The sequence below is a fragment of the Streptomyces sp. NRRL F-5122 genome (assembly GCF_001507435.1).
Taxonomy (GTDB): domain Bacteria; phylum Actinomycetota; class Actinomycetes; order Streptomycetales; family Streptomycetaceae; genus Streptomyces; species Streptomyces lannensis.
Genome location: NZ_LMWH01000228.1, coordinates 170953 through 227496, shown reverse-complemented (window position 1 = coordinate 227496; position 56544 = coordinate 170953). Strand labels below are relative to the sequence as shown.

Sequence of the window (56544 nt, the reverse complement as noted above, 5' to 3'; positions counted from 1 at the left end):
GTGGCCTGCTCGTACTGCTCGTCGGCCACCGCCTGGTTCTTGTCCCGGGTCAGCTGCTCGACCTCGCGCTCCATGGTCCGTACGTCGGTGCCCTTCGTACGGGCGCGCAGCCGCACCCGGGCGCCGGCTTGGTCGATCAGGTCGATCGCCTTGTCCGGCAGATGGCGGTCGGTGAGATATCGGTCGGACAGCTCCACGGCCGCCACCAGCGCCTCGTCGGTGTAGCGGACCTGGTGATGGGCCTCGTAGCGGTCGCGCAGTCCACGCAGGATCTCGATGGCGTCGGTGACGGACGGCTCGGGCACCAGGATCGGCTGGAAGCGGCGGGCCAGCGCCGCGTCCTTCTCGATACGGCGGTACTCCTCCAGCGTGGTGGCGCCCACGACGTGCAGCTCACCGCGGGCCAGGGCGGGCTTGAGGATGTTGCCCGCGTCCATGGACGCGCCTTCCGTGCCGCCGCCACCGGCGCCGACGACGGTGTGCAACTCGTCGATGAAGACGATCAGTTCGTCGGAGTGCGACCGGATCTCGCCGACGATGTTGTTCAGCCGCTCCTCGAAGTCACCGCGGTAGCGGGTGCCGGCGACGACGCCGGTCAGGTCCAGGGCGACGACCCGGCGGCCGCACAGGATGTCGGGCACGTCGCCGTCGGCGATGTGCTGGGCGAGTCCCTCGACGATCGCGGTCTTGCCCACCCCCGCGTCACCGATGAGGACGGGGTTGTTCTTGCCGCGCCGGGACAGCACCTCGATGGTCTGCTCGATCTCGTCGTCCCGTCCGATCACCGGGTCGATACGCCCCTGATGGGCGAGGCCGGTGAGGTCGCGGCTGTACTTGTCCAGGGTCGGCGTGGGGCTGGGGCGCGGCCGCTCCGGGCGCGCCTGCGCGGTTTCCCCCGTTTCGGGGGCCGGTCCGGGCGGAGCGAAGTGCGCGGAGTGCAGGATGTGCCCGGCGGCCGAGTCCGGGTTCGCCGCAAGGGCGCTGAGCACGTGCTCGGGGCCGATGTAGCCGGTGCCGCTCGCCCGGGCCAGCTCGTGGGCGTCCAGCAGGGCGCGCTTGACGGCGGGCGTCAGTGACAGAGAGGTGGGCGGAGGCACGTCGCCCGGGCCCTGGGCCGGACCTGAGCGCTGGTCGATCTCCGTCGCCAGCGAGTCGGGATCCGCTCCGGCGCGGGTGAGCAGACTCCTGGTCGGTTCGGCGGAGAGCGCGGCGCGCAACAGATGCTGGGTGTCCAGGTCGCGGCTGCCGTGCTGGGCGGCGTACTGCGCCGCTCCCACCACGAGCTGCCGGGCCGGCTCGCTCAGCAGCCGGCCGAGGTCGATCTGCCGGGGACCGGGACGCTGTCCGCCGAAGATTCGTGAGAAGAACTCTGCGAAGGGGTCCGAGCCGTAGCCCTGCGGACCGTTGAACCCGCTGGTCATGGCCATCCGTTCCGGCGTCCCGGCGGGGGCCCGGGACACGCTCGTTGATCGACGTGCCGGTGCCGGGTGCCCGGGCGGGGCCCGGTTACACCTGTGGGCGCGCCCGGCGCACGTACCACGATTACACGAACGCACTCGGGCGGCATGTCCAGCAGGACGCGCGCGGTCCGGGTACCGGCCGCGGGGCGGGGCCGTCGGCCGTCGGGGCCGGTCGCGTCACGCGGCGGGAAGGCACGGCCCGCGGCCGGTACCCGGCCCCCGGGCGTCTCACCCGGCCGGGGCCCGCACCTCGCGGGCCGTCAGGATGCGCGGCCCCGCGTCCGTGATCGCCACCGTGTGTTCGGTGTGGGCCGCGCGGGAGCCGTCGTCCGTGCGGAGGGTCCAGCCGTCGGGGGCCGCGTGGTAGGTGTCCGTGCCGCCGCCGATGAGCATGGGCTCGATGGCCAGGACCATGCCGTGGCGCAGCCGGAGCCCGCGGCCCGGGCGGCCCTCGTTCGGGACCGGGGGATCCTCGTGCATCCTGCGGCCCACGCCGTGCCCGCCGAAGTCGTCCATGATGCCGTACCCTGCCGCCCGGCACACCGAGCCGATCGCGTGCGCGATGTCCCCGATGCGGTTGCCGACGACGGCCGCCTCGATGCCGGCCGCGAGTGCCCGCTCCGCGGTTTCGACCAGCCGCAGGTCCTCCGGCCGGGGCCTGCCCACGACAAAGCTGATCGCCGAGTCGCCCACCCAGCCGTCCAGTTCGGCACCGCAGTCGACGGAGACCAGGTCGCCGTCGCGCAGCCGGTAGCCGTCCGGGATCCCGTGCACGATCGCGTCGTTGACGGACGCGCAGATGACCGCAGGGAAGGGGGTCGGCGCGAAGGAGGGGCGGTAGCCGAGGAACGGCGAGCTCGCACCCGCGTCGCGCAGCACCCCGTGGGCCACCTCGTCCAGTTCCAGCAGGGAGACGCCCACGCCGGCGGCGTTCCGCACCGCCGTGAGGGCCCGGCCGACGACCTGCCCGGCCGCGTGCATGGCATCGATCGACGGGTCTGTCTTGAGTTCCACCATGCCAATTACTATACCGCAGAATCCCAATTACTATACCGGTCGCACCATGGGGGACCGGTATTAGAATGGGCGCATGGTTCGCAATCCGTTGACCCCCGAAGAGCACGAACGCGGCGAGCGTCTCGGGCTGTTGCTGCGCGAGGCCCGCGGGTCCCGCAGCATGGCGGAGGTGGCCGCGGGTGCCGGGATCTCCGCCGAGACGCTCCGCAAGATCGAGACGGGACGTGCGCCGACCCCGGCGTTCTTCACCGTCGCCGCTCTCGCCCGCGTACTCGGGCTGTCCCTGGACGACATCGTCGGGCAGTGCGCGCTGATCGTGGCGGCCTGAGCCGGAAAGGCGTCCTCGGGCGCGCGATCGACGCCGGGGAGGGGCGGGGAGGCGGGGAGCCGGTCGGCGCGGGTGTGCACGGCCGGGGAACGCGCTCCCGGAGGGCTCTGCCCCGGTCCGGAAAACTCTCTGTAGCGCCGTCGTAACACGGCTGGTGTTCCCTACCGCATCGGGGTACTCCACTCGGGCGGGAGCTGGACGATGGCGGTGGATCAACTCCCTGTTCGAGTTCGGGAGTTCGCGGGCTACCTGCAGGAGCTCGTGTCCAGGCTCGACCAGGGTGGCGGCTGGTGCGGGGTGTTCTGGCGGCGTGATCCCGAGGGGATGCGGTCCTGTCTCGAGGGCCGGGAGGTGCCGCCGTGGGACGTCGTGGAGTCGCTCCTGCACGACCTCGCCGGGGTCTGGGGAACCCAGGCCGCCGCGCTGGAGGCGAAGCGGGCGCAGGCGCTGCACGGCGCTTCGCTCGCCGCGCACGACGCCCGGCCCGGCGGCCGGGAGGAACTCACCGGCCGACTCGACGGGCGGCTGCGCGAACAGCGTTACGCGGCCGGGCGCCAGGCGGAGCTGCGACGCCTGCTGGAGTCGGCCGGCACCCGCGAGGAGGCCGAGTCGCTCCGCCTCGATCTCGCCTGGGCCGAGGACGACCACGAACGTGCCACGGCCCGGTGCGCGGAGCTCCGCCGGCGGATGGAAGCCCTCGAGGCACGCGTCCCGGGCCCCCGGGAGCGGGGCGAACCGGATGTCCGCCCGGACCCCGAGCGGGACGGCCTGGGAGCGCCGCGGGCCCGGGAAGCGGCCGCTCACCGGGACGAAGGGCCCGGCCACGGTTTCGGCGGACCGGCCGGCGCGAGCGCACCGGGGCCGACGGGCGGCGACCGTGAGCGGAGGGAGGGCGGCGGTCCGGCCGGGCCGGACAGCGGTGGTGACGGCGGCCCGAGCGCTCCGCACGGCATCCTTCGGCCGTCGGTGGAGCGCGACGCGGAACACACCCGTGAACCCGAGGAGCCCGCTCGGGCCCCCGAACCCGGCGGCGGGCGGTGGGCCGGGCGCCGCCCGCGTGGCAGCGCCCGTTTCGCCGGGGTGCTCGGTGTCCAGGAGGCTTCCGGGGACGCCGTGCCCGCCCCGCAAGCGCCCGCCACGAGCCGCCGCGGCCCCCGTGGCGCCCGTTTCGCCGGGGCCGCAGACGTCGAGAGCGCGGAGGTGACCGAGCCGCCCCGGCAGCCCGCCGACGAGTCCGAGCGGCGGATCATCGCGGAGGCCGTCGCGACGCTCACCCGGTTGCGTGCCGAGGGCCGCAGCGGTGAGGCGCACGCCCTGCTCGTCGAGGCCGCCCACTGGCCCGTCGGCCGCTACCCGGCACTCGCCGCCGCGCTGCACCGCGCGGGCCTCGGCGCCGACTGGACCACCCTGCTGTGGGAGGCCGCCTCCCTGCCGGCCGCCGACCTGGTCTCCGTGGCCGACACCCTCACCGTCGCGGGCCGCACCGCGGACGCCGAACAGGTGCTGCGCCAAGGGGTCGTACGCCCCCCGGCCGAGATCGGCGAAGCCGTCCTCGCACTGAGCACCGAGGGCCGGCACCGCGAGGTCCGCGCTCTTCTGGATACATACGTGCGTATCCGTGTTCCGGAGGAGGCGGTCCGCTGCGCGTCGGCCGACCCGCAGCGGCTCGTGCCGCTGCTCCTCGACGCGGCCCGGGGCGTCTCCGACGCCCGGCACCGCGATCTCGTGCACGCCCTCAGGGTCGCCGGATTCAGCGGCTGAGCGGCCCGCCGACAATCCGACCACTCACCCGCAAGGAGTGCGAAACGTGATCGACTCAGCGGGTTGGCGACGATGGTCTTGGCAAGGCCGTCGCAGGGGCTTACGTTCGACCCTCTACCACCTGTGTCTACGGGCGTAGAGGCTCTGACGTCCCCGCGAGGACAACAGGCAAAGGAGCGGCATCATGGCCCACGTCGTACGCGCCGCACTGGTCCAGGCGACCTGGACCGGTGACACCGAATCCATGATCGCCAAACATGTGGAGCACGCCCGCGAGGCGGCCCGCACGGGTGCGGAGATCATCGGCTTCCAGGAAGTCTTCAACGCCCCCTACTTCTGCCAGGTCCAGGAACCCGAGCACTACCGCTGGGCCGAGCCCGTGCCCGACGGCCCCACGGTCACCCGTATGCGGGAGCTGGCGCGGGAGACCGGCATGGTGATCGTGGTCCCCGTCTTCGAGGTCGAGCAGTCCGGCTTCTACTACAACGCCGCCGCCGTGATCGACGCGGACGGCACCTACCTCGGCAAGTACCGCAAGCACCACATCCCCCAGGTCAAGGGCTTCTGGGAGAAGTACTACTTCAAGCCGGGCAACCTCGGCTGGCCCGTCTTCGACACCAAGGTCGGCAAGGTCGGCGTGTACATCTGCTACGACCGCCACTTCCCGGAGGGCTGGCGGCAACTCGGTCTGAACGGCGCCCAGTTGGTCTACAACCCCTCCGCCACCTCCCGCGGTCTGTCCGCCTACCTCTGGCAGCTGGAGCAGCCCGCGGCAGCCGTCGCCAACGAGTACTTCGTCGCCGCCATCAACCGCGTGGGCCGGGAGGAGTACGGCGACAACGACTTCTACGGCACGAGCTACTTCGTCGATCCCCGTGGGCAGTTCGTGGGGGAGGTCGCCGACGACAAGGAGGAGGAACTCGTCGTGAGAGATCTCGACTTCGACCTTATCGAAGAGGTGCGGCAGCAGTGGGCGTTCTACCGCGACCGCCGCCCCGACGCGTACGAAGGACTGGTGAAGCCGTGAGTGACCTGTACGCCCGCCACAAGGCCGTCCTGCCCGACTGGCTCGCCCTCTACTACAAGGACCCGCTGGAGATCACCCACGGCGAGGGCCGCCATGTCTGGGGCGACGACGGGAGGAAGTACCTCGACTTCTTCGGCGGCATCCTCACCACGATGACCGCGCACGCCCTGCCCGAGGTCACCAAGGCGGTGACCGAGCAGGCCGGGCGGATCCTGCACTCCTCGACCCTCTACCTCAACCGGCCGATGGTCGAACTCGCCGAGCGCATCGCCCAGTTGTCGGGCATCCCGGACGCCCGAGTGTTCTTCACCACGTCCGGCACCGAGGCCAACGACACCGCGCTGCTGCTGGCGACCACCTACCGGCGCAGCAACCAGATCCTGGCGATGCGCAACAGCTACCACGGCCGCTCCTTCAGCGCGGTCGGCATCACCGGCAACCGCGGCTGGTCGCCCACCTCGCTGTCACCGCTGCAGACCCTGTACGTCCACGGAGGCGTCCGCACCCGCGGTCCGTTCGCCCGACTGAGCGACGCCGACTTCATCGCGGCCTGTGTCGCGGACCTGAAGGACCTGCTCGGGCACACGCGGTCGCCCGCGGCGCTGATCGCCGAGCCGATCCAGGGTGTCGGCGGCTTCACCTCGCCGCCCGACGGGCTCTACGCGGCCTTCCGCGAGGTCCTCGACGAGCACGGCATCCTGTGGATCGCGGACGAGGTGCAGACCGGCTGGGGCCGCACCGGCGACAACTTCTGGGGCTGGCAGGCACATGGCCACAGCGGGCCGCCGGACATCCTCACCTTCGCCAAGGGCATCGGCAACGGCATGTCCATCGGCGGTGTCGTGGCCCGCGCCGACATCATGAACTGCCTTGACGCCAACTCCATCTCGACGTTCGGCGGCACCCAGATCACCATGGCGGCGGGGCTCGCCAATCTCTCGTACCTGCTCGAGCACGACCTCCAGGGCAATGCCCGGCGTGTCGGCGGACTGCTCATCGAGCGGCTGCGGGCCGTCGCCGCACAACTGCCCGTCGTACGGGAGGTGCGCGGCCGCGGCCTGATGATCGGCATCGAACTGGTGCGCCCCGGCACCGACGAGGCCCACCCGGACGCGGCGGCGGCCGTGCTCGAGGCGGCCCGCGCGGAGGGCCTGCTGATCGGCAAGGGCGGTGGGCACAACACCAGTGTGCTGCGCATCGCCCCGCCGCTCACGCTCACCGTCTCGGAGGCCGAGGAGGGCGCCGCGATCCTCGAACGCGCCCTCGGGAGCGTCCACTGACGACCCGTCTCCTCGACAGCGCCGTCGCGAGGTGTCTTCGGTAGATCCAGAGCAAGGGAAGACAGCCATGGCCACCGCCCTGGAACCCGCCCTGTCGGTACGCCAGGTCCTCACGCTGGACCGGGTGCTCGCCGGAGAGCCCGAGGTGGTGGCCGGCGCCGGACACCTCGACCGGCCGGTGCGCTGGGTGCACGTCGCGGAGGCACCCGATGTCGGGGTGATGCTCAGTGGCGGGGAGATGGTCCTCACCACCGGGGTGCTGCTCGCCGGTGACGAGCACAAGCAGACCGAGTACATCCGGTCCCTGCACCGCGCGGAGGCCGCGGCCGTGGTCCTCGGGCTCGGCCGCGCCTTCCCCGTCCCCCCGGACGTGATGCGCCGGGCCGCCGAGCGCTGCGGGCTGCCCATGGTGGTCCTGCACCGCCCCTTCCCCTTCGCCGAACTGACCGAGGAGGTCCAGTCCCGGCTGGTGCGGCGGAAGTTCGCTGCGGTGAGCCTGTCGGAGTCCGTACGCACGGCGCTGACCGGCCTGATCACCGCGTGTGCCCCGCTCCAGGGGCTGCTCGACGAGATCGCGGTGCATGCCGGCTGCCCCGTGATCCTCACCAATCTCGCCCACCGGGTGCTCGCCACGGCGGGGGAGCGGTCCGCCGTCGACGACGTGCTGCGCGACTGGGAGCGCATCGCACGGCAGGCCGGCGGCAGCGAGGGCGACGGCTGGGTCCGCGCCGAGCTGAGCGGCGGCGGCGAGCGCTGGGGCCGCATCGTGCTGTGCGGCTACCGCGGTGACCACCCCATCGGACGCCTCCTCGCCGAGCGCGGGGCCGAGGCCCTGGTCCTGCACCGGATGCTCCACGGCTCCGCGCACTCCTGGGAGGAGCAGTCCGCACGGGGTCTGCTGACAGACCTCGTCTCCGGGGCCGTACCGGCCCGCCAGCTTCTGCCGCGCGCCCGCGCGGCCGGACTGCCGGTCAACCGCCGCACCTTCGTCCCCCTCGTCGTCCGCGACGGCGACCCGGTCCACCTCGACCGCGTCCTGCGGCTGCTGGGCCTGTCCGGACTCGTCGCGGAACTGGCCGACGGAGCCGCCGCCGTGCTGCTGAGTCTCGCCCGCGACCAGGACGCCGAGTCGCTGACCGCGCACTTCGCCGCCCGGCTGCGGACGGAGCACCAGGCGGGCGGTACGGTCGTCGCCGCGGCCGACGCACGAGCCGCCTGGGAGGAGGTGCCCGAAGGGCTGCGCGAGGCCCGGCACGTCGCCGACGCGGTCGCCGACCACTCCGCCGCACTCGACCTGCCACCCGTGGTGCGACTCAGGGACGTCCATCTGCGCGGTCTGGTCCGGCTGCTGCGCGACGACCCCCACGTCCAGTCCTTCGCCGAGCGGGAACTGGACGGGCTGCTGCGCGGACGCGAAACCGAACAGGAGCTGCTGCCCGTGCTGCGGACGTATCTCGCCACCGGCCGCAACAAGTCCCGTACCGCCCAGCTCCACCACGTCAGCCGACCTGCCCTCTACCGCAGGCTGGAGGCCATCCAGGCGTGCCTCGGAGTCGACCTGGACGACTTCGAGCAGGCGGCGTCCGTGCACATCGCACTGCTCGCGCACGACGCCCAGCAGAGGTGAAACGCCGTGGAAAAGTGGGGGAAACCAGTGCGCACGCGCCGGGGTGACACGGTGGAACGCCCGACGTCCGCAGACGTGACACGGTGCAACTCAAACCGGCTTCCCGGACTTCCTAGGCTCACCGCACACCGAGCGACCGGAGGTCCCGATGAGCAGAGTGATCCGTGCCGCCCTCTTCCAGACCGCCTGGACGGGCGACAAGGAATCGATGATCCAGGTCCACGAGCAGGCGGCGCGCGACGCGGCGGCGCAGGGTGCTCAGGTGCTGTGTTTCCAGGAGCTGTTCTACGGGCCGTACTTCTGCCAGGTCCAGGACCCGGCGTTCTACGCCTACGCCGAGCGGATTCCGGACGGCCCGATCGTCAGGCGCTTCCAGGCGCTGGCGAAGGAACTGGGCATCGTGCTGGTCCTGCCCATGTACGAGGAGGAGCAGCCCGGGGTCCTCTACAACACCGCCGCGGTGATCGACGCCGACGGCTCGTACCTCGGCAAGTACCGCAAGACCCACATCCCGCAGGTGAAGGGCTTCTGGGAGAAGTTCTACTTCCGGCCCGGCAACTCGGGCTGGCCGATCTTCGACACCAAGGTCGGCAAGGTCGGCGTGTACATCTGCTACGACCGCCACTTCCCGGAGGGCTGGCGGGCGCTGGGGCTCGCGGGCGCCGAGGTCGTGTTCAATCCGTCGGCGACCTCGCGCGGCCTGTCCGGCTATCTGTGGCAGCTGGAGCAGCCGGCGGCGGCCGTGGCCAACGAGTACTTCGTGGGCGCGATCAACCGGGTGGGCGTCGAGGAGCTCGGCGACAACGACTTCTACGGGACCTCGTACTTCGTGGACCCCGAGGCGCAGTTCGTCGGCGAGGTGGCGAGCGACAAGGAGAGCGAACTCGTCGTCCGCGACCTCGATCTGGCGAAGCTGCGGGAGGTACGCGACCGCTGGCAGTTCTACCGGGACCGGGCGCCGGGGGCGTACGGGCCGCTGATCGCTCCGTGACGGAGGGGACTCCCGCGCCCCTGCCGGGGGCGCGGGGCCGCACCACCATGCGGCTCCGCCGCGTGCGCGCGACCAGCCACAGACAACCCGCAGAAACCGACCGCATCCCAGCGGAGCGTCCACGCAGGTAAGGGAGCACAGGGAGCATGAGCAGCCGTACCGTCATCCGCGGTGGCCTCGTCATCACCGCGTCCGACGAGATGCACGCCGACGTCCTGATCGAGGAGGGCCGCATCGCCGCCCTCGCCGCGACCGGCACCCCGGCCGCCGAGGCATTCACGGCCGAGCGGACCATCGACGCCACCGGCAAGTACGTGATCCCGGGCGGCGTCGACGCCCACACCCACATGGAGCTGCCGTTCGGCGGCACCTTCGCCTCCGACACCTTCGAGACCGGCACCCGGGCGGCCGCCTGGGGCGGGACGACCACGATCATCGACTTCGCCGTGCAGAGCGTGGGCCACTCGCTGCGCGAGGGCCTGGACGCCTGGCACGCCAAGGCGGAGGGCAACTGCGCCGTCGACTACGGGTTCCACATGATCGTCTCCGATGTGAACCAGGAGACGCTCAAGGAGATGGACCTGCTGGTCGAGGAGGGTGTCACCTCCTTCAAGCAGTTCATGGCCTACCCGGGCGTCTTCTACAGCGACGACGGCCAGATCCTGCGTGCCATGCAGCGCTCCGCCGAGAACGGCGGCCTGATCATGATGCACGCCGAGAACGGCATCGCGATCGACGTGCTGGTCGAGCAGGCGCTCGCCCGCGGCGAGACCGACCCCCGCTACCACGGCGAGGTCCGCAAGGCCCTCCTGGAGGCCGAGGCGACCCACCGCGCCATCAGGCTCGCCCAAGTCGCGGGCGCGCCGCTGTACATCGTGCACGTATCGGCGCAGGAGGCCGTCGCCGAGCTGATCCGGGCACGCGACGAAGGGCTCGACGTCTTCGGCGAGACCTGCCCCCAGTACCTCTTCCTGTCCACGGACAACCTGGCCGAGCCGGACTTCGAGGGCGCGAAGTACGTGTGCTCGACCCCGCTGCGGCCCAAGGAGCACCAGGCGGCCCTGTGGAAGGGGCTGCGCACCAACGACCTCCAGGTGGTCTCCACCGATCACTGCCCCTTCTGCTTCGTGGGCCAGAAGGAGCTGGGCCGGGGCGACTTCTCCAAGATCCCCAACGGAATGCCGGGCGTCGAGAACCGCATGGACCTGCTCCACCAGGCCGTCGTCGACGGGCACATCTCCCGCCGCCGCTGGATCGAGATCGCCTGTGCCACCCCGGCGCGGATGTTCGGCCTGTACCCGAAGAAGGGCACCCTCGCCCCGGGCGCGGATGCGGACGTCGTCATCTACGACCCGCACGCCGAACAGATCATGTCCGCCGAGACGCACCACATGAACGTCGACTACTCGGCGTACGAGGGCAGGCGCACGACCGGCCGGGTCGAGACCGTCCTCTCGCGTGGCGAACCCGTCATCACCGAGCGGGAGTTCACCGGGCGTGCCGGACACGGCGTCTACACCCCCCGCTCCACCTGTCAGTACCTCAACTAGGAGTGGCGCACATGGACTTCGGACTCGTCCTGCAGACCGATCCGCCGGCCTCGAGAGTCGTCAGCCTCATGAAGCGCGCCGAGCGCAACGGGTTCCGCCACGGCTGGACCTTCGACTCGGCCGTGCTGTGGCAGGAACCGTTCGTCATCTACAGCCAGATCCTGGCGAACACCCGGAAGCTGACGGTCGGGCCGATGGTGACGAACCCCGGCACGCGTACCTGGGAGGTCACCGCCTCCACGTTCGCCACGCTCAACGACATGTTCGGCAACCGCACGATCTGCGGCATCGGACGCGGCGACTCGGCGATGCGCGTCGCGGGCCGAAAGCCGAACACGCTGGCCCGTATCAGCGAGGCCATGAAGGTGATCCGGGCGCTGGGCCGTGGCGAGGAGGCCGATCTCGGCGGCACGGTGATCAGGTTCCCCTGGATCAAGCCGGGCGCCGAACTCCCGGTCTGGATGGCCGCGTACGGTCCCAAGGCCCTGAAGATGGCCGGCGAGGAGGCGGACGGTTTCATCCTCCAGCTCGCGGACCTGTATCTGACCGAGTACATGGTCAAGACGGTGAAGGACGCGGCCTCGGCCGCCGGGCGCGACCCGTCCGAGGTCAAGATCTGCGTCGCCGCCCCGGCATACGTCACCGAGGACGACTCGCCGAAGGCGCTCGCCCACGCCCGTGAGCAGTGCCGCTGGTTCGGCGGCATGGTCGGCAACCACGTCGCCGATCTCGTCGCCAAGTACGGCGAGCACTCGGGTGCCGTACCCGATGAACTCACCGCGTACATCAAGGCCCGTGAGGGCTACGACTACGCCCACCACGGGCGCAGCGGCAATCCCGACACCCAGTTCGTGCCCGACGAGATCGTCGACCGGTTCTGTGTCATCGGCCCCGCCGAGCGTCACGTCGAGAAGCTGACGGCACTGCGAGAGCTGGGCGTCGACCAGTTCGCCCTGTACGACATGCACGACGCCCAGGAAGCCGTCATCGACGCCTACGGCAGCCGGGTCATCCCGGCCGTCAACGCTTGAGGGAGCAGGCTCCCCTCCGTTCGTTCCTCTCCGCTCGCCCCCTTCCCGCTCCCCGGGAAGGGGGCCCAGGGCGCTCCGTTCCCCGTGGTTCCGGGGCGCACCCCCCATCGGCGCCGCCGCCCGCACGGCCTTTCCCGTCCCGACTCACGATTGGCCTGCCCATGACCGACACCGTTCCTCCGGCCCCACCGATGTCCGATCAAGTCACCCTCGCCGACGGGCGTGTGGAGTTCGCTCCGGGCTCCCCGCCGCCGAGCGGTCCGTACGCCAACGAGGACCTGCTGCCGGTCCCCGTCGGCAGACGGACGTGGAACACGTACAACTTCTCCGCGCTGTGGGTCGGCATGGCCCACAACACGGCCTCCTGGACCCTGGCTTCCGGTCTGATGGCCGTCGGCATGGACTGGAAACAGGCGGTGTTCACCATCGCCCTGGCCAATGTGATCGTGCTGATCCCCATGCTGCTCACCGGCCATGCGGGACCCAAGTACGGCATCCCCTTCCCGGTCTTCGCCCGCTCCTCCTTCGGGGTGCGCGGCGCCAACCTGCCGGCCGTGGTACGGGCGTTGGTCGCCTGCGGCTGGTTCGGCATCCAGACCTGGATCGGCGGCGAGGCGATCTACTTCCTCGCCGGGAAGCTCATCGGCGACAGCTGGGCCAACGCCTCGAAGGTCGGCGGCTACGCCTGGACCATGTGGCTGTCGTTCGCGATCTTCTGGGTGATCCAGGTCGCCATCATCTACCGGGGCATGGAGACCATCCGCCGCTTCGAGAACTGGGCGGCGCCCTTCGTGCTCGTCGGCGCCCTCGTGATGCTGGTGTGGATGAGCAACAAGGCGGGCGGCCTCGGCCCGCTCTTCGACCAGCCCTCCAAGCTCGGCTGGGGCGGCGACTTCTGGAAACTGTTCTGGCCCTCGCTCATGGGCATGATCGGCTTCTGGTCCACACTGTCGCTGAACATCCCGGACTTCACGCGCTACGGCAAGAGCCAGAAGGCCCAGACGTGGGGCCAGGCGCTCGGCCTGCCGACCACGATGACGCTGTTCGCGTTCCTGTCGGTGCTGGTCACCTCGGGTTCGCAGGCGGTGTACGGCCAGCCGGTCTGGGACCCGGTGCAACTGGCCGCCAAGACGGACAACGTGGTCGGTCTGCTCTACGCGCTGGTGACCGTGCTGGTGGCGACCCTTTCGGTGAACATCGCGGCGAACCTCGTCTCGCCCGCGTTCGACTTCTCCAACGTCGCCCCCCGGAAGATCAGTTTCCGCACCGGTGCCCTCGTCACCTCCGTGCTCGCCGTGCTGATCTTCCCCTGGAAGCTGTACTCCGATCCGCAGGGCTACATCTTCACCTGGCTCGGTCTCGTCGGGGGCCTGCTCGGCACGGTGGCGGGCATTCTCATCGCCGACTACTGGATCCTGCGCCGCGGCTCCCTCGACCTCGCCGATCTCTACCGACGGGGTGGCCGGTACTGGTACAGCGGCGGCTGGAACTGGCGGGCCGTCGTCGCCTTCGTGGTCGGCGGCGTGCTGGCCATCGGCGGCGCGGACTTCCATCCGCTGGTCGACGGCCGTCCGATCCCGGCCCTGTCGCCCCTCGCCGACTACGGCTGGGCGGTGGGCCTTGGCACCTCGATGACGCTGTACCTGCTGCTGATGCTGCTGCGTGGCCGGGAGCGGGCCGAGGCCTGACACGCAGGGCCGACGCGCGGAGGGCGGTCAGCCCTGCTTCTGACCGCCCTGCAGCGCGGCCACCGCGTCCTTCGCGGCCTTGATGGCGCCCTTGTTGATCTCGTCCGTGCTGGGCGCCTTCTTCGACTCGAAGTCGCTGCCGTTGTACGTGATGGACACCAGCGCGTTGGCCATACGGACCAGCACCACACCCTCGCGGGTCTGCTGCTTGTCCTCGGTGGTGAGGTTGACCACCGAGTAGGCGGCGTCCCCGAGACCGGGGACCGCCCCGCCACCGCTCTTCTCGGTGGTGCGCTGGGTGTAGGACTTCTTCGCCTGCTCCTGCGAGTCCGTGATCTCGAAGGACACATCGAGCCAGCGGTAGTCGTAGCCCTTGAGCGCGTTCCAGGAGCAGGTGCGTCTGATGGACTTGTCCGTCGAAGGGATCTCCTTCCCGGCCGTCTTGGCGCCCGGGACCAGCGACTGGATCGTCTTGACGGACACACCGCCGCACGGCGTGGGCGCAGACGTGTACGTCTTGGCGGCGGCCTCCGTCGCGGGCGCGGAGGCGTCGCCGCTCCCGCTGCTCTGGGTGTCGTGCGTGCTCTGACCCCCCTGCGCGGACTTCTGGTCGGTGGCCGGGGCGGCCGCCAGGGGCCCGGACGACAGGGCCCAGCCCGCCGAGGCGAGCACGGCGACCGGCAGCAGGCGCGCGGTCAGGGCGAGCGGCAGAGGAAGAGACTGCACGGGCGCTCTCGTGGGGACGGTGCGGAGTGGGGTCCACACTGCGGACGGGACGCCAGTGTCACATGACTGACTGTGGTGCGGAAGGGCGAACTCGCTCCGTGCTCGTGCGGTGACAGCGTTGGCTGTTGACGGGCTGTGAGTTCCTGGGGCCCCTTGCCACGGTGTGCCCTTTATGCGTGCGCCGCTTCCCCCGTCGCCGGCAGGGGCAGTGCGCTCTCGATCCGGTCGACGGCGGCGAAGGCCCCGTAGGCGACGACGTGGACAAGACAGCGGTCGGTGTGCTCCGGCCGCCGCCAGGCGGCGACGTCCTCGTCCGTGATGCGGTACGGCGCGAGGGCCGCCAGGATCGCGAGGCGCGCCGCGGGCCGCTCCCGGCGGTCCGGCACCCCGTCCAGGGCGAGCGGCGGGTGCGATCCGTCCCAGGTCCGCAGGGCCTCCCGCACGAGGTCCCGGTCCTCGGCGTCGAGGAGGTCGGCGTCCCCGCCCTGCGCCCGGTGCGACCCCCCGGCGGCCGAGCGCAGTGCCGCGTAGGCGGGGCCGACACAGGCACCGGCCGTCCAGGCCGGAGCCGGCCCGGGATCGTCCAGCAGGGACAACGCCGCGCCGGGCACGGCCCGCCTGCGCACGGTCCTGCCGACCGCGCGCCCGGCGACGCTCCGCACCGCCCGCAGCCGCTGGGCGTTCCACGGCAGAAGCTGTTCGGTCAGCAGCGCGGAGACGATCCGGTTGATGAAGTGGAAGGCGAGCGCGGTGCCCAGGTAGGCGGGGGCGTGCTCCCGGGGGAACGGGTACGGCATCGGATCGGTGCCCGGGACGCGGGTCGCCCGCCCCCAGTCGAGCACACGCGCGTGCTCCTCGTGCTTCGGCCGCTCCCCGCGCGCCAGTCGCTCGGCGAGCGCGTGGTCGCCCGTGGCGTGCAGCAGCATGGTGTGCGCGTCCACGCAGAACGGGCACTTGTTGGCGAGCGAGACTCCGAGAGCGGCCAGTTCCTTGCCGGTGCGGCTGCCGGCGCCCGCGATCAGCGACTCGCGCAGCAGCGCCCAGGCCGGGACGAGGATCTCGGGCGCGGAGGAGAGGACCACGAAGGTGGGTGGGCGTTCGATGCCGAAGTCCCGGGAGATCTGCTCGTAGACCTCGGCGACGCGTCCGGTGGCCGACCTGGGCGGCGTGGGTTCGGTGTAGCGGAAGGGTGTGGACATGGGCAGCAGCCTGCGCCCCCGAGGTGCCCGCGGTCGTCGTACGGTCGAAGGCAACCGTGGGTGGGACGCCCGGCCCGGTCGTCCGGGGCACTACTGCACCGGGAGTAGCGGCGGAGCCGTCCGCAGGGCGGACGCCCGGGCCGTCGGCGCGGTCTACTGTGCGGGCATGGGCGGGCACCCGGTGACACGCAGGCGCCTCGCCGACGCGGCCCTGGCGGTCGTGGTCGGCGCTCTCGTCGTGACCGCGGCCGCCTTCCGCGCGGACACCACGGCCGCCGACTACGCACTGATCGCGCTGGGCTCGGCCGCCCTGGCGTGCTACCGCGAGGCGCCGCTCGCGGTGCTGGCCGTGGCGACGTCGACCGGGTCGGCCTATGTGCTGCACGCCCACCCGGGGCCGCTCGCCGCCCTTCCGGTCCTGGGCGCCGTGCACACCGCGGCCCGTGCGGGTCACCGCGGCCTCGCGGCGGTGGCGAGCGGTGTGTTCCTCGCCGCGTACGTGGCGACGGGGCCCGCCACCCAGGACGTGGTGGAGCGGACCGCGCTGCTCGCGGGCTGGTTCCTCTGCGCGGTCGTCACGGGTCTGGCCGACCGCAACTGGCAGGCCTATCTGCGGCAGACCGAACAGCGCGCACTGGAGGCCGAGCGCACCCGGGAGGAGGCCGCGCGGCGCCGTGCCGGTGAGGAACGCCTGCGGATCGCCCGGGAGTTGCACGACTCCCTCACCCACAGCATCTCGATCGTCAAGCTCCAGGCGGGAGTCGCGGCCCATCTCGCCCGCAAACGGGGCGAGGAGGTGCCGCCCGCTCTGCTGGCCATCCAGGAGGCGAGCGGCGAGGCGATGCGTGAACTGCGCTCCACCCTCGAGGTGTTGCGTTCCGACGAACGGGCCGGCTCGCCCGCCCTGCTCGTGGAGCGGGCGTGTGCGGCGGGCCTGGCCGCCGAGCTCACGGTGACCGGAGAGGCGCGGCCCCTGAGCGTGGCGGTGGACCGCGCCGTGTACCGCATCGTCCAGGAGGCACTCACCAACGCCGTGCGGCACGCGGGAGCCGCGCGGGTGAGCGTGGGACTCGACTACGGCGAGCGGGAGTTGACGGTACGGGTGGACGACGACGGCACCGCCGACCCGGCCCGTCCGCCGGTGCCCGGAACCGGCCTCACCGGTATGCGGGAGCGCGTCACGGCACTCGGCGGCACCCTGCACGCCGCGCCGCGCGCGCAGGGCGGCTTCTCGGTGCTGGCGCGGCTGCCGAGCGGAGGACCGGGATGATCACCGTGGCGCTCGTCGACGACCAGGCGCTGATGCGGGCCGGCTTCCGGGCGCTGCTGGACGCCGAGGAGGGGATCGAGGTGGTCGGCGAGGCGGCCGACGGTGAGCAGGGCCTCGCGCTGGTGCGTGCCGCGGTACCCGACATCGCACTGATCGACGTGCAGATGCCGGTGATGACGGGCATCGAGGCGACCCGCCTGATCGCGGCGGATCCCGTGCTCGCCTCCGTCCGCGTGGTCATCCTGACCAACTACGGCCTGGACGAATACGTCTTCGAGGCGCTGCGGGCCGGTGCGAGCGGCTTCCTGCTGAAGGACACCGAACCGGAGGACCTGCTCCAGGGCCTTGAGGTGGTGGCACGCGGTGACGCCCTGCTGTCGCCGTCGGTCACGCGCACCCTCATCGGCGAGTTCGTCTCGCGGCCGCCGGACCGCTCCACCGCCCCGGGCCTGGAGTGTCTGACCCGCCGCGAACGCGAGGTGACGGCGCTGGCGGCCCGCGGCCTGACCAACGAGGAGATCGCCGCCCACATGGTCATCAGCCCGTTCACGGCCAAGACGCACATCAGCCGGGCGATGACCAAACTGGGCGCAAGGGACCGCGCCCAGCTCGTCGTCTTCGCCTATGAGTCGGGTCTGGTCAGGGCGCGCGAGACGTGAGGCCCGCGCGCGGAGCCGCCGGTCGCGGCGACACCGGCGCTCACACCATCAGCGCGATCGCGTAGGCCAGGAAGAACCCGGCCACCAGGACCACGAGGATCATGATCACGGTCAGCGGCGCCGCGGCCCAGCCCCGGCTCCTCATGTACTCCTGCTGCGGAACGGCCTCCTCTACGCTGCTCTCGCCCGGCGGCGTCTCGCCCGGCGGAACGCCGCCCGGCTCGACCCTGGGCCTCCATGACGGCGCGGCGCCGGGTGCCCCGTAGCGGTGGTCCCAAGTGCCGCCCGCCCCGCTCCTCCCGTGCATCTGGTTCATGTTGTCCGAATACCCGCACCATCGACGGCCAAGCGGACATAGCGCTATAAAATGGACAGCTTCATGATGCGGTGGCACGGGTTCCGGGCCGACGGCGGGGCAGACGGAGCGTGGCGCGGTCGATAGCCTGCTCGGTGATCAAGCGAACGCATGTCCCTGCCGCGGCCTCCCGACCGATCGCCAGGACGGTTCCCGTGCACTCAGCGAGGTGAGAGATGCAGTTCACCACCCGGCCCACGCTTCAAGGCACCTTCGGCATGGTGTCCTCCACCCACTGGCTGGCCTCGCAGTCGGCGATGGCCGTGCTGGAGGACGGCGGCAACGCCTTCGACGCGGCCGTCGCCGGGGCGTTCGTCCTGCACGTGGTGGAGCCGCACCTGAACGGACCCGCAGGTGAGGTGCCGATCCTCCTCGCCCCGGCCGGCGGCGAGGTCCGGGTCCTGTGCGGGCAGGGCGTCGCCCCCGCGGGAGCCACCATCGCCCACTACCAGGGACTCGGTCTGGAACTCGTGCCCGGCACGGGACCTCTCGCGGCGGCCGTTCCGGGCGCCTTCGACGCATGGATGCTGCTGCTGCGCGATCACGGGACGAAGAGCCTCGCGGACATCCTGAAGTACGCCATCGGGTACGCCGAGCACGGGCACGCGCCCGTGAACCGGGTCGGCGAGACCGTCGAGAGCGTGCGCCGGCTGTTCGAGACGGAGTGGACCTCGTCGGCCGAGGTGTATCTGCCGAACGGCAAGGCGCCGGTCGCCGGTGAGCTGCTGCGCAATCCGGCCCTGGCCGCGACCTGGAAGCGGCTGCTCACGGAGGTGTCCGGGGCAGGTGACCGGGAGGCGCAGATCGAGGCGGCACGACAGGTGTGGCGGTCGGGGTTCATCGCCGAAGCGCTGGTGTGCCAGTCGGCGCGGCCCACCATGGACACCAGCGGCGAACGCCACAGCGGGACCCTGACGGCCGCCGACCTCGCCGGCTGGTCCGCCGGCTACGAGACCCCGGCCACCTACGACTGGAACGGCTGGACCGTCTGCAAGGCGGGCCCCTGGAGCCAGGGCCCGGTCCTGCTCCAGCAGCTCGCCCTGCTCCCGCCCGAGCTGCCGGCCTACGGCTCCGCGGAGTACGTCCATCTGCTGATCGAGGGCTGCAAGCTCGCCATGGCCGACCGTGAGGCCTGGTACGGCGACGCGGCCGAGGTGCCGCTCGACGACCTGCTCTCGGACACGTACAACGCCGAGCGGCGCGCCCTCGTCGACGGCAAGGCGTCGTACGAACTGCGCCCGGGCGCGCCCGGCGGGCGTCCTCCGCGGCTGAGCGTGCGCGCCAGCGCGGTGGCCGCCGACGAGCCCGGATTCGATCCCATGGGAGTCGGTGAGCCGACGGTCGCCAAGAGCCCCACCTCCCCGGTGCCCGGGGAACCGGACGTCGCCGCCGACGGGACCACCCGTGGCGACACCTGCCATCTGGACGTCGTCGACCGCTGGGGCAACATGGTCGCCGCCACGCCCAGCGGCGGCTGGCTCCAGTCCAACCCGGTCGTGCCCGAGCTGGGCTTCCCGCTCGGCACCCGGCTCCAGATGACCTGGCTCGACGAAGGGCTGCCGAACTCCCTCACCCCGGGCCGGCGCCCCCGCACCACCCTCACCCCCTCGATCGCGCTGCGCGACGGGGTGCCGGTACTCGCGTTCGGCACCCCCGGCGGCGACCAGCAGGACCAGTGGCAGCTGCACTTCTTCCTGGCGGCGGCCCTGCGGCCCGCGATCCGCGGCGGCCTCGACCTCCAGGGCGCCATCGACGCCCCGAACTGGCACAACGACAGCTTCCCCGGCTCCTTCTTCCCGCGCGGCATGCGCCCCGGCAGCGTCACCGTGGAGTCCCGTACGGATCCCAAGGTGGTCGAGGAACTGCGCCGGCGCGGTCACGACGTCACGGTCGGTGAGGCCTGGTCGGAGGGGCGGCTGTGCGCGGTCGCCCGGGACCCGCGGACGGGTGTGCTGTCCGCGGCGGCGAATCCGCGCGGGATGCAGGGGTACGCGGTCGGACGGTGACGGCCGCTCCGGCCCGGCTCGGCCGGAAGGGCGCCCGAAGCCCCGTATTCACGCCGAATCCACCCGGAGTGCACCGTGTGGGGTCGGATTGTCAGTCATGCGTGCTCTCATGGAGACATGATCGACGACATCGAAACCATCGACGAGTTTCTGACTCACCGCTCATCCGAGGTGGCCGAGGCCGTGCGCCAGGCCGCCGCCGCCGAGATCATGCCCCGCTTCCGCCGGCTCGCCGAACACGAGATCGACGAGAAGAGCGGCCCCCACGACCTGGTCACGGACGCCGACCGCAAGGCCGAGGCCTACCTCACCGAGGCGCTCGTCAAGCTGCTGCCCGGTTCGGTGGTGGTGGGCGAGGAGGCCGTCCACGCCAACCCGGCGACCTACGACGCCGTGCGCGGCGACGCCCCCGTCTGGATCGTCGACCCCGTCGACGGCACCCGGCAGTTCGTCCACGGCGACCCCGGCTTCTGCACGCTGGTCGCGCTCGCCCAGGGCGGCGTCCTGTATGCCTCGTGGACATACGCACCGGTCCACGACCGGCTGGCCACGGCCGTCAGGGGCAAGGGCGCCTTCCTCGACGGAGTGCGCCTGCACTCCGGCTCCCCGGCGCCCGACCGCGATCTCGAGGTCGCCACCTCACACCCGTACTACACGACGGACGACCAGAAGCGCGCACTTCTCGGCCTGCAGACCGAGGGGATCCGTCCGCGGTCGTGCGGTTCCGCCGGACTGGAGTACCTCCAGATCGCGCAGGGCCTGCTGGACGCGACCGCCTTCTCCTGGGAAGCGGCCTGGGACCACGCGGCCGGCCTTCTGCTGGTCGAGGAGGCGGGCGGTGCCCACCTCACCCTCGCGGGCGAGCCGTTCCGCATCACCGGCGGCAACGCCCTGCCCTTCACCGCGGCCAGGGACGAGGCCACGGCCCGCCGGGTGCTGGGCCTGCTGTCCGGCGGTGCCTGACCCCGCGGTGCCGCGCCGAAAGCGGAACCGCCGCCTCAGCCGAGGGCTGCCCCCCGCCCCGATGAGGTGTCAGTCCCGCGGCATATCCTGAGGGGCACTGGGCGTGGGCTGACGAAGGAGTCCGAAGGTGCCGTCGATGCTCGATGCGGTCGTGGTGGGAGCGGGGCCCAACGGACTGACGGCCGCCGTGGAGCTGGCCCGGCGCGGATTCTCCGTCGCCGTGTTCGAAGCCCGCGACACCATCGGCGGGGGCGCCCGCACGGAAGAGCTCACGCTCCCCGGTTTCCGGCACGACCCGTGCTCCGCGGCGCACCCGCTCGGCGTCAACTCACCCGCGTTCCGGGCGTTGCCTCTGGAGCGCTACGGCCTCGAATGGCTGCACGCCGAGCTTCCGATGGCGCATCCCTTCCTGGACGGCACCGCGGCGGTGCTGTCCAGGTCGGTGGCCGAGACGGCCGCCTCCTTCGGGCCGCGCGACGCGGGGACGTACCGCCGGCTGGTCGAGCCGTTCCTGAGCCGCTGGGACACCCTGGCCAGGGACTTCATGTCGCTGCCGCTCACCTCCCTCCCACGGGACCCGCTCACCCTGGCGCGGTTCGGACTCGTAGGCCTGCCTCCGTCGACATGGCTGATGCGCCGCTTCCGCGACGAACGGGCCAAGGCGCTGTTCGCCGGGCTCGTCGCCCATGTGATCGCCCCGCTCGGCGGCCTGGCCACGGGCGGCGTCGGTCTGATCTTCGCCCTCGCGGCGCACGCCCGCGGCTGGCCGGTGGCCCGCGGCGGCTCCCAGTCCATCTCGGACGCGCTCGCGGCCCACCTCAAGGACCTGGGCGGGAGTATCCACACCGACTACGAGGTCAAACGCCTCGACGACCTGCCCCCGGCGCGCGCGTACATCTTCGACACCTCGCCCACCGCGCTGGCCCGGATCGCGGGCCTCGGCAGGTACTACGACGGCTACCGCTACGGCGCCGGGGTGTTCAAGGTGGACTACGCCCTGGACGGCCCCGTGCCGTGGACCGCGAAGGAGGCGCGGGTCGCCGGTACCGTTCAAGTCGGCGCCGACCAGGCGGAGATCGGCACCGCCCTGCGCGCCGCGTCCCGCGAGGGCCGGGCGCCCGACACACCGTTCCTCATCACCGTGCAGCCCGGGGTCGCGGACCCCACTAGGGCGCCCGAGGGCAAACAGGTCTTCTGGGCGTACGGCCATGTGCCGAACGGCTGGCGGGGCGACCTCACCGACGCGCTGGAACGCCAACTGGAGCGCTTCGCACCGGGCTTCCGCGACCGCGTGCTCGCCCGTGCCACCGCGGGCCCGCCCGAACTGGCCGCCCGCAACGCCAACTACGTCGGCGGTGACATCGCCTCCGGCGCGGTGTCCGGATTGCAGGTGCTGCTGCGCCCCAAACTGTCCCTGTTCCCGTACAGCACGCCGCACCCGGCCGTCTTCATCTGCTCGTCGGCCACGCCGCCCGGGCCTGGTGTGCACGGCATGTCGGGCCACAACGCGGCGAAGGCCGTGTGGAGGAGGCTGAGACAGGCATGACCACCATCACCCTGGTCCAGGGCGACATCACCCGGCAGAGCGTCGACGCGATCGTCAACGCCGCCAATTCCTCGCTGCTCGGCGGCGGAGGCGTGGACGGTGCGATCCACCGCCGGGGCGGCCCCGCGATCCTCGAGGAGTGCCGCGCACTGCGAGCCTCCCGCTACGGCAGGGGCCTGCCCACCGGCCAGGCGGTCGCCACGACCGCGGGCGAACTGGACGCCCGCTGGGTGATCCACACGGTGGGCCCGGTCTTCGCCGACTCGGAGGACCGCTCGGAGCTGCTCGCCTCCTGCTACCGGGAAGCACTGCGGGTCGCCGACGGACTCGGCGCCCGTACCGTCGCGTTCCCCGCCGTCTCCACCGGTGTCTATCGCTGGCCGATTCAGGACGCGGCACGCATCGCGGTGGAGACGGTGCGCTCGACGGACACGGCCGTCGAGGAGATCAGGTTCGTCCTGTTCGACGAGCGGGCCTACGAGGCGTTCGCCGCGCAGGCAGGCTGACCCCGCGCCGCACACCGAACCGCAGCCCCCGGCGGGGTCGCTGCCGTGTTGCGCGGCGGAGACAGGACCCCAGGTCGGAGGCGAAGGGAATTCCTGGTAGGCCCACCGTCATGTCGGATTTCCGCCAGCCCGCTCCCGGTCCATGGCCGATGCTGGAGGCATGCGGAACGGGATGCACACCGACTGGGATCGCTGCGTGCGCGCCGTCCAGTCGAAGGACGCGCGTTTCGACGGCTGGTTCTTCACCGCCGTCCTGACCACGAGGATCTACTGCCGCCCCAGCTGCCCGGTCGTACCTCCGAAGCCGGAGAACATGACCTTCTACCCGAGCGCCGCCGCATGTCAGCAGGCCGGATTCCGGGCCTGCAAGCGGTGCCGGCCCGACACGAGCCCCGGCTCGCCCGCGTGGAACCAGCGCGCCGACCTGGTCGCCCGCGCCATGCGACTGATCGCCGACGGAGTCGTCGACCGGGAGGGCGTGCCCGGCCTCGCCGTCCGCCTCGGTTACAGCACCCGCCAGATCGAGCGCCAGCTCGTCGCCGAACTGGGCGCGGGACCCCTGGCGCTCGCCCGGGCCCAGCGCGCCCAGACCGCCAGGGTCCTCATCGAGACGACCACACTGCCGATGGCCGAGATCGCCTTCGCGGCGGGCTTCTCCTCGATCCGCACCTTCAACGACACCGTCCGGGAGGTCTTCGCGCTCGCCCCGAGCGAACTGCGCAGCCGCCTGCCGAAGAAGACGGTGGTGGCCCCCGGCGTCCTGAGTCTGCGCCTGCCGTTCCGGGCCCCGCTGAACCCCGACAACCTCTTCGGCCACCTCGCCGCGACCGCCGTACCCGGCGTGGAGGAGTGGCGCGAGGGCGCCTACCGTCGCACACTCCGGTTGCCCTACGGGCACGGGATCGTGGCACTGACCCCCAAGGCCGACCACATCGCCTGCCGTCTGACCCTCAGCGACATGCGCGATCTGCCTGTCGCCATCAGTCGCTGCCGCCGCATGCTCGACCTCGACGCGGACCCGGTCGCGGTCGACGACCAGTTGAGGGCAGACCCGGTGCTGGCGCCCCTGGTCGACAAGGCCCCCGGCCGCCGGGTCCCGCGCACGGTCGACGAGGCCGAGTTCGCCGTACGGGCCGTCCTCGGCCAGCAGGTCTCCACGGCCGCCGCTCGCACCCACGCGGCCCGACTGGTCACCGCGCACGGCGAGCAGGTCGAGGACGCCGAGGGCGGCCTCACCCATCTCTTCCCGGCTCCCGAGGCGCTCGCCGCGCTCGATCCCGAGTCCCTGGCGATGCCGCGCACCCGGCGCACCACGTTCACCACCCTCGTCCGTCAACTCGCCGAAGGAGCCCTCCATCTGGGCGTGGAGAGCGATTGGGAGGAGAGCCGGGCCCGGCTGGGGACACTGCCCGGCTTCGGCCCCTGGACCGTCGACGTGATCGCGATGCGCGCCCTCGGCGACCCGGACGCCTTCCTGCCGACCGATCTCGGTATCCGGCGCGCTGCCCGGGAATTGGGCCTGCCCTCCACTCCGGCCGCGCTCACCGCACGCGCGGCCGCATGGCGGCCGTGGCGGGCCTACGCGGTCCAGTACCTGTGGGCGACCGACAGCCACCCGATCAACTTCCTCCCGGTGTAAGGACGTTCCATGAAACAGCACAACGTCATCGACAGCCCCTACGGCCCGCTCACCCTTGTCGCCGACGACGGTGTCCTGTGCGGTCTGTACATGGACGGACAGCGCCACCGCCCGCCGGAGAAGGCCTTCGGGGAGCGCGACGACACGCCCTTCGGTGAGGCGACCGCACAACTGCGGGCCTACTTCGCGGGCGAGTCGAAGGACTTCACCCTCGACATGCGCCTGCGGGGAACCCCGTTCCAGCTCAGTGTGTGGGAGCAGTTGCGGAAGATCCCCTACGGCGAGACGCGCTCGTACGGCGAACTGGCCGACGCCCTCGGCAATCCGGGTGCCTCACGCGCGGTCGGACTGGCCAACGGCAAGAACCCCGTCGGCATCATCGTGCCGTGCCATCGGGTCGTCGGCGCGAACGGTGATCTGACGGGCTACGGCGGCGGCCTCGCCCGCAAGCGGCGCCTGCTGGACTTCGAACGGGGGGCGGGCCTGTTCTGAGCGCGGCGGTCCGGGCCTGCGCGCCCCGCACCTGCGCCTCGCGGGCACCGTCCCCCGGCAGGCGGACGTCAGTGGCGTACGGCTTCGGCTGCGTAGTCCCACAGGCGGTCCGCCGCGTGCTGATCGAGGGCGTGAGCGGCCACCCGGCCGGACCGATCGGAGTCTTCCGATACGACCGATGCTTCCTGGTTGTCTTCGAAGTAGCGGCCGGTCACCCCCTTGACCAGCGGCGATGCGGCCAGCAGCACGGAGGTCGCGGCGCCCTGGGCCGGGTTCTTGTAGTGCGGCAGCGGGGTCAGGTTGCCTTCGTCGTCCATCACGCCGAACGAACGCATGGCGTCGTCGTCGAGATGGCGCTGGAGGTTGGTGAGGATGGCGCCGGGAGCGACCGCGTTGGCCGTGATGCCGTCGTCGGCCCAGCGGCGGGCCCCCACGGCAAGGAGCACATCGGCCGTCTTGGACTGCCCGTAGGCCTCCCAGGAGTCGTAGGGACGCCGCTCGAAGTGCGGGTCGTCGAAGTCGAAGGGCGAGTTCAGGTGGGCACCCGAGCTGACGACCACGACGCGGGCCGAGCCCGACTCGCGCAGAGCGGGGTGGAGGGCGTCGGCCAGGGCGAAGTGACCGAGGAAGTTGGTGGCGAGCTGCAGCTCCCAGCCCTCCGCGCTGACCTGCCGCGTGGGAAGCGCCATGATCCCGGCGTTGGCCACCAGGATGTCCAGAGGGCCGCGCCACGCCTGTGCGAAGGCAAGGGCGGAGTCGATGTCCGACAGGTCGAGCGCCTCGGCCCGCACCGATCCGGCACCGGGGGCGGCGGCGAGTTCGCGGACCAGCGGCTCGGCGGTCTCCGGACGACGGGTGGCGACGACGACCTCGGCGCCGGCGAGGGCCAGGGCCCGGACCGTCTCGGTGCCGATGCCGGAGGCGCCGCCGGTGACCACCGCGCGGCGTCCGGTGAGGTCGACGCCGTTGATCACTTCGGTGGCCGTGGCGTGGGAGTGGAAGGGGGTGGTGAGTCGGGATTCGGCGTTCACGGGCAGTCTTTCCTGAGGTGCGAAATCACGTACGCCATTCACCGTAGGTCCGCAGCGCTGGACGATGTATAACTTGTCGTCCAGGGTTCTTCAGTCATCGTCCAGAGGAGGTGCTCATGGATCCGCTGGAGGATGTGCTGGGCCTGCTTCAGACGCAGAGCCATCTGTCGACGGGCCTGGCGGCGGGAGGGCGATGGGCCCTGCGGTTCGACGCACCCTCCGGCGTGAAGTTCAACGCCGTCAGGCGTGGACGGTGCCGGCTCGAGGTCGACGGGCTCCCGGCACCGGTCGATCTGGCGGCCGGCGACTGCTACCTGCTCACCCGGCCGCTGCGCTTCACTCTGCGCAGTGATCCCGAGGCCACCGCGGTGGACGCGGGCCCCGTCTTCGAGGCGGCGGTGGACGGTGTCGCCCGGGTCGGTACCGCTGACGAGGTGTACATGATCGGCGGCCGCTTCTCCTTCGGCGAGCGTGCCCAGGAGCTGCTGCTCGACGGGTTGCCCCCGGTCGTCCACGTGCCCGCGGGGACCGAGCAGGCGGATGCCGTGGAGTGGGCGCTGACCGCCATCGAACAGGAACTGCAGCACGGACCGCCGGCCTCGCGCCTGGTCGCCGAGCACCTCGCCGTCGTCATGCTCATCCACGTTCTGCGGCTGCACCTTGCCCGCCGGCCGCACGCGGTGTCGGGCTGGCTGTCAGGCCTCGCCGACCCTGTGGTGGCCACGGCCCTGGCATCGATGCACGAAGCTCCCGCGCAATCCTGGACGGTGGCCGAACTGGCGCAGGCAGGGGCGGTGTCGCGGTCCACCCTGGCGGCGCGCTTCAAGGAGACGGTCGGCCAGGGGCCCCTGGAGTATCTGACCCGCTGGCGGATCGAACTCGCCTCCCGGCAGCTGCGGGAGAGCACCGACACGGTCGCCCTCATCGCCCGCTCCGTCGGATACGGCTCGGAAAGCGCACTCAGCGTGGCCTTCAAGCGGGTCACGGGCATGTCCCCCGGTGCGTATCGCAAGCAGGGGGCCGGCCGCGAGGCCATGGCGGGTGCGTGAGCGGCGCATGCCGGACCGCCGCGGTTCGCGGGCCGGTGCCGCGACTGCCGGATGGGGTGCGGTGGTCAGGGTGCTGTCAGGCCTGGCCGTCCGCGGGGACGAGGGCGCGCAGCAGCGCGGGCAGGGCGGTGCCGATGGGTTCGCGTACGACGTCGTCGGCGCGGTCGTCGTACGGGGTGGGTTCGGCGTTGACGATGACCAGGCGTGCGCCGTGGTCGGCGGCGACTCCGGCGAGTCCGGCGGCTGGCTGGACCTGGAGGCTGCTGCCGACGGCGACGAAGATCTGGCAGGCCTTGGTGATGGCGAGGGCTTCGCCGAGGACGACGGGGTCGAGTCGTTCGCCGAACATGACGGTGGCGGATTTGAGGATGCCGCCGCAGTTCAGGCAGGGCGGGTCGTCCTCGCCGGCCTCGACGCGGGCGAGGGCGTCCTCCATGCGGCCGCGGGTGTGACAGCGGGTGCAGACGAAGCTGCGGGCCGTGCCGTGCAGCTCCAGCACCTTGCGGGCGGGCATGCCGGCGAGCTGGTGCAGCCCGTCCACGTTCTGTGTGATGACCCGTACGGGGACCCCGGACCGCTCGAGCTCGGCCACGGCCCGGTGTGCGGCGTTGGGCTCGGCCTTCAGGGTCCGGTTCTTGCGCCGCATCTGCCAGGAGCGCCGCCGGATCTCGGGATCGCCCATGTAGTACTCGTACGTCACGAGCTTCTCGGCCTCGGGATCCTTCCGCCACAGCCCGTTGGGCCCGCGGTAGTCGGGGATCCCGGAGTCGGTGGAGATACCGGCGCCGCTGAGAATGGCTACGAGGGGCCTGTCCATGCGCCGAGCGTAGGACGCCTTCCTGCTCGGGGCGAACGGATATGGGCGGCAACATCACCGGGCCGGCGGCAAGAACGGCCTGGCGGTTTCCCGCAGGCCTTCCGGGACGATCCGTCCCATCTTGGTCGACCGCCTTCACAGTGACGGCCTTGGTCCCAGATGTGGCGTCAGCACTTCCGTTGGCCCGCAACTGTGCGGCTACTGCCTCGTCCACCGCTCTCTCAGCGGAGCCCGAGAGAAGCTCGGTCAGCCCACGCGGTGGCCGTTCTCGAGTTCCGCCGTGCCCGCGCCCTCCGCCAGCACCTCGAGGGCGGCCAGGACCCGGCGGCCCGGTTCGCCCGGAAGGTAGGCGGTGAGCTCCTCCTGCGGGACCAGCCGCCAGGACAGCAGTTCCTCCTCCTGCAGCCGGATCGCCTTGAGGTCGTTCTCGGCGAGTACCCCGCCGTCGTACAGATACGCCACCAGTGGCGGCCGCGCCGTCCCGTGCACCCAGTCCACCGCGAGGAGCCGCCCGAGCTCGACGTCGAGCCCGATCTCCTCCTCGGTCTCGCGCCGGGCGCCCTGCCGGGGTGTCTCACCCGTGTCCGACTCGATCGTCCCGCCGGGCAGTGCCCATCCGTCGCGGTAGTTGGGCTCGACGAGCAGCACGTGCCCCTCGGCGTCGCGGAAGAGTGCGGCCGCGCCGGCGAGGACGCGCGGCAGGGACGCGATGTACGTGGCGAAGTCCGGTGTGGTCACCCAGGAAGAGTAACCACACCGGTCCTGCTGCCGCGGACGGATGGTCGGGCCCGCGGATCACCGGCTGTCGGTGTGCGCGAGACGCAGCGTCCGGTCCGCCAGCTCGCCGATGCTGACGCAGTCGAAGCCGAAGACGGCACTGCGGACCGTGTCCTCCAAGGGGTCCTTCCACTGCGCCGGGATGGCCCGGGCACCTGTGAGGACGCCGGCGACCGACCCCGCCGTGGCGCCGTTGGAGTCGGTGTCCAGTCCGCCGCGGACGGTGAGCGCGATCGTGCGGGTGAAGTCGCCGTCGCCGTACAGGAGCCCGGCGGTGAGCACCGCCGCGTTGGGGACGGTGTGGATCCAGCCGAGCCCCGTCGTCTCCCCGGTGGCCGTGTCGAGCGTCTCCTCCCAGCTCAACCGGGTCTCGTGCAGTGAGATCACCCGGCGTACGGTCCGGGCGAGGCGGCTGCTCGCGGGGATCACGGTCAGAGCGGTGTCGATTGCCTGCCGGACCGTGGGCGCGGTGAACGCCGCGGAGATCAGCGCCGCCGCCCACATGGCCCCGTACACCCCGTTGCCGGTGTGGGACAGGACCGCGTCCCTGCGGGCCAGTGCGGCCGCCTGGTGGGGCAGGCCCGGGCAGGTCCAGCCGTAGACGTCGGCGCGGATCAGGGCGCCGATCCACTCCTGGTAGGGGTTGTCGTACGTGGCTGTGACCGGTGGCTTGAGGCCGTTGGCGAGGTTGCGGTACGCGACCCGCTCGGCCGTGAACGTCTGAAGGTACGGCAGCCGCAGCAGCCACAGGTCGCCGACCTGTTCGGTGCTGAAGTCGAAGCCGTGCGTCTCGAGCAGGTCCAGGCCCAGGATCGCGTAGTCGACGTCGTCGTCCCGGCAACTGCCGTGGATGCGTCCGCGCACGCACTGGCGCCACTCGGGCCGCAGTTCGAAGCCGTCCGTCTCGGTGGCGGGTTCCGGCAGGTAGTCGGTCAGCGGCAGGGCCGAGGCCTGCCGCAGATAGCGGTCGATACGCTCGCGCGTCCACAGGTCGCCCTGCTCGACCGGCTTGCCGAGCATGTTGCCCGCGATCCGGCCGAGCCAGCCCCCGAGGATTCGGTCCGCGAGCTCTGGCTCAGTGCCCACAGGGGTCATAGCTCCGGTCTACCCGATTCCGGCCGCGATGTGCCGTATTCGACCCTGCACACCGTGGTTTCCCATCCCGGTCGTACGTTGTTCCCGCCCCGTTCCCGGGGACCGGACGGGAAGACCACGATGGGTTCCCGGTCCGGCACCGAGGCCATGCTCCACGCGCTCGGCTGCGGGCCGGCGCCGGGCGGGCGGCCGCGTGATCACCGGCGAGGGCCGACGGAACGTCGGGGCGCCGCCGGTCACCGCCACGCGTTCGGCCGGGAGGGACACCGTCACGGTGCGCGGCAGGCCGGCCGCCGGGATGCCGGGCCGGAATGCCCCGGCAGTACCCGCTGACCGGCGTCGGGCCGGGCGTCGCCCCGTTGCGTCCCGGACGCCCGCCCGGTCCTGGTACGCGTCGCGGAGCGGATCGGCCGGGGCCTACCGGCCCGAGTTCCCGGAGCGCCGGGGCGACGGCAGGTCCATCAGCCGCGCGCCCCCAACGAGCCTCCGCTCATCTGCGCGCCCCGGACAAGCGGTAAGCGTCCAGGGCCAGGGTCATCTCGATCAGGTCGCGGGGGCGGGCCAGCGAGCGGAAGGTGAGCTGTTCCAGCCGCCGCAGCCGGTTGAAGACCGTGTTGCGGTGGCAGTACAGCCGGCTCGCGGCCCGGCCGGCCGAGCCCTCGCAGGACAGCCATACGTCGAGGGTCTCCAGGAGCACGGCCCGGTCGGCGGGCTCCAGTTCGAGGAGCGCGCCGAACACGTCCGCCACCAGCCGGTCGGCGAGCTCCGGCTGACTCACCACCAGCGCCGTCGGCATCCGCTGGTCCAGCCGCACGACCGCGGTCGCGTCCGGCGGGCAGGTGCGCAGCGCCAACTCGGCCAGCCGCCGCGCCCGCCCCAGTTCGGCGAGCCCGGGCACGACCGGGCTGATGCCACCCGGACCCGAGCACCACCCGTCCAGCACACGCGCGACGCCGTCCAGGTCCTGATCGGGGGTGAGCGCCACCACCCCCACCTCACCGTCGGCGCGCATCCGCCAGATGAACCGGAACCCGGCGCCGCGCACCGGCCGTTCGGCCGCCTCCCGCCGCTCGGCCCGCAGGACCACCACCGCGTACGGCCCGTGCTCCGGCAGATCGAGACCCGCGGCCGCGCGGGCCGCCAGCCCGGGCGTGGCCTGCCCCTCCAGCAGCGCATCGAGCAGCGCCTGCAGCTGCTCGTCGGTGCGCCGTCGAAGTTCCGCCTCGGTGGCACGGTAGGCCTCGGACGCCGTCTGGGTCTGCGCGTCCACCGCAGACCACACCATCGTCGTCGAACGCATCAACGCCGCGAGCCGCTCGGGCTCCTGGCCCGCGGCCCCGTCGACGAGCGCGTCCCACAGCAGATAACCGGCGTTCCGGTAGGCGTGCACCAGCAGGTCGAGCGGCAGCCCCTGCCGGGCTCGGCGCCGCCCGGTGTCCTCGGCGTGCTCCAGGTCGCGGCGCGGCGAGTCCCGGGGAGCGTAGAGGGTCTCGATGCCGATCCGCATCGCCTCCTCCGCCTCCCGCCACTGCTGGTCCTGCGGGAGCACCTGCCCGTAGACGGAGGAGTACTCGGTGAGTTGCCGCAGATGCTCGTCGACGAGCAGCGGCAGCCGTTCCAGCAGAGCCTTGCAGGACTCCGCGAGCAGCTTCCAGTCATGACCGGTCCGCGGCCTTCGCCCTCCCATGGCCGGAGGATGCCATCGCAAAGGGGTCCCGCACAGGCCCCTGACACGCGGTCTTGTGCACGCGCACAACGCCCGGCCCGGCCCGCTGGGCACCCGCAGCGATTCCGCCGAGGGCCGTGGACGGGCGCGACCGTCGGTGCTGGGGTGAGCGCCACACCGAGTCGGAACAGGGGGTCGTTCATGGGCGGATCCGGACTGGTCGTCCACGACCTGTCAGTCGGATACGGACCTGTGCGGGCACTGCGCCGGGTGTCCCTCGAGGTGCCCGAGGGGGCGGTGGTGACGGTGCTCGGCGGCAACGGCGCCGGCAAGTCCACGCTGCTCAGGGCGATCAGCCGGACGCTGTCCTTCCACGGCGGCGCGGTGACCGAGGGCGGTGTGCGCCTCGGCGACCGCCGTCTCGACGCGCTGCCCCCGGACCGGGTGGTTGCCGCGGGGGTGTCCCAAGTGCCCGAAGGACGGAGGGTGTTCGCGCGGATGACGGTCGCCGACAATCTGCGCGCGGGCGCCCTCGGCGGCACCCGGCCGGGCCGGGCCGCGGCCCTGGAGCGCGTCCACGAGCTGTTCCCCGTGCTCGCCGAGCGCGCGGGGCAGCGGGCCGGCCTGCTCTCCGGTGGCGAACAGCAGATGCTCGCCGTCGCCCGCGCCCTGATGGCGGGTCCGAAGGTGCTGCTCCTCGACGAGCCGTCCCTCGGCCTCGCCCCCCTCATGGCCCGGCGGATCGCCGACACCGTACGGGAGATCAACGCGCAGGGAACCTCGGTGCTGCTCGTCGAGCAGAACGCCGCCCTCGCCCTGCGGCTCGCCACGCGCGCGTACGTCCTCGAGGTCGGCGAGGTCACCCTGTCCGGCCCGGCCGACGAGCTGGCCGCCTCCGACGAGGTGCGCCGGCGCTACCTGGGTGTGGTCGACGAGGACGCGGTCGCTGACGGCGAACAGGCCGGTGGTGCCCGGCGGACGCTGACGCGGTGGCAGGGAGGAGACGCGTGAACGGCCTCGCAGCGGGCGACGACGCCCTCGAAGTGTGTGATCTCACCGTGCGGTTCGCCGGACTCACCGCGCTTGACGGTGTCGGCTTCACCGTCCGCCCCGGCACGGTGCACGCCCTCATCGGGCCCAACGGCGCGGGCAAGTCCACCTGTTTCAACGTGCTGTCCGGGGTCTACCGGGCGGCCGCGGGCAGTGTCCGCTTCGGCACGCACGAGCTGACCGGGATGTCCGCGCACCGCATCGCCGGCCTCGGCGTCGCCCGCATCTTCCAGAACCTCGCGCTGCCACCGCGCGCCTCGGTCGAGGACTGCCTGCTGCTCGGCCGGCACCGGCTGACCCGGACGGGCTTCCTGGCCGCGGGGCTCGGCCTGCCCTCCGCGGGCCGCGAGGAACGGCGGCACCGTGAACGGGTGCGGGAGATCGCGGAGTTCGTCGGTATCGCCGAATGCCTCGGCCGCCCGGTGGGTTCGCTCCCGTACGGGCAGCAGAAACTCGCCGAGCTCGCCCGCGCCCTGTGCATGGAGCCGCGTCTGCTGCTTCTCGACGAGCCGGTCGCGGGCATGACCGCCGACGAACGGCGCCGCACCGCCGCCGTGATCGCAGGCGTCCGGGACGGGCTCGGTATCTCGATCGTGCTGGTGGAACACGACATGGGGGTGGTGATGCGGCTCGCGGACGCGGTGACCGTACTGGACTTCGGGCGCCGGATCGCGGACGGCGCCCCCGCCGACGTACAGAACGATCCGGCCGTCGTGCGCGCCTACCTGGGAGCCGGTTCATGAGCACCCTCGCCGAAATCCTCCTCAACGGACTCTCGTTGGGGTCCGTCTACGCACTCATCGCGCTCGGCTTCGTGGTCATCTTCCGGGCCACCGAGGTCGTCAACTTCGCCCACGCCTCGCTGCTGCTCGCCGGTGGCTACATCACCGCGACCCTTCACGACGACATCGGTTTCTGGCCCGCGCTGCTCGCCGGGATCGCGGGCGCAGCGCTGGTCGGGGCGGCCGTGGAGTTCCTGGTGATGCGGCGGTACCGGGGCAGCGACCACAGCGTCCTCGCCATCGTCACCATCGGGGTCGACATACTGCTCACCACCGAACTGACCCGTCGCATCGGCACGGACGTGATCCCGCTGGGCGATCCGTGGGGCGACGCCGTGCTCAGGCTCGGGCCGGTCTCCCTCGCGCACACGCGGATCGCCGCCTTTGTGGCCGCCGTGCTGCTCATCGGCGCCTTCCTGCTCGCATTCCGGTACACGTCGTGGGGGGTGGCGATGCGCGCGGCGGCGGAGAGCTCGGAGACCGCGGCGCTGATGGGGGTACGGCTCGGGCGGGTCTCGCTGAGCGCCTGGGCCGTGGCGGGGGGCCTGGCGGCCGTGGCCGCGCTGTTCCTCACCGTCTTCCCGACGCCGGGCCTGGAACGGGCCACCTCGCTGGCCGCGCTCAAGGCGTTCCCGGCGGCGATCCTCGGCGGACTCGACTCCACGACGGGCGCGCTGGTGGGAGGCCTGCTGGTCGGCGTCACCGAGTCGCTGGCCACCGGCTACCAGAGCGATCTGACGTTCCTCGGCCGCGGGCTCGGCGATCTCGCCCCCTACCTCGTCATGGTCGCGATCCTGCTCATCCGCCCCGCGGGGCTGTTCGGCACGAAGGAGCTCGCACGTGTCTGAGAACCCGGCCGTGCCGCAGCGGCCGACCGCGCCGGGCGGCCCCTTGCGGCCCGAGTCCGACGAGCCCGCCCCCGCCGGCCTCCGACCCCCGTCCGGGACCCGGGCACCCGGCGGGAGGCGCGGCGTGCCCGCCCCTCCCGGCCGGCGCCGCGCCCGGCTCACCGACCCCCGCACCTACGTCCGGGCCGTCGGGGTCGTGCTGCCGCTCGCGTTCCCGTTCTACCTGGACCGATTCTGGCTCCAGGCAGGTCTGTTCGCGATGGCCGCCGCGATCGGCGCGATCGGCATCAACCTCCTCACCGGTGCGACCGGCCAGCTCTCCATGGGGCACGCCTTCTTCCTCGCCGTCGGCGCCTACGGCTACTGCGTGTTCGCGGCGGACGGCGGCGACGGGCTGACCGGGCTGGGCCTGCCGACCTGGCTCGCGGCCGTGCTCGCGGTGCTCGTCGCGGGTGTCGCGGGCGGCCTGTTCAGCCCCATCTCGGGCCGGCTCAGCGGTGCCTACCTGGGCATCGCCACCCTCGCGCTGGTCTTCATCGGTCAGCACGTCATGTTCAACGCCCATGACCTGACCGGTGGCGCCAACGGACGTGACGTCCCGCCGCTGAACCTGTTCGGCCTCACCTTCGACGACCGTGAACTCGTCGTAGCGGACGTTCCGTTCGGCTCGGCCGAGAAGCTCTGGTACGCAGGTCTGCTCGCCCTGCTCGTCGGCGCCCAGTTCGCCCGCGGGGTGCTGCGCGGACGCCCGGGCCGGGCCATGAACGCGATCCGCGACCACCGCATCGCGGCGGGCGTGCTCGGCGTACCCGTCGCCCGGCACCGCGCCGCCGTGTTCGTGTTGTCCTCGATGTACGCGGGCCTCGCGGGCGTTCTGCTCGCGCTGGTCTTCCAGCGGACGGTGCCCGACTACTTCGGCATCACGCTGTCCCTGGACTACCTCGCCATGATCGTCATCGGCGGGCTCGGTTCGGTCTCCGGCGCGGTGGCGGGCGCCGTGTTCGTCTCCCTGCTGCCACAGCTGCTGACCCGCTACAGCGATGCGCTGCCTTTCATCTCCGCCCCGGGCACGGGCGGGATCGCACCGGGCGAGGCGGCCCGGTTCCTCTACGGCGCCGCCGTCGTGCTGGTGGTGCTGTTCCTGCCCGGCGGCCTGGCCAGGGTGGCCGCCCGGCGTCGCGTCAGAACCGAACCAGGGGAGCAATGATGAACAGGACGTATGGGGCCAGGGCGGCGGCGGGTGCACTCGCGGCACTGCTCGTGCTGGCCGGATGCAGTTCCAAGGCCAAGGACGACGGCGGCGGCGACAAGGCGGCCGGTGGTGTGAAGACCGGGGAGGGCATCTCCGGAAAGACGATCACGCTGGGCGCGCTCACCGACCTGACCGGCGTGTACGCCACTCTCGGCAAGAGCGTCACCCAGGCCCAGCAGTTGTACGTGAAGCAGCTGAACGCGGCCGGCGGGGTCTGCGGCTACAAGGTGGCCCTCACGGTCCGCGACCACGGCTACGACCCGCAGAAGGCCGTCGCCGGGTACACCGAGCTGGAGCCGAAGGTGCTGGGCTTCGCCCAGTTCATCGGCTCCCCGTTCGTCGCCGCGGTCAAGAATCGAATCGACGGGCAGGACAAGGACCTCGTCCTGCCGCAGGCCTGGTCGTCGGCGCTCCTGGGCAGTTCGTACATCCGCGTCATCGGATCCACCTACGACATCGAGACGATCAACGCCGTCGACTTCCTGATCAACAAGAAGGGTCTGAAGAAGGGAGACAAGATCGGCCATGTCTACTTCGAGGGCGACTACGGCGAGAGCGCCCTTGTCGGCTCGAAGCACATCGCGCAGGAAGCTGGTCTGACGGTCGTCGAGCAGAAGATCAAACCGACCGACAACGACATGACGGCCCAGGTCGCCGCCCTCAAGCAGGCCGGTGTCAAGGCGATCGTCATCAGCGCCGGCCCGCGCCAGGCCGCCTCGCTGGTCGGCGTCGCGGCGGCCGGCGGCTTCGACGTGCCGGTCATCGGCAACAACTCGGCCTTCGCGCCCCAGCTGCTGGCCACCCAGGCGGGCCCCGCCCTGATGAAGAACTACTACGTCGCCTCGCCCTCGCTGCCGATCGGTGCGGACACCCCGGAGGCGAAGAAGCTCGTCGCCGACTACAAGGCGGCCTATCCCTCGGACGCCCTCGACAACGGCATCGTCGCGGGCTGGACCGCCGCGTCGGCCTTCGGCGAGGCCCTGAAGAAGGCCTGCGCGAACAAGGACCTCACCCGGGAAGGGGTCGACAAGGCCCTGCTGACGATCGACTCCTTCGACATCGGCTTCGGCACCGTCCAGAACTTCACCGACCCCGCTGCCCCGTCCTCCCGGGAGAGCGTGATCCTCCAGCCGGACAAGAACGCGACCGGCGGTATGAAGGTCGTACAGGAGGCGGCCGTCTCGAAGGAAGCGGAGGCCTACACGCCTCAAGCTTGAGGAGGCCGGGAGACCGGCGCGACGGCCCGCCCAGGTCCGAGGGCCTGATCCGGAATCGGATCGGGCCCTCGCACGTGCCGCGGCGGCAGGTACCACGGCGGCTGCGCCACGCCGATGTCCCGCGTGGTGTCCGCGATCCGGCGCCCAGGAGACGGTGGGCGAGCCCCGTCCTGCAGGGGCCGTGGCCGAAGGCGTGGTCGGTGCCGGACGTGCGTGCGCGGCCTTCCGGGTGCCGGACAGGGCATGGCGGCGGATGCACCCCTTGGTTATGGTCACAGCGGCGCGACCGCCTTGCCGTGCGCAAGGCATCAAGAGCAAGGGGTATGCAGGTGGCGGACGCAGCAGGGAACGACCTTCGAACGGTAGGGCGGGTTCTCGTCGCCGCGGACAAGTTCAAGGGGTCGCTCACGGCCGTGCAGGTCGCGGAGCGGGTGACGGCGGGGTTGCGGCGGGTCGTGCCGGATCTCGACGTCGAATCGCTGCCCGTGGCCGACGGCGGCGACGGGACCGTGGACGCGGCCGTCGCCGCCGGTTTCGAACGGCGCGAGGTGCGGGTCGCGGGTCCTCTCGGGAACGAGGTGACGGCCGCGTTCGCCTTGCGCGGTGACACAGCGGTCGTGGAGATGGCGGAGGCGAGCGGGCTCCAGCGGCTGCCGGACGGGGTCCTCGCGCCGCTGACGGCGTCCACGTACGGCTCGGGTGAGCTGCTGCGCGCCGCGCTGGACGCGGGGGCGCGGACGATCGTGTTCGGTGTCGGTGGAAGCGCGACGACGGACGGGGGCGCGGGGATGCTGTCCGCGCTCGGGGCGCGGTTCCTCGACGGGGCGGGGAATCCTGTACCGCCGGGCGGCGGGGGCCTCGCGGAACTCGCCCGTGCCGATCTCTCTGGACTGGACCCGCGTCTGCCCGCGGTGGACCTGGTGCTCGCGAGCGACGTCGACAACCCGCTGACCGGGCCCAAGGGCGCACCGGCGGTGTACGGGCCGCAGAAGGGCGCCTCGCCGGACGACGTGACGGCGCTGGACGCGGCCCTCGCGCACTACGCGAAGGTGCTGGAGCAGGCGATCGGCGCACGGGCGGAGGAGCACGCCGCCTCCCCGGGCGCGGGCGCGGCGGGCGGCATCGGATACGGCGCCCTCGTCCTGGGAGCCCGTTTCCGGCCCGGTATCGAGGTCATGCTGGACGTCCTGGGCTTCGCGCCGGCTCTGGAGCGGGTCTCGCTGGTGATCACCGGTGAGGGTTCGCTGGACATGCAGACGCTGCACGGCAAGGCTCCGGCGGGGGTCGCCGCGGCGGCGAGGGCGGCCGGCAAGGAGGTCGTCGCGGTCTGCGGCCGACTGGCGCTGCCGCCCGAGACACTGGGCCGCGCGGGGATCCGCAGGGCGTACCCGCTGACGGAGCTCGAGCCGGACGTCGCGAAGTGCATCGCGGACGCGGGACCGATCCTGGAACGGGTGGCGGAGAACATCGCGCGGGACTTCCTGGTCTGACCCGTCCCGGCCCGACCGCCGGGGCGTCGCCTCTTGCCTGCGGCACCACAAACAGAAGGCCCGCGCCCTTGCACCACTACCGAAGCGCCCGCGCCCCCGCATCACGAGCGAAGGGCCCCGGACCGATCCGGTCCGGGGCCCTTCGTGAGTGTGCTGCCTACGGCAGCTGCGCGGTGCGTGCCTCGCGGCGGTTGTCGCGGAAGTTGTTCACCCGGCGGGCCGTGGCGAACAGCGGGATCACGGCGCCCATCACCAGCTGAAGGGCGCAGCCCGTCTGGAGAAGGAGCTGACCGCTCGGGGCGTCGAAGGCCCAGGCTGCGAGAAGGCCCATCGACAGGACGATCCACGACAGCATGGCCGCCGCCAGACGGCCCCGCGGCTTCGGGTACTCCACGCGGCTCACCATCAGCCACGCCGTGCCCAGGATCGCCAGCAGCGTGGCGAAGAACGGCAGCTCGAGCAGCACGATCGAGACGACCGTGAGCGCACCGAACGGCGAGGGCATGCCCTGGAACATGCCGTTCGTCGGCGTCACGCACGAGAAGCGCGCAAGGCGGAGGACGACCGCCAGCAGCACCACGATCGCTCCGACCGCGGCCACTCTCTGGTGCGCGTCGTCCGCCACCATGCCGTAGACCAGGACGAAGTACGCCGGTGCCAGGCCGAAGCTGATCAGGTCGGAGAGGTTGTCCAGTTCCGCACCCATGGGGGAGGAGCGCAGTTTCCTGGCGACCAGACCGTCGAACAGGTCGAAGACCGCCGCACACAGCATCAGGATCACGGCCGTGGCCGCGCTGTGCCGGGCCATGCCCGCCGACTCGTCGTTGCCCGTCAGGTGCGGGATCAGAATGCCCGTGGTGGTGAAGTACACCGCCATGAAGCCGCACGTGGCGTTGCCGAGGGTGAGCGTGTCCGCTATTGAGAGGCGGAGCGAGAGGGGCATCTCCTCCTCGTCGTCCACCTCGTCCTCCGGCACCCAGCCGGACTTGGTATCGGGATCAATCACGGTCAAGACGAGTCACCCCAGCCACGGTCTTCTGGCCGACCTCGACCGCGACCTCCACGCCCTCCGGCAGATAGAGGTCGACACGCGAGCCGAAGCGGATCAGCCCGATGCGGTCACCCTGCTCGACCTTCGTGCCCTGCGGGATGTAGGGGACGATGCGGCGGGCCACCGCGCCGGCGATCTGGATCATCTCGATGTCGCCGAGTTCGGTGTCGAAATGCCAGACTACGCGCTCGTTGTTCTCGCTCTCCTTGTTGAACGCGGGAACAAAGCCGCCCGGGATGTGCTCGACCGACGTGACCGTGCCGGACAGCGGCGCCCGGTTCACATGGACATTGAGCGGGCTCATGAAGATCGCGACGCGGGTGCGTCCGTCCTTCCACGGCATGATGCTCTGCACCACACCGTCGGCGGGCGAGATGACCCGGCCCTGAGCGACCTCGCGCTCGGGGTCGCGGAAGAACCACAGCATGCCCGCCGCGAGCGCGGTGGCGGGCACGGCCACGGCCTTGGCGGCGCCGGAGCGGCGCGCGCGGGCGAGGCTGAGGGCTGCGGTGGCAACGGTCGGGAGTAGCCACGGCGATGCTCCGCGCGCGAGGCGGACCCGGCCGCGTGGTGCAGAGGTTTGGCTGTGGGGCATGGATGACCTTCGTAGCGGATGATGCCGCGCTTCAACGGGGGACGGCGGCTTTCCGGCGATCGTACCGGTCGGGGGCCGCAACTGGGCAAGCCAGGAAGCCGAGTCGGCGGCCCCGGAGCGTTGACGGGGTGTGATCTTCTTCGCGATGAAAACACCCCGTATCAGGATATCTAGCCTTGGAATCGATACTCTTCGAGCAGCCGGCGACCGATGATCATTTTCTGGATCTCGGCGGTTCCCTCGCCGATCAGCAGCATCGGGGCCTCTCGGTACAGGCGCTCGATCTCGTACTCCTTGGAGAAGCCGTAGCCGCCGTGGATGCGGAAGGCGTCCTCCACGACCTCCTTGCAGTACTCGGAGGCGAGGTACTTCGCCATTCCGGCCTCGAGGTCGTTTCGCTGGCCGGAGTCCTTTTTGCGTGCCGCGTTCACCATCATGGCGTGTGCGGCCTCGACCTTGGTGGCCATTTCGGCCAGTTTGAACTGGATGGCCTGATGCTGGGCGATCGGCTTGCCGAAGGTGTGCCGCTGCTGGGCGTAGGAGACGCCCAGCTCGAAGGCACGCTGAGCGACGCCGCAGCCACGTGCCGCGACGTTCACGCGGCCCACCTCGACTCCGTCCATCATTTGGTAAAACCCTCGGCCGGTGGCCCCGCCGAGCACCCGATCGGCCGGAATGCGCAGTCCGTCCATGATGAGCTCGGTGGTGTCGACCCCCTTGTAGCCCATCTTGTCGATCTTCCCGGGGATGGTGAGCCCGGGGCGCACCTCGCCGAAGCCGGGCTCCTTCTCGACCAGGAAGGTCGTCATCGACTTGTGGGGCGCCGTGCCCTCGGGGTGGCCTTCGTCACTGCGGACGAGCACCGCGACGAGTGTGGACGTGCCGCCGTTGGTCAGCCACATCTTCTGGCCGTTCAGGACGTACTCGTCCCCGTCCCTGACCGCCTTCGACGTGATCGCCGACACGTCGGAGCCGAGACCCGGCTCCGACATCGAGAAGGCGCCCCGGATCTCGCCCAGCGCCATCTTCGGCAGGAAGTAGTCCTTCTGCTCCTGCGTGCCGTGCTGCTTGAGCATGTACGCCACGATGAAGTGCGTGTTGATGATGCCGGACACCGACATCCAGCCGCGCGCGATCTCCTCCACGCACAGCGCGTAGGTCAGCAGCGACTCGCCCAGACCCCCGTACTCCTCGGGGATCATCAGACCGAACAGACCCAGTTCTTTGAGGCCGTCCACGATTCTCTGCGGGTACTCGTCGCGGTGCTCGAGTTCGGTCGCGACCGGGATGATCTCCTTGTCCACGAAGTCGCGGACGGTGGAGAGGATCTCCTGCTGGACGTCTGTCAGACCGTGGGTCTGGGCGAGGCGGCTCATCACTTCTCCTGGGTCCTGAGCTCCGGGCGGCCGGGCTGCTCGCCGCCGCGCTCCTTGATGTACGTCTCGGTGGGGACCATCACCTTGCGGCGGAAGGTGCACACCAGCGTGCCGTCCTGCTTGTAGCCCCTGGTCTCGACATGGACGATGCCGCGGTCGTTCTTCGACTTCGAGGGCCACTTGTCGAGCACGGTCGTCTCGCCGTAGATCGTGTCCCCGTGGAACGTCGGCGCCACGTGCTTGAGCGACTCGATCTCCAGGTTGGCGATCGCCTTGCCGGAGACGTCCGGCACGGACATGCCGAGCAGCAGTGAGTAGATGTAGTTGCCCACGACGACGTTCCTGCCGAAGTCCGTCGTGCTCTCCGCATAGTTCGTGTCCATGTGGAGCGGGTGGTGGTTCATGGTGAGGAGGCAGAACAGGTGGTCGTCGTACTCCGTGACCGTCTTTCCGGGCCAGTGCTTGTACGTCGCCCCGACCTCGAACTCCTCGTAGGTGCGTCCGAACTGCATGGCGCTCAGGCCTCCGGGATCTCGAACGAGCTGGTGCGCTGCATGCCGGCGGCCCGGCCCTTGCCCGCGATGACCAGGGCCATCTTGCGGCTGGCCTCGTCGATCATCTCGTCGCCGAGCATCGCGGAGCCCTTCTTGCCGCCCGCCTCGGACGTGCAGTACTCGTACGCGTCCAGGATCAGCTCCGCGTGGTCGTAGTCCTCCTGGGAGGGGGAGAACACCTCGTTCGCGGCGTCCACCTGACCCGGGTGCAGCACCCACTTGCCGTCGAAGCCCAGCGCGGCGGCCCGGCCCGCCACCTCGCGGAAGCCGTCGACGTTGCGGATCTGCAGGTAGGGCCCGTCGATCGCCTGGAGGTTGTTGGCGCGGGCGGCCATCAGGATCTTCATCAGGATGTAGTGGTAGGCGTCCGCCGGATAGCCGGGCGGCTGCTCGCCCACGACCAGCGACTTCATGTTGATGGAGGCCATGAAGTCGGCCGGGCCGAAGATGATCGTCTCGATGCGCGGGGAGGCCTGAGCGATCTCGTTGACGTTGTTGAGCCCCTGGGCGTTCTCGATCTGCGCCTCGATGCCGATACGCCCGACCTCGAAGCCCATGGTCTTCTCGATCTGGGTCAGGAGCAGGTCCAGCGCCACGATCTGCTGGGCGTCCTGCACCTTGGGCAGCATGATGCAGTCGAGGTTCGGACCCGCGCCCTCGACCACCGTCACGACGTCGCGGTACGTCCACTCGGTCGTCCAGTCGTTGACGCGCACGACCCGCGTCTTGCCCGTCCAGTCGCCCTCGTTCAGGAACTTGACGATGGTGTGCCGCGCCTCGGGCTTGGCCAGCGGCGCACACGCGTCCTCCAGGTCCAGGAAGACCTGGTCCGCGGGGAGGCCCTGTGCCTTCTCCAGGAAGCGGGGGTTGCTCCCGGGGACCGCGAGGCAGGAGCGCCGCGGACGAAGGCGGTCGACAGCAGGAAGGGGCGCGGCGGAGCCGCTCGCTGCGAGGGTGGCGGCGGGCGACGGATGGGCGGTCATGCGGGGACCTCCAGAGGGTCGAGCTTGTTCGCTGTGCGGATCTCGTCGACGATACGGCCGATGATCCCGGTGATGTCGAAGTCCTTCGGGGTGAAGACGGCGGCCACTCCAGCGGCCCTGAGCTGCTCGGCGTCGCCGCTCGGGATGATGCCGCCGGCGATCACCGGGATGTCGGTGGCGCCGGCCTCGCGCAGCCGCTCCAGCACGTCCGGCACCAGCTGCGCGTGCGAACCGGACAGGATGGACAGACCGACCGCGTGCACGTCCTCCGCGAGGGCCGCGTCCACGATCTGTTCGGGCGTCAGCCTGATGCCCTGGTAGACCACCTCGAAGCCGGCGTCCCGGGCTCGTACGGCGATCTGCTCGGCGCCGTTGGAGTGCCCGTCGAGGCCCGGCTTGCCCACGAGGAAGCGGAGCTTGCCGACGCCGAGGTCGCGGGCCGTCAGATCCACCTTGCGGCGCACCTGAGCCAGCGCCGTGCCCTCCTCGGCGGTCACCGCGACGGGCGCGGACGACACGCCCGTGGGCGCACGGAACTCGCCGAACACCTCGCGCAGGGCCCCGGCCCACTCGCCGGTGGTGACCCCGGCGCGGGCGCACTCCAGCGTGGCCTCCATGAGGTTGCCGGTGCCCTTGGCGGCCTCCTTCAGCCGCTCCAGCGCCTTGCAGGGACGCGGGTGGTTGAACGGCGGCTGGTAGCGGGTGTCGCGCCAGTTCCGCAGTGAGGCGACGACGCGCGCCTCGACCTCCGGGTCGACCGTCTGGATCGCGGTGTCCAGGTCGGCGGTGAGCGGGTTGGGCTCGGTCGTCTCGAAGATGTTGACGCCGACGATCTTCTCCTCGCCGGACTCGATGCGCGCCCGGCGCTTGGCGTGGGACGCGACGAGCTGCGACTTCAGGTAGCCGGACTCGACGGCCGCCATGGCGCCGCCCATCTCCTGGATCCGCTCGATCTCGGCGAGCGACTCGTCGACCAGACGGCCCACCTCGGCCTCGACGACCTTCGAGCCCTCGAAGATGTCGTCGTACTCGAGCAGGTCGCTCTCGTGTGCGAGCACCTGCTGGATGCGCAGTGACCACTGCTGGTCCCAGGGCCGGGGCAGGCCCAGCGCCTCGTTCCAGGCCGGGAGCTGCACGGCACGCGCGCGTGCGTCCTTGGAGAGGGTCACGGCCAGCATCTCGAGCACGATGCGCTGGACGTTGTTCTCCGGCTGGGCCTCCGTCAGCCCGAGAGAGTTGACCTGGACGCCGTAGCGGAAGCGGCGGTGCTTGGGGTTCTCGATGCCGTACCGCTCGCGGGTGATCCGGTCCCAGATCCGGCCGAACGCCCGCATCTTGCACATCTCCTCGACGAAGCGGACGCCCGCGTTCACGAAGAAGGAGATACGGCCGACGACATCACCCATGCGCTCCTGCGGCACCTGGCCGCCGGCGCGGACCGCGTCGAGGACGGCGATCGCCGTGGACATCGCGTAGGCGATCTCCTGCACCGGTGTGGCGCCCGCCTCCTGCAGGTGGTAGCTGCAGATGTTGATGGGGTTCCACTTGGGGAGGTGGGACACCGTGTACGCGATCATGTCCGTCGTCAGCCGGAGCGAGGGTCCCGGCGGGAAGACGTGCGTGCCGCGCGACAGGTACTCCTTGACGATGTCGTTCTGGGTGGTGCCCTGGAGCTTGGTGATGTCGGCGCCCTGCTCCTCCGCGACGACCTGGTAGAGCGCCAGCAGCCACATGGCGGTGGCGTTGATGGTCATCGAGGTGTTCATCTGCTCCAGGGGTATGTCCTGGAACAGCCGGCGCATGTCACCGAGGTGCGCGACCGGCACACCGACCCGGCCGACCTCGCCGCGGGCGAGGACGTGGTCGGAGTCGTACCCGGTCTGCGTCGGCAGGTCGAACGCCACCGACAGGCCCGTCTGGCCCTTGGCGAGATTGCGCCGGTACAGCTCGTTGGACGCCTCGGCCGTGGAGTGACCGGCGTACGTGCGCATGAGCCACGGCCGGTCCTTCTGCCTCCGGTCACCGGAGGGCTGACGCTCAGTCATCTATGACCTCCGGTGCCTCAGATGTTCCGGAACCGGTTGATGGCGTCGACGTGCTCGGCGCGCTTCTCCTTGTCGCGCACACCCAGGCCCTCCTGGGGGGCGAGGCACAGCACACCGACCTTGCCCTGGTGGAGGTTGCGATGGACGTCGTAGGCGGCCTGGCCGGTCTCCTCCAGCGGGTAGACCTTCGACAGCGTCGGGTGGATCTTGCCCTTCGCGATGAGCCGGTTGGCCTCCCAGGCCTCGCGGTAGTTGGCGAAGTGCGAGCCGATGATCCGCTTCAGCGACATCCACAGGTAGCGGTTGTCGTACTCGTGGTTGTAGCCGGAGGTCGAGGCGCAGGTGACGATGGTGCCGCCCTTGCGCGTGACGTACACGGAGGCGCCGAAGGTCTCGCGGCCCGGGTGTTCGAAGACGATGTCCACGTCCTCGCCGTCGGTCAGTTCGCGGATGCGCTTGCCGAAGCGCTTCCACTCCTTCGGATCCTGGGTGTGCTCGTCCTTCCAGAACTTGTAGTCCTCGGCGGTGCGGTCGATGATCGCCTCGGCGCCCATCGCGCGGCAGATCTCCGCCTTGGCGGGCGAGGAGACGACACAGATGGGGTTGGCGCCGCCGGCGAGCGCGAACTGGGTGGCGTACGAGCCGAGTCCGCCGCTCGCGCCCCAGATCAGCACGTTGTCGCCCTGCTTCATCTGGGCGCCGTTGCGGGACACGAGCTGCCGGTAGGCGGTGGAGTTGACCAGGCCGGGGGCGGCGGCCTCCTCCCAGCTGAGGTGGCCCGGCTTGGGCATCAGCTGGTTGGACTTGACGAGCGCGATCTCCGCCAGGCCGCCGAAGTTGGTCTCGAAGCCCCAGATGCGCTGCTCGGGGTCGAGCATGGTGTCGTTGTGGCCGTCGGAGGACTCCAGCTCCACCGAGAGGCAGTGGGCGACGACCTCGTCGCCCGGCCTCCAGGCGTTGACGCCGGGGCCGGTGCGCAGGACCACACCGGCGAGGTCGGAGCCGATGATGTGGTACGGCAGGTCGTGGCGCCTGGTGAGCTCGGAGAGCTTGCCGTAGCGCTCGAGGAACCCGAAGGTCGACAGCGGCTCGAAGATCGAGGTCCACACCGAGTTGTAGTTGACCGAGGAGGCCATGACGGCCACGAGGGCCTCGCCCGGGCCGAGTTCGGGCAGTGGCACGTCGTCGACGTGCAGGGACTTGCGGGGGTCCTTGTCGCGGGTGGTGAGCCCGGCGAATATCTCCGTCTCGTCCTTGTGCACGGTGACCGCGCGGTACGACTCGGGGAGCGGAAGAGCGGCGAAATCGGCGGACGTGGCCGTCCCCGACTGAATCGCGTCCAGGATGTCCTTCACGGTGTTGCCTCCGGCGAATGGCGTCTTGAGGGGAGACGCTGAGGGTCACGTCGGTGTGCTGCTGGTGTGAGGGGTGCCGTCGGTTCGGCTCAGTGGTGCTCTGGCAGCGCTTTGTGGCGCGGGAGGGTGCCTGTGACGCAGGCGTCCGGGCGCGCTCGTCCGAGAAGGGCTTGCGGGGACAGCCGACGTGCGCGTTGGTTTCTGCACGCCGGCCGCCCGGACATGAACAACGTATGGCACGGCGTGTCACCCCGCAAGGCACTGGGTGCCAGATATTGCTCTCAGATGAAATCTTTACGTAACAAATGAGCGATGATCGATCAAAGTTGCCGATGGAACGGCCGCAAACGGAAGCGGGCCGGCGGCGGCACTGAGTGCCGCCGCCGGCCCGCGATGATGGGTCCGATCGGGTGAACGGCTAGGAGCGCTCCTTGAGCGCCTGTTCGATGGTGCGCATGACCTCGTCGAGGGGCATGTCGGTCCTGGCGACCGTCACCAGCACCTCGCCCTGGGTGGTCACGGCGGCCGGCGCGGTCCGGGGCGCGGCCCCGCGCCCGGCCCCGATACCCGTGCCGAAGGTCCTCCGTACGATCGCGAAGGCGTGGTCGAGCTGGGTCTCGACGTCTCCCTGTCCCCCGGCCCTGAGCCAGCGCCGCAGGACGTGGTTGTGCGCGGTGACGACCGCGGAGGCGGCGACCTCGGCGAGCAGCGGATCGTCGTTCGCGTCGTCGTCGTGCGCGTGCTCGTCGAAGTGGCCGAGCAGATAGCGGGTGAAGAGCCGCTCGTAGCGGGCGACCGAGGCGATCTCCGCCTCGCGCAGCGTCGGCACCTCGCGCGTCAGCTTGTAGCGCTGGACCGAGATCTCCGGCTGGGCCGCGTACATCCGCATGACTTCCTTGATGCCGCGGCACACGGTGTCCAGTGGATGCTCGTGTGCGGGAGCTGCGTTGAGCACCGCCTCGGCCCGTACGAGGGTGTCGTCGTGGTCCGGGAAGATCGCCTCTTCCTTGGAGCGGAAGTGGCGGAAGAACGTGCGCCGGGCGACCCCGGCGGCCGCCGCGATCTCGTCGACCGTGGTCGCTTCGTAGCCTTTCGCGGCGAACAGCTCCATCGCCGCGGCCGCCAGTTCCCGGCGCATCTTGAGCCGCTGGGCGGCGGCGCGACTGCCCGCGGCGCTCTCGGGCGGGTCGGTCGCGGCTGGTGTACGTGAGGACTTGGCGGGCTGGGACATGACCCGAACGTACTGCATGTCCGCAGGATGATGCGCATGTCCCGGATCACCCCCGCCCCGGGAGGGCGGGGGGTCGCCGGTCGGATCGAGCAGTCCGCCCCAGCCGGCGCCGCCGGGAAGCCGGCCGCCGCGTCGGTCAGCGCTTGGCATATTCGCGGAAGCCGCGGCCGGTCTTACGGCCGAGGCAGCCCGCGGCCACCAGGTGTTCCAGGAGCGGTGCGGGGGCCAGGCCCGGGTCGCGGAACTCCCGGTGCAGCACCTTCTCGATGGCCAGGGAGACGTCCAGGCCGACGACGTCGAGCAGTTCGAACGGCCCCATCGGGTAGCCGCCGCCCAGCTTCATCGCCGCGTCGATGTCGTCGAGGGACGCGTAGTGCTCCTGCACCATCTTGACCGCGTTGTTGAGGTACGGGAACAGCAGGGCGTTCACGATGAACCCGGCGCGGTCGCCGCAGTCGACGGGGTGCTTCCCGACCGACGCGCACAGCTCACGGACCGTCGCGTGCACATCGTCCCCGGTCAGCACCGTGCGCACGACCTCGACCAGCTTCATGGCCGGTGCCGGGTTGAAGAAGTGCATGCCGACAACGTCCTGCGGGCGCGTGGTGGCCCGGGCGCAGGCGACGACCGGCAGCGAGGAGGTGGTGGTGGCGAGGATGGCACCGGGCTTGCAGACCTTGTCGAACGTGGCGAACAGCTGCTGCTTGATCTCCAGCTCCTCGGCCACGGCCTCCAGCGCCAGGTCGACGTCGGCGAAGTCGTCGTAGGAGCCCGTCGGGCGGATCCGGTCCAGCGCCTGGGCGGCCGCCTCCGTCGTCATGCGGCCCTTGTCGACCGAGCGCGCGAGCGACTTGCCGATCCGGGCCTTCGCGCCCTGGGCCTTCTCCTCGGTGCGGGCGGCGATGACGACCTCGTACCCGGCCTTGGCGAAGACCTCGGCGATACCGGACGCCATGGTGCCCGATCCTGCGACGCCGACCGAGCGGACGGGCCGGCCGGAGACCAGGCCGGCGTCCTTCAGCGGCGTGGCCGCGTCCCGCACGACGACCGGGCTGCCCGGCGCCTCGTAGGTGTAGAAGCCGCGCCCCGACTTGCGGCCGGTCAGGCCCGCCTCGCTGAGCTGCTTGAGGATCGGTGCGGGCGCGTGCAGCCGGTCGTGGGAGGCGGCGTACATGGCCTCCAGGACCGTGCGGGCGGTGTCGATGCCGATCAGGTCCAGCAGGGCGAGCGGCCCCATGGGCAGCCCGCAGCCCAGTCTCATCGCGGCGTCGATGTCCTCGCGCGAGGCGTACTTCGCCTCGTACATGGCGGCGGCCTGGTTGAGGTAGCCGAACAGCAGCCCGTCGGCGACGAAGCCGGGGCGGTCGCCCACGGCGACGGGCTCCTTGCCCAGGTCGAGGGCGAGGTTGGTGACGGCGGTGACGGCGGCGGGGGCGGTCAGCACGGACGAGACCACCTCGACCAGCTTCATGGCCGGTGCCGGGTTGAAGAAGTGCAGTCCGAGGACCCGTTCGGGGCGGGCCGAGTCGGCCGCGAGCCGGGTGACGGAGAGGGCGTTGGTGCCGGTGGCGAGGACGGTGTCCGGGCGCACTATGCCGTCGAGGGCCTGGAGGACCTGCTGTTTGATGTCGTACGACTCCGGCACCACCTCGATGACGAGATCGGCGTCGGCCGCGGCCTGCAGGTCGGTGAAGGTGCGGAAACGGGCCAGGGCGTCGTCGCGCTCCTGCTCGGTCAGGCGTCCCCGGTCCACCGCGCGGGCGGTGGCGGCGTCCAGGGCGGCGACGGCCTTGGAGGCCGCGGCTTCGTCGATGTCGATGCCGACGACCTCGCGGCCGGCCCGCGCCAGCACTTCGGCGATGCCGGTGCCCATGGTGCCGAGGCCGACGACGGCAATGGTCTTGAGCGGGGACAGAGTGGTGTCGGAGAGGGGAGCGGCCATCGCGGACTCCAGAAATGAGGTGACGACTGAGGGGCGGGCCGGGATACGCCGACGGGCGCACACGGCGCGGAGGTTGCGGGTGTCTGCCGGGCTGACGAGCGCACACGCCCGGTGCCGTCCGCGGACGTGCATACGTCCGCCGAACGGTGATCCGACCGGCCCTGTCCCGGAGCCGGGTCGTACTGAGGTACTCGATGTACCGAACCGACCGGCGCCCCACTGCCCTACGGGGTGGGAGCTCCTTGCGACGGCTGCGTCACCAGGCCGCCGCAAGCGTGCGAGTGGGTAACTCGCTCGATTGAGCTTAACCGGCCGGTAACGAGCGCGCCAGTCCCCTGGTTTGTGATGTAGGTCCCCGGGTCCCGCACGGGCCCTTAGTCTCGGCGCCATGAACGAAGCGTTGCGATTGCTCACGGAGCGTTTACGGGACGAATCCGGAGGCTCCCCGGAGTGCGAGCGGCTGCTGACGACCGACGATTTCGACGAGCTGGCCGGTGTGCTGGCGGAGCCCGGCCGGCCCCTGTGGGCGCGGGAGGCGGCGGCCTTCCGGCTGGGGACGGCGGGGGACCGGCGGGCGTTCGAGGCGCTTGTGCTGCTGCTCAACCACCGCGATCCGCAACGCTGTGCTTCCGCCGCCCACGCCCTGGCCCGGCTCGGTGACCCGCGCACCGCCCGGGCCGCGGCCGCCCTCGCCACGAACGAACTCCGAGTCGCCTACGCCCTCCACCCCGTCCGCCTGCTCGTCGAGCTGCGCGCCCCCGAGGCTGTACCCGCGCTGATCACCACGTTGCAGCGCAGACTGCGGCCGCACGATCCCTACCGCAGAGTGGCGCTCGCCTGCGTGGAGGGGCTCGGGGCGCTCGGTGACAAACGAGCCGGGCCCGTGCTCAACGAGGCTCTCGCGCACCCGGCGCTCGCGGAGGCGGCTGTACATGCGCTGGCGCGCCTTCCCGGGCCCCGTTGAGCTCTCAGGAGGTCAGGTCCTTCACGTACCGCACCTCGGGCACGGCGACACCGTCCACGTCGAAGGGCTCCTCCGCGCCGTCCGCGCGGAACCCCGCACGCTCGTAGAACCGCCGGGCGCGGACGTTCTCCTCCAGGACCCAGAGGAACATGCGTGCGTGCATCGGTGCGCGCTGCTGCACCGCTTCCTCCAGCAGCGCCCGTCCGATCCCGCTGCCGACGTGCGCGGGATCGATGTAGATCGCGTACAACTCGGAGTCGGAGGTGCGCACTTCGCCGTCGCGGTACGGGCCGTGTGCCGCCCAGCCGACGATCTCGCCGTCCCACTCGGCCACCAGGTTCACCACGCGGGCGTCACCGCCGTGGAAACGGGCGCGACGTCGCTCGGCGTCCTCGGCGACGCTGAGTGCGTCGAGGTAGGGCTGCGGCATGAGTCCGCGGTAGGCGCTCTGCCAGCCCCGGATGCGGATCTCCGAGACACGGCCGCAGTCGGCCAGGGTCATCAGGCGTATGTGGGGTGATCGGTGGTCCATGGCGGAACCTTAGGCAGGAGTGGGCGGGGATGACTTCCGGATTATCCGCCCACGACCGCGTACGCCTCGATCTCCACGAGGAACTCCGGGCGCACGAGCGCCGCCACCTGCACCGCCGAGGCGGCCGGCAGTCGGTCGTCCGGTATGTGCTCGGCGCGGGCCGCGCGGATCGCCGGCATGTGCGCCATGTCCGTGACGAAGAAGGTCAGTTTGACGACGTGGTCGAAGGTCGCCCCGGCGGCGGCCAGACAGCGGCGGAGATTCTCGAAGACCTGCCGGGCCTGTGCCGCCGGGTCGCCCGCGCCGACGAGACGTCCGTCCTCGTCCAGCGCGAGCTGGCCGGAGATCGCGACGAAGCGGCCCGTGCCCATGACGACGTGGGTGTAGGCGGTGGCGGGGGCGACCCCGTCGGGGGCGGGAATCCTGGTCGGCTCACTCATGGGTCCATGGTGGACCACGGGTGTGACAGCGCCCCCGACGGGCCGGAGGGGTCGCTCAGCCGCGGGAGCCGAGCAGACCGTGCAGCGTCGCGCCGCGGTCCTCGACCGACGCCGACTTGGTCTTCGCCGGTGTGGGGTCGGGCAGTTTCGGGCACACCGCGTCGATGTCGCCGGTGCCGTGCGGCACGGTGCCCTTGTCCAGATAGGCCACCAGGTACTTGTCCAGGCAGGCGTTGCCGCTCAGCGAGATGCCGTGATTGCCTCCGCCGTCCTCCACCACCAGGCTCGAGCCGCGCAGCAGATGATGGACCGTCACTCCGCCCTGGTACGGGGTGGCGGCGTCGTCGGTCGCCTGGAACAGCAGGGCCGGGGGCAGCGCGTCGTTCGACACGTCGACCGGCCGCAGGGAGGACGTGGGCCAGAAGGCGCACGGTGCGTTGTACCAGGCGTTGCTCCAGACCATGAACGGTGCCTTCGCGTAGGCCGCCCAGTTGTCCTTGCGCCACTGGGCCCAGTCGCGTGGCCAGGAGGCGTCACGGCACTGCACCGCGGCGTAGATGCTGTAGCCGTTGTCTCCGGAGGCGTCGACCGCGCCGAGGGCCTTGTACGCCGCCACGAGAGGGCCGGAGTTCCCGTTGTTCGCATACGCGGCGAACGCCTCCGCGAGCCGGGGCCAGCGGCCGTTGTAGTAGCCGCCGGGGATGTAGGTGTCCTCCAGTTCGGAGGCGCCCACCGTCTTCTGGGCCGGCCGCTTGGCCAGCGCCGACCGCATCGCGTACCACTTGGCCTCGACCAGGGCCGGGTCGGTGCCGAGCCGGTACGTCGCGTCGTGTTCGGCGACCCAGGCGAGGAACGCCCGGTGCCGGTCGTTGAAGGCGTAGTCCTGCTGGATGTTGTCCTCGTACCAGACACCCGTGGGGTCGACCATGGAGTCGAGCACCAGACGGCGCACCCGCTGCGGGAACAGCTTGGCGTAGACGGCGCCGAGGTAGGTGCCGTACGAGTAGCTGTAGTAGTTGAGCTGCTGGGCACCGAGCGCCTGACGGATCGCGTCCATGTCGCGCACGGCGCTGACCGTGTCGATGAACGGCAGCACGCCCGCGTACTTGGCGGCGCACGCCTTGGCGAACGAGGCGACGCGGGAGAGGTTGGCCCTCTCCAGGGACGGCAGGCGGGGCACCGTGTCCGGGCGGACCGGGTCGAAGTACCCGGACTTGCAGTTCAGGGCGGGCTTGCTCTTGCCCACGCCCCGCGGATCGAAGCCGATCACGTCGTACTGCGACGCCACCGCCTTGGGCAGCGCGGAGGCGACGTATCCGGCGAGCGTCAGACCGCTGCCGCCGGGCCCGCCCGGGTTGACCAGCAGCGGCCCCTGATAGGTCTGCGCGGTGTGGGGGACCCGGGACAGCGCCAGTGTGATCTGCTGTCCGCGCGGGTTCGCGTAGTCGAGCGGCACCGTCACGGACGCGCACTGGAGCGTCGGGTACTTGGTGGTGCCGCATTTCTTCCAGGTGGGCTGCGCCCCTTGTGCGGTGTGCGATGCGCTGGCGTCGGCCGGGACGGCGGTGAGCATCCCGGCCACCACGACGGCGGCGCCGCACAGCACGGCTGCGCGTTGTCTCATGTCAGGCCTCCCAGGACGGAGGGGATAGGACCACGAATGCCTGGTCCCTGCCGCATCGTCCCGGATTGCCCGGCAGAAAGAACATGATCGGGCAAGACTTGACCCGATTGGGCCGCGTGATGCGCTCGCATGCCCCTGAAGCACCGTCAGGAGCCGTGCGGCTGCGCGAGCGTACGGACGCGTCCGGGCGCCCGCCGCGGACGGGTGGGTCGGACGTCAGATGAGCGACAGCTGGGTGGGCCCTGTCTGCATCACCGCTTCCGGCGCGAGGGGTTCGGGCTCGGGCCGGCTGATCCTGCGCGGCATCCCGGGGCGCGTCGGTCCGATGCCGTACTCCTGGGCCAGTTCGTGCACCTGGCGGGTGACGCGGCGCTGGTACCACTTCGGCGCGTAGGCGCCCTCCGCGTACAGCCGTTCGTAGCGGCGCACGAGGTAGGGGTGGTGCTGTTCGAGCCAGGCCATGAACCACTCGCGTGCTCCCGGGCGCAGATGCAGCACCAGCGGCGTCACCGAGGTCGCGCCGGCGGCGGCGATCGCCCGTACCGTGGCGCGCAGTTGGGCCGGCTCGTCGCCGAGGAACGGAATCACCGGGGCCATCAGGACACCGCAGCCGATGCCCTGATCGGCCAGCGCGCGCACGACGTCCAGTCGGCGCTCCGGTGCCGGGGTGCCCGGTTCGACGGTGCGCCACAACTCGTGGTCGACGAAGCCGACGGAGACGGAGATGCCGACGTCCGTGACCTGTGAGGCCTGCTTCAGCAGGTCGAGGTCGCGCAGGATCAGCGTGCCCTTGGTGAGGATGGAGAACGGATTCGCGTGGTCGCGCAGGGCCGAGATGATGCCGGGCATCAGCCGGTAGCGGCCCTCGGCCCGCTGGTAGCAGTCGACGTTGGTGCCCATCGCGATGTGCTCTCCGTGCCAGCGCCGGGAGCCGAGGTGGGAACGCAGCAACTCCGGTGCGTTGACCTTCACCACGATCTGGGAGTCGAAGCCGAGTCCCGTGTCGAGGTCCAGGTAGCTGTGCGTCTTGCGTGCGAAGCAGTACACGCACGCGTGCGTGCAGCCCCGATAGGGGTTGACCGTCCATTCGAACGGCATACGCGAGGCACCCGGTACCCGGTTCACGATCGAGCGGGCTCTGACCTCGTGGAAGGTGATGCCGCGGAACTCCGGCGTGTCGAAGGTGCGGGTCGTCACCGCGTCCGCGTCGAACAGTGCGGCGTTGCGGGCCGCGGCGGGGTTCTCGGCCAGATGGTCCCAGCGCATGGGGCGCCTCCTCGGTAGCACTGGACTCAGAATAGAACACCTGTTCCCTTGATCGCGATGTGGATTCGGTTACTCGTTCGATTTTGTGGAGGGTCGCTCCTGACCTGCGTCTCCTCGTCCGTCCGGTCTGTGCTCCGAGCGGTGTGTTCAGGGGTCGGGGGGTCGGCGCGTCCGGCGCCGTCACGTCGGTCAGTGGGACATAAAGGATGAATGCGACCCAGCAGAGTGGTGGAGCAACCGAAACCGCCGCAGCCCCTGTCCGCGGGGGTGCGCCGACTGACCCTTCAGGCCGGGGGCGTGACCCTGTCCTGTCTGCTCGCCGAGCCGCCGGACGGGCGGCCGCGCGCCACCGTGGTCGCCCTGCACGGTGGCGGCATGTCGGCCGGGTACTTCGACGGTCAGGCCCATCCCGACCTGTCCCTGCTCACGCTGGGGGCGCGCCTGGGATTCACGGTGCTCGCCGTGGACCGCCCCGGCTACGGACTGTCCGCGGAGCAGCTGCCCGGCGGGCAGACCCTCGCCGAACAGGCCGACGTGCTGGAGTCGGCCATGGAGCGGTTCGCCGAGCAGCACGCCACTGGAGCCGGATTCTTCCTGCTGGCGCACTCCTACGGGGGCAAGCTTGCCCTGGTGACGGCCGCACGCGGGGCCGGTCCGCTCGCCCTGGACGTGTCCGGCTGCGGGCACCGCTACGACCCGGGGGTGGCCGGACTGCTGCGGATGCCGACCAGCGCCGACCGGCAGCGCAACTGGGGGCCGCTGCGGCTGTATCCGCCGGACACCTTCCGTTCGATCGGCTCGACGGTGGTACCCATGCCGGAACGTGAGGCGGCCGAAGTCGCCCGCTGGCCGGGGACGTTCGACGAACTCGCGCCGCGGGTGCGGGTCCCGGTCCGGCTGACCTTCGCCGAGCACGAGGCGTGGTGGCGGCACGACGAGAGCAACATCGCCGATCTCACCGCACGTCTGACGGAGGCCCCCGTCGTCCGCGTCGAGCGTCAACCGGACGCGGGCCACAACATCAGCCTGGGCCGGACGGCGCGTGCCTACCACCTGCGCGCCCTCGCCTTCTTCGAGGAACGGCTCGCCCTTCAGGCGGGTTCTCCCAGGCGGTGAGCGGTACCGGCCGGGGAGTGCGCCTCCCGGAGCGGATGTCCCGTCAGAAGCCGTGTGCCGGGTGTGATGGGATGGCGCACGCCCCCCATCACACGTACAGGAAGAGGAAAGTCATGGCGCAGGTCGAGGCCACGACGGAGCGGATCATCGCGGCGGACGCCGAGACGGTGTTCGACGCACTCGCCGACTACAGCGGCACCCGCTCGAAGCTGCTCCCCGAGCAGTTCAGCGAGTACGAGGTGCGCGAGGGCGGCGACGGCGAGGGCACCCTCGTCCACTGGAAGCTCCAGGCCACCAGCAAGCGCGTCCGTGACTGCCTTCTGGAGGTGACCGAGCCGACCGAGGGCGAACTCGTCGAGAAGGACCGCAACTCCTCCATGGTCACCACCTGGCGGGTCACCCCGGCCGGCGAGGGCCGGTCCCGTGTCGTCGCGACCAGCACCTGGAAGGGCGCGGGCGGCATCGGCGGCTTCTTCGAGAAGACCTTCGCGCCCAAGGGCCTCGGCCGGATCTACGACGCGGTGCTCGCCAGGCTCGCCACCGAAGTGGAGAAGTGACACCCGGGAGCGCGCCGGCCGCTCACGGCACGGAGCCGTGGGCGCCGTCATGACTCCCTGCGCGCTCCGGGGCGCGGAACTCGCCTTCCGAGCCTCCGGGGCGCGTTTCCGCGGTCGCCGGGGTGACGTCCGCGCTCACCGTTTCGGGTGGTTTTTCGTGTGACGCGGTTGTACGCCGTAGGGCTTCCGACCGGCGGATACCCGTTCCCGACGCACCTCACGGGTGACTCGTCGCGCTTGATCCCAGTTGTTGCGCAATGCGAGAAATGGGCGGCGCAGGCGCGACGAGGGGAGCGGTTAGGTGGGCGGGACGACTGCGGTGCACGTGGACAGCGAGCGGGTCGTACCGCCCGTGGTCCCGGACGCGCCCCGTGCTCCGGTCGAGGCACCCGTGGGACCCGTGGAGGCGCTCAGCCCTCGCCGGGTGCGGCTGATCTTCGTCGGGCTCATGCTCGCACTGCTGCTGGCCGCCCTCGACCAGATGATCGTGGCCACCGCGCTCCCGAAGATCGTCGGTGAGCTGCACGGCCTCGACCGGATGTCCTGGGCGATCACCGCGTACCTGCTGACCTCCACCGTGGGGCTGCCGGTCTACGGCAAGTGCGGCGACCTCTTCGGCCGCAAGGGGGTCTTCCAGTTCGCGATCGGCGTCTTCGTCATCGGCTCGGCACTCGCGGGACGGGCGCAGAGCATGGACCAGCTGATCGCCTTCCGCGCC

Annotated in this window: 51 protein-coding genes (2 of these 51 cut by a window edge); 28 read left to right on the top strand and 23 right to left on the bottom strand. The window is 71.2% G+C overall.

Annotated features, from left to right (window positions below):
* Together ADL25_RS21950 and map are read right to left on the bottom strand one after the other, a co-directional pair.
* Positions 1-1421 carry the 5' portion of an ATP-dependent Clp protease ATP-binding subunit gene (locus ADL25_RS21950; protein WP_079050525.1) on the bottom strand. The gene continues 1249 nt to the left of window position 1, outside the view, so only the first 1421 of its 2670 coding nucleotides appear in the window; the start codon lies at positions 1419-1421; its stop codon lies off the left edge, out of view.
* 267 nt (positions 1422-1688) lie between these two features.
* The gene (map, locus tag ADL25_RS21945) at positions 1689-2477 is read right to left on the bottom strand and encodes a type I methionyl aminopeptidase (protein WP_059129463.1); all 789 of its coding nucleotides are present in this window, start codon (positions 2475-2477) and stop codon (positions 1689-1691) included.
* Between the two features lie 73 nt (positions 2478-2550).
* Here map and ADL25_RS21940 point away from each other — a divergent pair, with 73 nt between their 5' ends.
* The 9 genes from ADL25_RS21940 to ADL25_RS21900 all read left to right on the top strand — a co-directional run bounded on the left by ADL25_RS21940 (position 2551) and on the right by ADL25_RS21900 (position 13760).
* Complete coding sequence (locus tag ADL25_RS21940; protein ID WP_059129462.1) at positions 2551-2805, top strand: helix-turn-helix domain-containing protein; 255 nt, start codon at positions 2551-2553, stop codon at positions 2803-2805.
* Positions 2806-3006: 201 nt separating this feature from the next.
* Positions 3007-4566: a hypothetical protein gene (locus tag ADL25_RS21935; protein WP_059129461.1), complete on the top strand. Its 1560-nt coding sequence runs from the start codon at positions 3007-3009 to the stop codon at positions 4564-4566.
* Between the two features lie 184 nt (positions 4567-4750).
* Positions 4751-5593: a nitrilase-related carbon-nitrogen hydrolase gene (locus tag ADL25_RS21930; RefSeq protein ID WP_059129460.1), complete on the top strand. Its 843-nt coding sequence runs from the start codon at positions 4751-4753 to the stop codon at positions 5591-5593.
* Positions 5590-6873, top strand: coding sequence for an aspartate aminotransferase family protein (locus tag ADL25_RS21925; RefSeq protein ID WP_059129459.1), 1284 nt, complete (start codon positions 5590-5592; stop codon positions 6871-6873). Before ADL25_RS21930 ends, ADL25_RS21925 begins: the two co-directional genes overlap by 4 nt.
* A gap of 67 nt (positions 6874-6940) precedes the next feature.
* The gene (locus ADL25_RS21920; RefSeq protein WP_059129458.1) at positions 6941-8500 is read left to right on the top strand and encodes a PucR family transcriptional regulator; all 1560 of its coding nucleotides are present in this window, start codon (positions 6941-6943) and stop codon (positions 8498-8500) included.
* A gap of 148 nt (positions 8501-8648) precedes the next feature.
* Entirely contained in the window at positions 8649-9491 is an 843-nt protein-coding gene (locus ADL25_RS21915; protein WP_059129457.1) for a nitrilase-related carbon-nitrogen hydrolase, read from the top strand.
* A gap of 146 nt (positions 9492-9637) precedes the next feature.
* Entirely contained in the window at positions 9638-11041 is a 1404-nt protein-coding gene (gene hydA / locus ADL25_RS21910) for a dihydropyrimidinase (protein ID WP_059129456.1), read from the top strand.
* Positions 11042-11052: 11 nt separating this feature from the next.
* On the top strand, positions 11053-12072 hold the full coding sequence (locus ADL25_RS21905; RefSeq protein WP_059129455.1) for a TIGR03842 family LLM class F420-dependent oxidoreductase: 1020 nt from the start codon (positions 11053-11055) through the stop codon (positions 12070-12072).
* A gap of 161 nt (positions 12073-12233) precedes the next feature.
* On the top strand, positions 12234-13760 hold the full coding sequence (locus tag ADL25_RS21900; protein WP_059129454.1) for an NCS1 family nucleobase:cation symporter-1: 1527 nt from the start codon (positions 12234-12236) through the stop codon (positions 13758-13760).
* A gap of 27 nt (positions 13761-13787) precedes the next feature.
* On the opposite strand, the gene ADL25_RS21895 is transcribed toward ADL25_RS21900, so the two are convergent.
* Positions 13788-14486 carry a hypothetical protein gene (locus tag ADL25_RS21895; protein ID WP_059129453.1) on the bottom strand — a complete coding sequence of 233 codons (699 nt, stop codon included), beginning with the start codon at positions 14484-14486 and terminating at the stop codon, positions 13788-13790.
* A gap of 170 nt (positions 14487-14656) precedes the next feature.
* Positions 14657-15685 (bottom strand): carboxymuconolactone decarboxylase family protein, encoded by a 1029-nt coding sequence (locus ADL25_RS21890; protein WP_059129452.1) that lies wholly within the window; start codon positions 15683-15685, stop codon positions 14657-14659.
* A 166-nt stretch (positions 15686-15851) separates the two neighbouring features.
* Between ADL25_RS21890 and ADL25_RS21885 the strand changes: the two genes are divergently transcribed.
* Both ADL25_RS21885 and ADL25_RS21880 read left to right on the top strand, forming a co-directional pair.
* On the top strand, positions 15852-16955 hold the full coding sequence (locus tag ADL25_RS21885; RefSeq protein WP_059129451.1) for a sensor histidine kinase: 1104 nt from the start codon (positions 15852-15854) through the stop codon (positions 16953-16955).
* Positions 16952-17614, top strand: coding sequence for a response regulator (locus ADL25_RS21880; RefSeq protein ID WP_059129450.1), 663 nt, complete (start codon positions 16952-16954; stop codon positions 17612-17614). The genes ADL25_RS21885 and ADL25_RS21880 overlap by 4 nt, the downstream gene beginning before the upstream one ends.
* Before the next feature lie 40 nt (positions 17615-17654).
* Here the strand turns inward: ADL25_RS21880 and ADL25_RS21875 are convergent, their stop codons facing one another.
* Positions 17655-17930, bottom strand: coding sequence for a DUF6480 family protein (locus ADL25_RS21875; RefSeq protein ID WP_374202935.1), 276 nt, complete (start codon positions 17928-17930; stop codon positions 17655-17657).
* A gap of 215 nt (positions 17931-18145) precedes the next feature.
* Between ADL25_RS21875 and ADL25_RS21870 the strand changes: the two genes are divergently transcribed.
* The 6 genes from ADL25_RS21870 (at position 18146) to ADL25_RS21845 (ending at position 25121) form a co-directional block, all read left to right on the top strand.
* The gene (locus tag ADL25_RS21870) at positions 18146-19975 is read left to right on the top strand and encodes a gamma-glutamyltransferase family protein (RefSeq protein WP_059129448.1); all 1830 of its coding nucleotides are present in this window, start codon (positions 18146-18148) and stop codon (positions 19973-19975) included.
* Positions 19976-20092: 117 nt separating this feature from the next.
* Positions 20093-20938: an inositol monophosphatase family protein gene (locus ADL25_RS21865; protein ID WP_059129447.1), complete on the top strand. Its 846-nt coding sequence runs from the start codon at positions 20093-20095 to the stop codon at positions 20936-20938.
* 136 nt (positions 20939-21074) lie between these two features.
* Complete coding sequence (locus ADL25_RS21860; protein WP_059129446.1) at positions 21075-22484, top strand: phytoene desaturase family protein; 1410 nt, start codon at positions 21075-21077, stop codon at positions 22482-22484.
* Entirely contained in the window at positions 22481-22990 is a 510-nt protein-coding gene (locus ADL25_RS21855; protein WP_059129445.1) for an O-acetyl-ADP-ribose deacetylase, read from the top strand. The genes ADL25_RS21860 and ADL25_RS21855 overlap by 4 nt, the downstream gene beginning before the upstream one ends.
* A gap of 172 nt (positions 22991-23162) precedes the next feature.
* On the top strand, positions 23163-24629 hold the full coding sequence (locus tag ADL25_RS21850; protein ID WP_199839197.1) for an AlkA N-terminal domain-containing protein: 1467 nt from the start codon (positions 23163-23165) through the stop codon (positions 24627-24629).
* Positions 24630-24638: 9 nt separating this feature from the next.
* Complete coding sequence (locus ADL25_RS21845) at positions 24639-25121, top strand: methylated-DNA--[protein]-cysteine S-methyltransferase (RefSeq protein WP_059129443.1); 483 nt, start codon at positions 24639-24641, stop codon at positions 25119-25121.
* Between the two features lie 68 nt (positions 25122-25189).
* Here ADL25_RS21845 and ADL25_RS21840 read toward each other — a convergent pair whose 3' ends face one another.
* Positions 25190-26152: an SDR family NAD(P)-dependent oxidoreductase gene (locus ADL25_RS21840; RefSeq protein ID WP_059129442.1), complete on the bottom strand. Its 963-nt coding sequence runs from the start codon at positions 26150-26152 to the stop codon at positions 25190-25192.
* A gap of 116 nt (positions 26153-26268) precedes the next feature.
* On the opposite strand from ADL25_RS21840, the gene ADL25_RS21835 reads away from it, so the two are divergent.
* On the top strand, positions 26269-27201 hold the full coding sequence (locus tag ADL25_RS21835) for an AraC family transcriptional regulator (RefSeq protein WP_059129441.1): 933 nt from the start codon (positions 26269-26271) through the stop codon (positions 27199-27201).
* A 76-nt stretch (positions 27202-27277) separates the two neighbouring features.
* Here the strand turns inward: ADL25_RS21835 and ADL25_RS21830 are convergent, their stop codons facing one another.
* From ADL25_RS21830 to ADL25_RS21815, 4 genes are all read right to left on the bottom strand, one after another.
* Positions 27278-28018, bottom strand: a complete 741-nt coding sequence (locus ADL25_RS21830; protein ID WP_059129440.1) for an SIR2 family NAD-dependent protein deacylase — start codon at positions 28016-28018, stop codon at positions 27278-27280.
* Between the two features lie 246 nt (positions 28019-28264).
* Positions 28265-28756, bottom strand: coding sequence for an NUDIX domain-containing protein (locus ADL25_RS21825; protein WP_059129439.1), 492 nt, complete (start codon positions 28754-28756; stop codon positions 28265-28267).
* Positions 28757-28813: 57 nt separating this feature from the next.
* A complete protein-coding gene (locus tag ADL25_RS21820; protein WP_059129438.1) occupies positions 28814-29890 on the bottom strand; it encodes an ADP-ribosylglycohydrolase family protein in 1077 nt (358 codons plus the stop codon).
* Positions 29891-30380: 490 nt separating this feature from the next.
* Positions 30381-31577: a PucR family transcriptional regulator gene (locus ADL25_RS21815; RefSeq protein ID WP_059129437.1), complete on the bottom strand. Its 1197-nt coding sequence runs from the start codon at positions 31575-31577 to the stop codon at positions 30381-30383.
* Positions 31578-31757: 180 nt separating this feature from the next.
* Here ADL25_RS21815 and ADL25_RS21810 point away from each other — a divergent pair, with 180 nt between their 5' ends.
* From ADL25_RS21810 to ADL25_RS21785, 6 genes are all read left to right on the top strand, one after another.
* Positions 31758-32567, top strand: a complete 810-nt coding sequence (locus ADL25_RS21810; RefSeq protein ID WP_059129436.1) for an ABC transporter ATP-binding protein — start codon at positions 31758-31760, stop codon at positions 32565-32567.
* Positions 32564-33349, top strand: coding sequence for an ABC transporter ATP-binding protein (locus ADL25_RS21805; RefSeq protein ID WP_079050511.1), 786 nt, complete (start codon positions 32564-32566; stop codon positions 33347-33349). The genes ADL25_RS21810 and ADL25_RS21805 overlap by 4 nt, the downstream gene beginning before the upstream one ends.
* Positions 33346-34236 (top strand): branched-chain amino acid ABC transporter permease, encoded by an 891-nt coding sequence (locus ADL25_RS21800; RefSeq protein WP_059129434.1) that lies wholly within the window; start codon positions 33346-33348, stop codon positions 34234-34236. Before ADL25_RS21805 ends, ADL25_RS21800 begins: the two co-directional genes overlap by 4 nt.
* 124 nt (positions 34237-34360) lie before the next feature.
* The gene (locus ADL25_RS21795; protein ID WP_059129649.1) at positions 34361-35443 is read left to right on the top strand and encodes a branched-chain amino acid ABC transporter permease; all 1083 of its coding nucleotides are present in this window, start codon (positions 34361-34363) and stop codon (positions 35441-35443) included.
* A complete protein-coding gene (locus ADL25_RS21790; protein ID WP_059129433.1) occupies positions 35443-36705 on the top strand; it encodes an ABC transporter substrate-binding protein in 1263 nt (420 codons plus the stop codon). The genes ADL25_RS21795 and ADL25_RS21790 overlap by 1 nt, the downstream gene beginning before the upstream one ends.
* 323 nt (positions 36706-37028) lie before the next feature.
* Positions 37029-38195 carry a glycerate kinase gene (locus tag ADL25_RS21785; RefSeq protein WP_059129432.1) on the top strand — a complete coding sequence of 389 codons (1167 nt, stop codon included), beginning with the start codon at positions 37029-37031 and terminating at the stop codon, positions 38193-38195.
* 157 nt (positions 38196-38352) lie between these two features.
* On the opposite strand, the gene pssA is transcribed toward ADL25_RS21785, so the two are convergent.
* The 9 genes from pssA to ADL25_RS21740 all read right to left on the bottom strand — a co-directional run bounded on the left by pssA (position 38353) and on the right by ADL25_RS21740 (position 49327).
* Positions 38353-39171 carry a CDP-diacylglycerol--serine O-phosphatidyltransferase gene (pssA, locus tag ADL25_RS21780; RefSeq protein WP_059129431.1) on the bottom strand — a complete coding sequence of 273 codons (819 nt, stop codon included), beginning with the start codon at positions 39169-39171 and terminating at the stop codon, positions 38353-38355.
* A 22-nt stretch (positions 39172-39193) separates the two neighbouring features.
* Positions 39194-39841, bottom strand: a complete 648-nt coding sequence (locus ADL25_RS21775; RefSeq protein ID WP_079050509.1) for a phosphatidylserine decarboxylase — start codon at positions 39839-39841, stop codon at positions 39194-39196.
* A 170-nt stretch (positions 39842-40011) separates the two neighbouring features.
* Positions 40012-41217 carry an acyl-CoA dehydrogenase family protein gene (locus tag ADL25_RS21770; protein WP_059129429.1) on the bottom strand — a complete coding sequence of 402 codons (1206 nt, stop codon included), beginning with the start codon at positions 41215-41217 and terminating at the stop codon, positions 40012-40014.
* A complete protein-coding gene (locus tag ADL25_RS21765; protein WP_059129428.1) occupies positions 41217-41729 on the bottom strand; it encodes a MaoC family dehydratase in 513 nt (170 codons plus the stop codon). The genes ADL25_RS21770 and ADL25_RS21765 overlap by 1 nt, the downstream gene beginning before the upstream one ends.
* Positions 41730-41734: 5 nt before the next feature.
* Positions 41735-42754: an HpcH/HpaI aldolase/citrate lyase family protein gene (locus ADL25_RS21760; RefSeq protein WP_059129427.1), complete on the bottom strand. Its 1020-nt coding sequence runs from the start codon at positions 42752-42754 to the stop codon at positions 41735-41737.
* A complete protein-coding gene (locus ADL25_RS21755; protein ID WP_059129426.1) occupies positions 42751-44799 on the bottom strand; it encodes a protein meaA in 2049 nt (682 codons plus the stop codon). Before ADL25_RS21755 ends, ADL25_RS21760 begins: the two co-directional genes overlap by 4 nt.
* Before the next feature lie 17 nt (positions 44800-44816).
* Positions 44817-46154 (bottom strand): crotonyl-CoA carboxylase/reductase, encoded by a 1338-nt coding sequence (gene ccrA / locus ADL25_RS21750; RefSeq protein WP_059129425.1) that lies wholly within the window; start codon positions 46152-46154, stop codon positions 44817-44819.
* A 418-nt stretch (positions 46155-46572) separates the two neighbouring features.
* Complete coding sequence (locus tag ADL25_RS21745; RefSeq protein ID WP_059129648.1) at positions 46573-47385, bottom strand: TetR family transcriptional regulator; 813 nt, start codon at positions 47383-47385, stop codon at positions 46573-46575.
* A 136-nt stretch (positions 47386-47521) separates the two neighbouring features.
* Complete coding sequence (locus ADL25_RS21740; protein ID WP_059129424.1) at positions 47522-49327, bottom strand: 3-hydroxyacyl-CoA dehydrogenase family protein; 1806 nt, start codon at positions 49325-49327, stop codon at positions 47522-47524.
* 388 nt (positions 49328-49715) lie between these two features.
* Between ADL25_RS21740 and ADL25_RS21735 the strand changes: the two genes are divergently transcribed.
* The gene (locus ADL25_RS21735; RefSeq protein WP_059129423.1) at positions 49716-50291 is read left to right on the top strand and encodes an adenylosuccinate lyase; all 576 of its coding nucleotides are present in this window, start codon (positions 49716-49718) and stop codon (positions 50289-50291) included.
* Between the two features lie 4 nt (positions 50292-50295).
* Here ADL25_RS21735 and ADL25_RS21730 read toward each other — a convergent pair whose 3' ends face one another.
* The 4 genes from ADL25_RS21730 to ADL25_RS21715 form a co-directional block, all read right to left on the bottom strand.
* Positions 50296-50823: a GNAT family N-acetyltransferase gene (locus tag ADL25_RS21730; RefSeq protein ID WP_059129422.1), complete on the bottom strand. Its 528-nt coding sequence runs from the start codon at positions 50821-50823 to the stop codon at positions 50296-50298.
* 41 nt (positions 50824-50864) lie between these two features.
* Positions 50865-51263 (bottom strand): RidA family protein, encoded by a 399-nt coding sequence (locus ADL25_RS21725; RefSeq protein ID WP_059129421.1) that lies wholly within the window; start codon positions 51261-51263, stop codon positions 50865-50867.
* A 55-nt stretch (positions 51264-51318) separates the two neighbouring features.
* The gene (locus ADL25_RS21720) at positions 51319-52887 is read right to left on the bottom strand and encodes an alpha/beta hydrolase (protein WP_059129420.1); all 1569 of its coding nucleotides are present in this window, start codon (positions 52885-52887) and stop codon (positions 51319-51321) included.
* A gap of 216 nt (positions 52888-53103) precedes the next feature.
* On the bottom strand, positions 53104-54153 hold the full coding sequence (locus tag ADL25_RS21715; RefSeq protein ID WP_059129419.1) for an Rv2578c family radical SAM protein: 1050 nt from the start codon (positions 54151-54153) through the stop codon (positions 53104-53106).
* Between the two features lie 210 nt (positions 54154-54363).
* Between ADL25_RS21715 and ADL25_RS21710 the strand changes: the two genes are divergently transcribed.
* From ADL25_RS21710 to ADL25_RS21700, 3 genes are all read left to right on the top strand, one after another.
* A complete protein-coding gene (locus tag ADL25_RS21710) occupies positions 54364-55269 on the top strand; it encodes an alpha/beta fold hydrolase (protein WP_059129418.1) in 906 nt (301 codons plus the stop codon).
* A gap of 113 nt (positions 55270-55382) precedes the next feature.
* Positions 55383-55826 carry an SRPBCC family protein gene (locus tag ADL25_RS21705; protein ID WP_059129417.1) on the top strand — a complete coding sequence of 148 codons (444 nt, stop codon included), beginning with the start codon at positions 55383-55385 and terminating at the stop codon, positions 55824-55826.
* A gap of 301 nt (positions 55827-56127) precedes the next feature.
* On the top strand, positions 56128-56544 hold the start of the coding sequence (locus tag ADL25_RS21700; RefSeq protein ID WP_059129416.1) for an MFS transporter. The gene runs 1986 nt beyond the window's last position; only the first 417 of its 2403 coding nucleotides appear in the window; its start codon is at positions 56128-56130; its stop codon lies off the right edge, out of view.

Excerpts from the sequence above, each read along its gene's own strand:
- ADL25_RS21935 (WP_059129461.1), top strand. The coding sequence starts at position 3,007 with ATGGCGGTGGATCAACTCCCTGTTCGAGTTCGGGAGTTCGCGGGCTAC.
- ADL25_RS21770 (WP_059129429.1), bottom strand. The coding sequence starts at position 41,217 with ATGAGCCGCCTCGCCCAGACCCACGGTCTGACAGACGTCCAGCAGGAG.
- ADL25_RS21755 (WP_059129426.1), bottom strand. The coding sequence starts at position 44,799 with ATGACTGAGCGTCAGCCCTCCGGTGACCGGAGGCAGAAGGACCGGCCG.
- ADL25_RS21915 (WP_059129457.1), top strand. The coding sequence starts at position 8,649 with ATGAGCAGAGTGATCCGTGCCGCCCTCTTCCAGACCGCCTGGACGGGC.
- ADL25_RS21800 (WP_059129434.1), top strand. The coding sequence starts at position 33,346 with ATGAGCACCCTCGCCGAAATCCTCCTCAACGGACTCTCGTTGGGGTCC.
- ADL25_RS21785 (WP_059129432.1), top strand. The coding sequence starts at position 37,029 with ATGCAGGTGGCGGACGCAGCAGGGAACGACCTTCGAACGGTAGGGCGG.
- ADL25_RS21860 (WP_059129446.1), top strand. The coding sequence starts at position 21,075 with ATGCTCGATGCGGTCGTGGTGGGAGCGGGGCCCAACGGACTGACGGCC.
- ADL25_RS21875 (WP_374202935.1), bottom strand. The coding sequence starts at position 17,930 with ATGAACCAGATGCACGGGAGGAGCGGGGCGGGCGGCACTTGGGACCAC.
- ADL25_RS21820 (WP_059129438.1), bottom strand. The coding sequence starts at position 29,890 with ATGACCCCTGTGGGCACTGAGCCAGAGCTCGCGGACCGAATCCTCGGG.
- ADL25_RS21725 (WP_059129421.1), bottom strand. The coding sequence starts at position 51,263 with ATGAGTGAGCCGACCAGGATTCCCGCCCCCGACGGGGTCGCCCCCGCC.
- ADL25_RS21815 (WP_059129437.1), bottom strand. The coding sequence starts at position 31,577 with ATGGGAGGGCGAAGGCCGCGGACCGGTCATGACTGGAAGCTGCTCGCG.
- ADL25_RS21900 (WP_059129454.1), top strand. The coding sequence starts at position 12,234 with ATGACCGACACCGTTCCTCCGGCCCCACCGATGTCCGATCAAGTCACC.
- ADL25_RS21885 (WP_059129451.1), top strand. The coding sequence starts at position 15,852 with ATGGGCGGGCACCCGGTGACACGCAGGCGCCTCGCCGACGCGGCCCTG.
- ADL25_RS21865 (WP_059129447.1), top strand. The coding sequence starts at position 20,093 with ATGATCGACGACATCGAAACCATCGACGAGTTTCTGACTCACCGCTCA.
- ADL25_RS21760 (WP_059129427.1), bottom strand. The coding sequence starts at position 42,754 with ATGACCGCCCATCCGTCGCCCGCCGCCACCCTCGCAGCGAGCGGCTCC.
- ADL25_RS21745 (WP_059129648.1), bottom strand. The coding sequence starts at position 47,385 with ATGTCCCAGCCCGCCAAGTCCTCACGTACACCAGCCGCGACCGACCCG.
- ADL25_RS21870 (WP_059129448.1), top strand. The coding sequence starts at position 18,146 with ATGCAGTTCACCACCCGGCCCACGCTTCAAGGCACCTTCGGCATGGTG.
- ADL25_RS21940 (WP_059129462.1), top strand. The coding sequence starts at position 2,551 with ATGGTTCGCAATCCGTTGACCCCCGAAGAGCACGAACGCGGCGAGCGT.
- ADL25_RS21775 (WP_079050509.1), bottom strand. The coding sequence starts at position 39,841 with ATGCCCCACAGCCAAACCTCTGCACCACGCGGCCGGGTCCGCCTCGCG.
- ADL25_RS21930 (WP_059129460.1), top strand. The coding sequence starts at position 4,751 with ATGGCCCACGTCGTACGCGCCGCACTGGTCCAGGCGACCTGGACCGGT.
- ADL25_RS21720 (WP_059129420.1), bottom strand. The coding sequence starts at position 52,887 with ATGAGACAACGCGCAGCCGTGCTGTGCGGCGCCGCCGTCGTGGTGGCC.
- ADL25_RS21730 (WP_059129422.1), bottom strand. The coding sequence starts at position 50,823 with ATGGACCACCGATCACCCCACATACGCCTGATGACCCTGGCCGACTGC.
- ADL25_RS21715 (WP_059129419.1), bottom strand. The coding sequence starts at position 54,153 with ATGCGCTGGGACCATCTGGCCGAGAACCCCGCCGCGGCCCGCAACGCC.
- ADL25_RS21790 (WP_059129433.1), top strand. The coding sequence starts at position 35,443 with ATGAACAGGACGTATGGGGCCAGGGCGGCGGCGGGTGCACTCGCGGCA.
- ADL25_RS21710 (WP_059129418.1), top strand. The coding sequence starts at position 54,364 with ATGCGACCCAGCAGAGTGGTGGAGCAACCGAAACCGCCGCAGCCCCTG.
- ADL25_RS21810 (WP_059129436.1), top strand. The coding sequence starts at position 31,758 with ATGGGCGGATCCGGACTGGTCGTCCACGACCTGTCAGTCGGATACGGA.
- ADL25_RS21920 (WP_059129458.1), top strand. The coding sequence starts at position 6,941 with ATGGCCACCGCCCTGGAACCCGCCCTGTCGGTACGCCAGGTCCTCACG.
- ADL25_RS21880 (WP_059129450.1), top strand. The coding sequence starts at position 16,952 with ATGATCACCGTGGCGCTCGTCGACGACCAGGCGCTGATGCGGGCCGGC.
- ADL25_RS21890 (WP_059129452.1), bottom strand. The coding sequence starts at position 15,685 with ATGTCCACACCCTTCCGCTACACCGAACCCACGCCGCCCAGGTCGGCC.
- ADL25_RS21765 (WP_059129428.1), bottom strand. The coding sequence starts at position 41,729 with ATGCAGTTCGGACGCACCTACGAGGAGTTCGAGGTCGGGGCGACGTAC.
- ADL25_RS21850 (WP_199839197.1), top strand. The coding sequence starts at position 23,163 with ATGCACACCGACTGGGATCGCTGCGTGCGCGCCGTCCAGTCGAAGGAC.
- ADL25_RS21705 (WP_059129417.1), top strand. The coding sequence starts at position 55,383 with ATGGCGCAGGTCGAGGCCACGACGGAGCGGATCATCGCGGCGGACGCC.
- ADL25_RS21735 (WP_059129423.1), top strand. The coding sequence starts at position 49,716 with ATGAACGAAGCGTTGCGATTGCTCACGGAGCGTTTACGGGACGAATCC.
- ADL25_RS21855 (WP_059129445.1), top strand. The coding sequence starts at position 22,481 with ATGACCACCATCACCCTGGTCCAGGGCGACATCACCCGGCAGAGCGTC.
- ADL25_RS21905 (WP_059129455.1), top strand. The coding sequence starts at position 11,053 with ATGGACTTCGGACTCGTCCTGCAGACCGATCCGCCGGCCTCGAGAGTC.
- ADL25_RS21830 (WP_059129440.1), bottom strand. The coding sequence starts at position 28,018 with ATGGACAGGCCCCTCGTAGCCATTCTCAGCGGCGCCGGTATCTCCACC.
- hydA (WP_059129456.1), top strand. The coding sequence starts at position 9,638 with ATGAGCAGCCGTACCGTCATCCGCGGTGGCCTCGTCATCACCGCGTCC.
- map (WP_059129463.1), bottom strand. The coding sequence starts at position 2,477 with ATGGTGGAACTCAAGACAGACCCGTCGATCGATGCCATGCACGCGGCC.
- ADL25_RS21740 (WP_059129424.1), bottom strand. The coding sequence starts at position 49,327 with ATGGCCGCTCCCCTCTCCGACACCACTCTGTCCCCGCTCAAGACCATT.
- ADL25_RS21845 (WP_059129443.1), top strand. The coding sequence starts at position 24,639 with ATGAAACAGCACAACGTCATCGACAGCCCCTACGGCCCGCTCACCCTT.
- ADL25_RS21835 (WP_059129441.1), top strand. The coding sequence starts at position 26,269 with ATGGATCCGCTGGAGGATGTGCTGGGCCTGCTTCAGACGCAGAGCCAT.